The following is a 55,854-nucleotide window of genomic DNA, read 5'->3' as shown; positions in this document are numbered from 1 at the left end:
CGCGTCTAAATCACCCCCGGACAGGCGGGTCACCTTCCCCCATCGGCGCCGCCCCCCGGGGCCGCCCCGCGCCCCCCCCCCCCACCGCGGGGGGGGGGCCCCCCCCCGCGCCCCCCGCGCCCGGTGTCGGGTGCTGGTGCGCTCAGCCGGCGTGCTTGCGGCGGGCGGCGGCCCGGCCCCGCTGCTGCTGGTCGAGCACCACCTTGCGGATGCGCACCGCGGTCGGGGTGACCTCGACGCACTCGTCCTCGCGGCAGAACTCCAGGGCCTGCTCCAGCGAGAGCTTGCGCGGCGGGATCAGCTTCTCGGTCTCGTCGGAGGTCGAGGCCCGCATGTTGGTGAGCTTCTTCTCCTTGGTGATGTTGACGTCCATGTCGTCGGAGCGGGAGTTCTCGCCGACGATCATGCCCTCGTACACCTCGGTGGTCGGGTCGACGAAGAGCTGACCGCGCTCCTGCAGGTTGATCATCGCGAAGGCGGTGACCGCACCGGACCGGTCGGCGACGAGCGAACCGTTGTTGCGGGTGCGCAGCTCGCCGAACCACGGCTCGTACGACTCGAAGACGTGGTGCAGGATGCCGGTGCCCCGGGTGTCGGTGAGGAACTCGGTGCGGAAGCCGATCAGGCCGCGCGCCGGGACCAGCCACTCCATCCGGATCCAGCCGGTGCCGTGGTTGACCAACTGCTCCATCCGACCCTTACGGGTCGCGAGGAGTTGGGTGATCGCGCCCAGGTATTCCTCCGGGGAGTCGATGGTCAGCCGCTCGACCGGCTCGCAGGTCTTGCCGTCGATCTCGCGGGTGACCACCTGCGGCTTGCCGACGGTCAGCTCGTAGCTCTCCCGGCGCATCTGCTCGACCAGGATGGCCAGCGCCAGCTCACCGCGGCCCTGCACCTCCCAGGCGTCCGGCCGCTCGGTGGGCAGCACCCGCAGCGACACGTTGCCGATCAGCTCCTTGTCGAGCCGGTCCTTGACCATCCGTGCGGTGACCTTGGAGCCCTTGACCCGGCCGACCAGCGGCGAGGTGTTGGTGCCGATGGTCATCGAGATGGCCGGCTCGTCGACGGTGATCAGCGGCAGCGCGACCGGGTTCTCGACGTCGGCGAGCGTCTCACCGATCATGATCTCCGGGATGCCGGCGACGGCGATGATGTCGCCCGGGCCGGCGGTCTCGGCCGACGTGCGCTCCAGGCCCTGGGTCATCAGCATCTCGGAGATGCGGACCCGCTGGGTGCTGCCGTCGGTGCGGCACCAGGTCACCGTCTGACCCTTGTTGATGGTGCCCTGGCGGACCCGGCACAGCGCCAGCCGGCCGAGGAACGGCGAGGCGTCCAGGTTGGTGACGTGCGCCTGCAACGGCGCGCCGTCCTCGTACGAGGGTGCCGGAATGGTGTCCAGCAGAGTGCGGAACAGCGGCTCCAGGGAGGTGCTGTCCTCCGGCACCGAACCGTCGGCGGGCTGGGTCAGCGAGGCGATGCCGTCGCGGGCGCAGGCGTAGACGATCGGGAAGTCGATCTGCTCCTCGTCGGCGTCCAGGTCGAGGAAGAGCTCGTAGGTGTCGTCCACGACCTCCTTGATCCGGGCGTCGGGGCGGTCCACCTTGTTGATCACCAGGATGATCGGCATCCGGGCCCGCAGCGCCTTGCGCAGCACGAAGCGGGTCTGCGGCAGGGGGCCCTCGCTGGCGTCGACGAGCAGCACCACGCCGTCGACCATGGTCAGGCCGCGCTCCACCTCACCACCGAAGTCGGCGTGGCCGGGGGTGTCGATGATGTTGATGGTGACCGGGTCGGAGCCGTCCGCCGGCAGGTAGCGCACGCCGGTGTTCTTGGCCAGGATCGTGATGCCCTTTTCCCGCTCCAGGTCACCCGAGTCCATCACCCGCTCGGTGTTCTCGCCCCGGGCGCCGTACGCCCCGGCCTGCCGCAACATGGCGTCGACCAGGGTGGTCTTGCCGTGGTCGACGTGAGCGATGATGGCGACGTTGCGGAGGTCGGTGCGAAGCTGCATACCCTCTATCCTTCCGCCTGCGCTCGCGCAGGCCGCGTCGGGGTCACCCCCCAGGGGCCCCTGATCTATGGTGAAACTGCTGTCCCGGGTGTTCCCCCGGCTGGCATGCTGACTCCCGTGTTCCGGGGGCCTGAGTGCACGACCTGCTGACCTGGGTGCAGAGTCTGCCCGCCCTGTGGATCTACCTGGTCGCCGCGCTGATCGTGGCGGGCGAGACCGCGGTGATCTTCGGCCTGCTCGTGCCGGGTGAGGCTACCCTGCTGCTCGTCGGCTTCCTCACCTACAACGGTACCTTGCGGCTCGGGCCGGCGTTGCTCGCGATGATCGTCGCCGCCGTCCTCGGTGATGGGCTGGCCTTTCGCGCCGGACGGCGCTACGGGCCCCGGCTGCGCGCCGGGCTGGGCCACCGGGTCGGCCCCGCGCGCTGGGCCAGGGCCGATGCCATGCTCGCCCGGCTCGGTGGGCGGGGTGTGTTCGCCGCCCGGTGGGTGGCCTTCGCCCGCACCCTGGTGCCCCGGCTGGCCGGTGCGGCCGGCATGCCGTACCGGCGGTTCGCACCGTGGAACCTGGCCGGGGTGATGACCTGGGTGGGCGGGTCGGTCCTGCTCGGTCACCTCGCCGGTGAGTCGTACAACACGGTTTCCCGGTTGCTCGGCCGGGCCACCGGGGTGGCGCTGCTGCTGCTGGCCGGCCTGGTGGGGGTCGTGCTCGTCGGCCGGTGGCTGGGTCGCAACCCGGACCCGGTCCGCGCGCTGCTGTCCCGGGCCGGCGCGCTGCCCCCGGTGCGCTGGCTCACCGCCCGCTACGGGGTGCTGTTCTTCCTGGTGGCCATGCGGATCGGGCCGGCCTGGACGCTGCTGCTCAATCTGGCCGCGGGGCTCCTGCTGCTGTTCGCCGCCGGGCTCGCCATCGCCGGCCTGCTCGCCGTGGCCATCCGCAACAGCGGGTTGGCCGCGCTGGACGACGCCATCGCGGGGTGGTTCGCCGCCCGGCGTACCCCGGACGCCGCCGACGCCACGATGCTCGTGGTGTCCGTGGTCCGCGGGTCGGTGTTGATCGCCCTGGTGGGGCTGGTGGCCGCGGTGCTGGCGTGGCGCAACCGGCCCTGGCGTGCGGACCTGCTCAGCGTGGTCGGCACGGTGGGTGCGTTCGTGCCGCTGGTGGTGCTGGCCGTGGCCGCCGAGGTGACAGGTGCGCACGGCACGGCGCCGGGCGTCACCGAGGTGGCCTCGCTCTCCACCCAGAACGCCGTTGTCGCGGCGAGCTTCTGCACCCTGGCCTGGCTGGTGTCACGCAGTTCACGCTGGCCGGTGGCGGTGGCCGCGTGGACGGCCGCCGCCGCGGGGATGCTCGGCATCGGCGGTGCACGGCTCTACCTCGGCCTGGACACGGCCAGCGGCACCGCCGCGGCGGTGCTGCTCGGGGTGCTCTGGACTGTCGTGTTCATGGTCGCCTGGGCCACCCGGGACCGGGCGGTGGGTGACCTGGAGCAGCCGGACGACCAGGCCCGGACGCCGCCGCAGGGGCACCGCCGACCGGTCGAACCTTGTTAGGGTGCGACGACTGTCACACGGGGAGGCACCGGGATGGTTCGACGGACCGATCGCTTGGGCGCGGTGCTGCTCGCCGGGTTGCTGTTGTCGGGCGCGCTGGTCGGGTGCGCCACCGAGGGGGAGAGCCCGCAGGACCAGACCGGCCCGGTCGCGCTCGCCGACGCGCCGTCGGAAACCCCGACCGACGAGGCCAGCGCGGAGCCGAGCCCGTCGGTGAGCGCCGTGGAGTCGATGGGTGCCGCGCCGAGTCGTCGCGCGTCGGCGTCCCCGTCCCCGAAGCCGAAGAAGAAGCCGACCCGCACGGCGCCGAAGCCACTCGCGGTGGCGAAGCCGCCCACCGAGACCATGGTCCCGCCGGCCCCGCCGAAGCCGGCACCGAGTTCCTGCAAGCCGACCTACCAGGGTGCCCAGGCGGCCCGGGCCGAGGTGAAGGCGGCGCTGACCGACGCGGCCGGCCGTTCCTACTGGCCGGTCTCCGCACCGGACATCACCGTGCCGCTCAACCTGCTCAAGGCCACCGCGTGGCAGGAGAGCGGCTGGCAGTCCAACATCCACGCCTGCGACGGCGGTGTGGGGTTGATGCAGGTGATGCCGGCCACGGCGACCTGGATGAACCAGCGGTTCGAGCAGAGCTACCAGATCGACGACTACCGGGACAACGCCAGCCTCGGTGCCACCTACCTGGCCTGGACCACCAAGTACATCGGCGACATGTACTTCGAGTCCGACTTCCGCCTCGACCCGGCCCTGTGCACCGCCGAGTTGAATTCGTGCCTGCTCAACGCGGTCATCGCCGCGTACAACGTCGGGCACGCTGCGGTGGCGCGGGAGGGTGCACCCCTGGCCATCCCCAACCCGTCGTACGTGCGCAACGTGCGGGCGCTGATGACCGAGTGCGTCTGCCTGGCGTACTGACCTCGGCGGGCCCCGGCGCGTGGTCGGTCAGCGTGATCAGTGGCAGCACGCCGAGCACGGCGAAGAACGACGCGATCACGGTGAGCACCAGCAACACCGGTGCGAGCAGGCCGCGCAGCAGCAGCACGAGCACCCCGGCGACCAGCAACAGGATGATCGGCAGGATGAGTCGCAGATCCTTCGGAAGCCAAGTATCTTGATAGCCGAGAGGGCTGTTCTATGCTGCAACCCGGGGGACCGACGACGGGAAGAGCGACGCGAGGTGGCGACTCACGGCATGTACCGACGGCGCGACACGCGCCGCGAGCAGCTGGTCGCCGAGATCACCAACAACCTCCGGCGGTACGCGGTGGACGCCCAACACGTCGGCCACGCCTTCGCCAACCTGCACGGCCTCAACCCGACCGACCTCCAGGCCCTGATCGCGGTGATGGACGCCGAGCTGCTCGGTGACCCGAACACCCCGGGCCGCCTCGGCGAACAGCTCAACCTCTCCTCCGGCTCGGTCACCGCCCTGGTCGACAGGCTGGAGCGGGCCGGTCACATCCGCCGGGACCGGGACACCGTCGACCGCCGCAAGGTGCTGCTGCACTACGCCGACCAGGGCGCCGCCCTGGCCATGGAGTTCTTCCAGCCGCTGGGCGCGCGTACCGACACGGTGATGGCCCGCTTCGGCGAGGACGAACTGGAGGTGGTGCACCGGTTCATGGCGGAGATGAGCGAGTCGCTGCGGGGGCACCGGGACGCGGTGCGCGCCGCCCGGCCCGAGTCGCCCCGCCGGCCGACGGGCTGAGCGTGCCCGACCGGCTCGTCTCCCGCCTCGCCGGCGTCGCCCTGCGGTTGCCACCGACCCGCCCCGCCCCGGTGCGGGTCACCCGCGACATCCCGGTCCGGGTCCGCGACGGTGTGGTGCTGCGCACCGATCACTACGCCCCGAGCGTGCGGGACGCGCCGACCGTGCTGATCCGTACCCCGTACGGGCGGGGTGGACCGCTGCGGCTGCTCGGCCGGCTGCTCGCCGCGCGGGGCCGACACGCGGTGATCCAGGCCTGCCGGGGCACCGGGGGGTCCGGTGGGACGTTCGCCCCGCTCGTGCACGAGCGCGACGACGGGGTGGACACCCTGGACTGGCTGCGCCGCCAGCCCTGGTGGTCCGGCCAACTCGGCATGTTCGGGGTCAGCTACCAGGGTTTCGCGCAGTGGGCGCTGGCCGCCGACGCCGGTGCCGAGCTGCGGGCGATGGTCGCGGTGGTGACCGCCTCGGCCACCCGGGACTCGACGTACGCGGGGGAGTCCTTCGCCCTGGACACCGTGCTGACCTGGGCGGAGCTGCTGCACGCGCAGACCGTGCCGTGGCTGGCCCGGCAGTGGGAGCTCAAACGTGGTCAGCCCCGGCTGGCCGCCGCGCTCGCGCACCTCCCGTTGGCCGACGCCGACCGGGTGGCCACCGGCGTGACCATCCCGTTCTTCCAGGAGTGGCTGCGCCACCACACCCCGCAGGCGGCGTACTGGCGCGAGCGCGTCTTCGCCGACCGGGTCGCCCGGGTGCGGGCGCCGGTGCTCATGGTCACCGGTTGGCACGACATCTTCCTGCCCGCCCAACTCGACGACCACGCCACCCTGCGTGCCGCCGGCGCACGACCGCGCCTGGTGATCGGCCCCTGGACGCACGGCAGCCCCGGGCTGTTCGTGGGCGCCCTGCGGGAGGGGTTGGCCTGGCTCGACGAACACCTGCTGGCCGCTACACCGGCCGACGGGCGGTCGCGCCGAGCCGCGTTGGCCCCGGTCCGGCTGCACGTGGGCGGTCCCGGCGGCGGCTGGCGGGACCTGCCGGACTGGCCCCCACCGGCCACCCACACCGCCTGGCACCTGCATCCGGGCGGTGAGCTGGCGCTCCGCCCTCCGGTCGCGTCGGCACCTGACGAGTTCCGGTACGACCCGACCGACCCCACCCCCTCGCGGGGCGGCCCGCTGCTGGTCGCCCAACAGGCCGGGCCGGTGGACAACCGCCCGGTCGAGGCCCGCGCCGACGTGCTGACCTACACCAGCGCCCCGCTGACCGGGCCGGTCGAGGTGATCGGCCCGGTACGCGCCGAGATCCACGTCCGCAGCGAGCTGCCGCACCTGGACGTCTTCGTGCGACTGTGCGATGTGGACCAGCGCGGTCGCTCGTGGAACGTGTGCGACGGCCTGGTGCGGGTGACCCCCGAGCGTTTCCCCGCCGACGCGTCCGGGGCGCTGCGGGTCCCGGTGGCGCTCTGGCCGACCGCGTACCGGTTCGCGGCCGGGCACCGGCTGCGGGTGCAGGTCGCCGGTGGCGCCCATCCACGGTGGGCGCGCAACCCCGGCACCGGCGAACCCCTCGGCACCGCGGTGACGCTGCGTGCCGGCTGGCGGCAGGTTCTGCACGACCCGGCGCATCCGTCGGTGGTGCTGTTGCCGACCATCCACTCATCCTGACCGAACCCCCAATCTAAAAATAACCCTCCTGAGCTGGGCATTCATCGATACTGCGGGCTATGGTTGGGTCAACGCCCGGTGCCGTGCAGTAAGCAGACCGGGATCGCCCGAAGCCCAACACCGCGTACGCGGTGTGACGTCGTACCCGGTCCCCGCCCCACCTGAGAGGGGGACCCATGACTCGGGCCCCGGCAAACCTGTTGGCCGTCCGAAGCCTTCTTCTTACCTACCTGAACGTCGACCCGAACACCGTCCGCACCGCCGACCTGGAGCCGGACGAGGTCGGCATCGTCGGCGACCCGGCCCACCGCGGCGGCTACCACTGCGGCTCGGACCGGGTGGTCACAGGCGACTACTCGGTGGTCGAGTCACCCCGGGACCGAGCCGGACTGACCCTGGACGCGGCCGCGCTGGACGTCGGCGGCTTCGAGGTCCGCTCCGGTGGCCGTACGCACACCCTGGCCAGTTTCTCAGTCTGGTGTGTGGCCCAGTGTGCCGCGAACGCGGCCGACACCCGGGACATCCGGGAGATCATCTACAGCCCCGACGGTTCGACCGTGAAGCGGTGGGACCGACTCGGCAAACGCACCACCGGTGACAGCTCACACCGCTGGCACACCCACTTCAGCTTCTTTCGCGACGCGACCAAGGCCGGTCGCGACCAGCGGCCGCTGTTCCGCCGCTACCTCAGCTCCATCGGACTCCTGGAGGACGACGACATGACCCCCGAAGAGCACAACTGGCTGGCCACCGTCCACAAGAACCTCACCGTGCTGGATGGCCGCAACCCGATCGGCCAGGTCTACCTGCGGTTGGCCGAGGGCCGGGACGACACCGGTGCGCCGGTGACCGGCCACCCGAACCTGAAGAGTCTCGGCGCGCAGTTGACCGCGTTGCAGTCGGCGCTGTCCAACCAGGACGACACCGACGAAACGGCGATCGTCCAGGGTGTGCTGGCCTCACTGACGCCGGAGAAGATCGCCGCGGCCATTCCGCCAACCATCGCCAAACAGGTCGCCGACGAGTTGTCCCGCCGGCTGGTCGCCTGAGCGGAGGGGCGGCCCGTAGCCGCCGGGCCGCCCCTCTCCGCACTCCTCATCCGCAACAGTTGTTGAGCAATAGCTGTTGCGCAATAACTGTTGCGGATGTCAGGGTGGGGGCATGGACAACCCCGATGTGCGCCAGGTCACCGACTCGCGGGTGCTGGCGGCCCTGGCCCACCCGCTGCGCCGCCGGCTGATGGACGTGTTCAAGGTGCACGGGCCCTCGACCGTCGGCCTGCTCGCCGAGCGCACCGGCCAGGCGCCGGCGAACGTCAGTCACCACCTCAAGGTCCTCGCCGCCGCGGACCTGGTCACCGAGGCCCCCGAGTTGGCCCGCGACCGGCGCGAGCGGTGGTGGCGACCGGTCACCCGGGGCGTGCGCTGGTCCAACACCGACTTCGACGCCGACCCGGCCGCCCGCGCGGTCGCCGACGCCGCCACCTCGCTCAACCTGGACCGGCACGTCGCCCTGGCCCGAGCCTGGCACGCCGCCGACGACGCGGCGCAGGCCGCCTGGCAGGACGGCCCGTTCTCCACCGACAGGTGGTTGCACCTCACTCCCGAGGAACTGGCCGAGCTGAGCCGCGAGATGATCGACCTCCTGGCTCGGTGGGGCGAGCGCGGTGTCCCCGACGACGAGGGCGAGCGCCAACCCGTGTTCGTGTTCGCGTACGGCATTCCGGCCCGGCCGTGACCGCGGCCACCCGCACCGCCCCGGGGCCGGTCCGCCCGGCCGGCGGGTTGCTGCGGCATCGGGACTTCCGGCTGCTCTGGGCCGGTCAGGCCGTCAGCAGCATCGGCAGCAACGTCACCACCGTCGCGCTGCCGCTTGTCGCGGTCGCCGTGCTCGACGCCGGCACGTTCCAGGTGGCGGTGCTCACCGCCGCTGCCTGGCTGCCCTGGCTGCTGATCGGCCTGCCGGCCGGCGCGTGGGTCGACCGGCTGCCCCGCCGGTCGGTGCTGGTGGTGTGCGACGTGTTCTGCGCGTTGGCGTTCCTCAGCATCCCACTGGCCGCCGTGCTGGACCGGCTGACCGTGGCGCACCTGCTGGTGGTCGCCCTCAGCGCCGGCGCCGCGCGGGTCTTCTTCGAAACCGCCGACCAGGTGTACCTGCCGGTGGTGCTGCGACCCGAGCAACTGCCGGAGGGCAACGCGAAGCTCCAGGCGACCCAGACCGTCAGCTACGTCGTCGGCCCCGGCCTCGCCGGCCTGATCGCCCAGCTCACCGGCGCCGTCGCCGCGCTGGTGCTGGACGCGTTCACGTTTCTGGCCTCCGCGATCCTCCTGCTGCGGATCCGCACCGTCGAACCACGCGCACGCCGGGCGGACCGGTCCCGTTCACTGCGCCGCGACATCGCCGAGGGGCTGCGCTTCGTCATCCGCGACCCGTACCTGCGGGTGCTGACGGTCTTCGGCGCGGCCAGCAACATCGGGCTGATCGGCTACCAGGCCGTCCTGGTGGTCTTCCTGGTCCGGGAGCTTCGGCTCGAACCGGGCCTGGTGGGCGCGTTGGTCGCGGTGATGAGCGCCGGAGGGATCATCGGGGCGCTGCTCGCCACCACGGTGGGCCGCCGCTGCGGCACCGCACGGGCACTGCTGATCGCCGGGGTGCTCACCGGCCCGCCAGCCCTGCTCATCCCGCTCGCCGCACCGGGCGTCGGGCTGGTCTGGCCAGCCCTCGGTGGGGTGCTGATCGGCCTCGGCGTGGCCATCAGCAACGTCGTCAAGGGTGCCTTCCGGCAGACCTACACGCCGCACCACCTGCTCGGCCGGGTGACGGTGAGCATGCATCTGCTCAACTACGGCACGATCCCGCTCGCGGCCGTGCTGGCCGGAGCCCTCGGCGCGCGCTACGGCGTCGGGAGAGCGATATTCGTGATGACCGCCTGGTTGGCGCTCACCCCGTTGATCCTGTTGATCGGACCGATCCGGAGGCGGCGGGACCTGCCCGCCGCCCCGGCGGCGTCTTGAGTGCGCTGCGACGGCGGCCGGAGACCGGCCGCCGTCACCGGCACGGAGCTACATCGGGCGGACGTTGTCCGCCTGCGGACCCTTCTGCCCCTGGGTCACCTCGAACTCGACCTTCTGGCCCTCGTTGAGCTCCCGGTAGCCGCTCGAGGCGATGGCGGAGTAGTGGACGAACACGTCCGGCCCTCCACCGTCCTGCTCGATGAAACCGAAGCCCTTTTCCGAGTTGAACCACTTAACCGTGCCGGTTGCCATGCATCTCTCCCTGTTCAAAGCGGCTGACCCTCGGCCTCTGGCCGATGATCGCCCGTACCTGTCCGACAGTAACGGGCAAAACCCGGATCCGCTGGCCGAAGTGCCGTAGGTCTTCGGGTGAAGTCGGGTGAACTCTGCGCGCCGGCACGCGAAACGTGCCCCGACCACCCGCCGCTGGGGCATGCTTGCGCCGATGAAGGGTGCCGCAGCCGACGCGCTGACCGAGCTGGAGCGCGAGATCGACGCGCCCGGCAGCGGCCTGGACCGGCTCCGGCTGGTGCCCACCCCGTTCGTTCCCGAGGTGCGGCTGCACCTGGCCGAGGACGCGATCGTCTGGTGGGCTCGGATGGAGGCCGCCGTCGGGCATCCCCTGCCGGCCCCGTACTGGGCGTCCGCCTGGGCCGGCGGCCAGGCCCTGGCCCGCCACCTCCTGGACCACCCGGAGTTGGCCGCCGGGCGTCGGGTGCTCGACCTCGCCTCCGGCTCGGGGCTGGTGGCCATCGCCGCCGCGCTGGCCGGTGCCACGGAAGTGGTCGCCAACGACATCGACCCGTACGCCGTCGCCGCCGTCACCCTCAACGCCCGGGCCAACCGCGTCGCCGTCGACGTCTTCGGGGACGACCTGCTCGACGACACCGACTCGGAGGCCGACCTGGTGGTCGCCGGGGACGTCTTCTACGACCGCGTGATGGCCGACCGGATGCTGCCCTTCCTGCAGAGGGCCGCCGCCAGGGGCGCCGACGTGTTGGTCGGCGACCCCGACCGGGGGCACCTGCCGGCGGACCGCCTGGCGGTCCTGGCCGACTACCCGGTGCCCACCACCGAACCCTCGGTGGACTCGTCGCTACGCCGGGTGCGGGTGCTGCGACCCGTCTGAGTGCGGACGCCCACCTCAGGGACGACCCCGAGACCGATACCAGGGGGCCCTGGGGCTCAAACCCGATGTCCGAAGTGGTGCGGCGGCCATACCGTGGGTGACATGACGCAATGGCTGGCCCAGATCGGCGACCTGCCCATCCTGCTGCTGATGGGTGCGCTCGGGCTCGTCATGCTCTTCGACGCCGTACCCCTGCTGGGTGTCCTGGTCCCCGGCGACGTGGCGATCCTGGCCGCCGTCGGGGTGGGTCGCCCGACCACCGGGCTGGCGACCTTCGCCGCGGTGCTGGTCGGCTGCCTGGCCGGCTGGTCGCTGAGCTTCGTGATCGGCCGCCGCTACTCCGAGCGGTTGCGACACAGCCGGATCGGCGGCTGGATCGGCGAGACGCGGTGGACCGCGGCCGAGGGAATCCTGCGTCGCGGCGGCGGTCGGATGATGGTCGTCGCGCCGTTCCTGCCCGTGTTCAACGCGCTGCTGCCGCTGGCCGCCGGCGGGCTACGGATGTCGTACCGCCGATTCCTCGGCTGCGCGGCGCTCGGCGCCGCCGCCTGGGCCGGCCTCTACCTCGCGCTGGGCACCGCGTCCCGGTCGCTGGCCGGGCTGCTGCCGGGGGACCCCAGTCCACTGCTGGTGACCATGGGGGTCGGGATGGTGCTGGCCTCCGTCGTGCTGCTGGGGGCGCGGCGGCGGTTGTTCGGTGTTGGTGGGTGTGGGTGGGGTGGGGGGGGGGGGGGGGGGTGGGGGCGGGGGGGGGGGGGGCCTGCCGTGCCCGGCTCCGGGCGGTCAGGCTTGATCCCTGCGCCGGGCACGGCAGGCCCCGCCCCCGTCGCGGTTCCGGCTCGTGCGAGCGTGCCGCCGCCGTCGATGGGTTATTGATCTTCAGGGTGAACGGTCGGCGTTTGGCTCTTGGTGGGGTGGTGAGGTGGTCTACCAGCCTCTTGCTTTCCACTGGGGGAGGGCTGGGCGTTCCGCTCCCAGGGTGCTGTCCTTGCCGTGGCCGGGGTAGAACCAGGTGTCGTCCGGGAGTTTGTCGAACAGCTTGTGCTCGACGTCGTCGATCAGCGCGGCGAAGCGCTCCGGGTCCTTGTCGGTGTTGCCCACACCACCGGGGAAAAGACTGTCGCCAGTCCAAAGGTGCGGGGTGCCGGCCGGGTCGCGGTAGAGCAGTGCGATCGAGCCCGGCGTGTGCCCCTTGATGTGGATGACCTCCAACGCGCAGTCGCCGACCGGCACCGTGTCGCCGTCGGCGAGACGCTCCGCCTCGATCGGCAGCCCGTCCGCGTCGTCGGCGTGCACCAGTGCCCGCGCGCCGGTCTTGGCGACCACCTCCTCCAGCGCCACCCAGTGGTCCATGTGCTGGTGGGTCGTCACCACGGCGGTGAGCCCGCCGTCGCCGATCAGCTCCAGCAGCCGGGGCGCCTCGTTGGCGGCGTCGATCAGCACCTGGTCACCGGTGCCCGTGCAGCGCAGCAGGTAGGCGTTGTTGTCCATCGGGCCCACCGACAGCTTGCTGATGGTCAGCCCGTCCAGCTCGCGTACCGCCGGCACGCCGCCGTGGGTGACGTCTCCGCTGTATGTCATGACGTTTCTAGATCCATTCCGGTGGAGTAGGCAGGGGACCGTCGGGCGTGACGGAGAGCGCGCCGCCGTCGGCACGGCCGATCAGCCAGGCGGCGAGGTCGGAGACGGGACCGGTGACGATCGGGGCGCCGGCACGGTCGCCGATCACCACGTCGTGCTCGCTGCCGTCCAGGCGTAGCACCATCGACGGCGGTGTCGGCCCCGTGGCGTGATGGCTGGCGGCCTCACGCAGCAGCCGGTGGGCGAACGTGTCCGACCAGTCGGCGGCGCCGTAGTCGGCGGCCAGGTCGAGGTGGTGCACCTCGATCTCCCGCAGGCGACCCCAGACCAGCAGCGTGGCCGGCCACGGGCCCAGCCGTGCCTGCACCGTCGCCGCCCACGCCTCGGCCGGCATCGCCGCGACCGCCTCGACGAACAGGTCCGCGGTGCGCCGCAGGTCGTCCAGGTGCTCGGCGGGTGACCGGCCCGAGCCGGTCTCGATGTCCGCGTTGCGGGTCGCCAGCGAGGCGTACATCGGCAGCGCCGCGCCGGTGCGGGCCGCCGTGAGCAGGTTGACGAAGCCGTCGGCGTTGCGCGCCAGGTGCGCCAGCACGTGGCCGCGCGTCCAGCCCGGCAGCAGCGACGCGCCGGCCAGGTCCGCGGCGTCGAAAGACGCTGCGGTACGCAGGAGTCGGCTGGTGGCCGCGTCCACCTCGCCCATCAGTAGGAGCGGATCCGTGGTCACCCGTCGACCCTAGCGGTCCGCCGCCCGCGCCGTCGCCGGGGAAATCGCTTTCGGCGCGTCGGCGCGCGACCTACCGTCAGCGGCAGACGCGGCACCGGGACATCGGACGGAGGTGGTGATCATGCCGGACGTGGCACGCGTGTTCCGCCATCACCAGCTTCGATACCGATGAGGATGCCATGACGATCGATCTGACCGCGCTCGGCTGGGACGCCGAGCGGGCGACGTACGCCGCACGACGCGGCGAGCACCACCCGGGCCGGGTGGCCCGGGTCGACCGGGGGGTCTGCACGGTGCTCACGGCGGCCGGCCCGGTCCGGGCCAGCCTGGGCGGCGCGGTGCTGGCCACCGCCGCCCGGGACCCGTCGGCGCTGCCCTGCGCCGGGGACTGGGTGTTGCTGACCCACTGGCCGGACCGCCGCGTGACGGTGGAGGCGGTGCTGCCACGGCGGGGCGCGCTGATCCGCCGTACCGCCGGCAAGGACGCCAGCGGCCAGGTGCTCGCCGCCAACCTGGACGCGGCCGCGGTGGTGGAGCCGGTGCACCCCGAGCCGGACGTGGGCCGCATCGAGCGGCTGCTCTCGCTGGCACACGAGTCCGGCGCTCGGCCACTCGTCGTGCTGACGAAGGCCGATCTCGCGGCCGACCCGGCCGCGCTGGCCCGCCAGCTCGCCGCGGTCGCCCCCGGGGTGCCGGTGCTGCCGGTCAGCGCCGAACACGGCGTCGGGCTGGACCCGCTGCGCGCCGAAGTGACCCCCGGCCGCACGCTCGGCCTGCTCGGGCCGTCCGGTGCCGGCAAGTCGAGTCTGGTCAACGCCCTGGTCGGGGCGGTGATGATGCCCACACAGTCGATCCGGCGCGTCGACGGCAAGGGTCGGCACACCACGACCTGGCGGGCGCTCGTCCCGATCCCCGGCGGCGGCGCCGTGATCGACACGCCCGGGGTGCGTGCGGTGGGCCTGCTGGACGGTGCGGTCGGGCTCGACCGGGCGTTCGCCGACATCGCCGGGTTGGCCGAGGGCTGCCGGTACGCGGACTGCGGCCACGACGGCGAGCCCGCCTGCGCGGTCCGCGAGGCGTTGCAGACCGGCGAACTCCCCACCCGCCGGTGGGAGAGCTGGCGGCGCCTACAGGGGGAGCTGTCGCACGAGAGCCGACGGCGGGAGTCGCGGGTGGCGGCGGAACGGCGCGGTGGGTGGCGTTCGGCCCGGCGGCGGGCCACCCGGCCTCCGACGCCGGGCGGGTTCTGACCGGCGTCGTGTGGCCGCGCCTGTCAGGGGGTGGGCGGGGCGCTGGCGGGCGGGGCGTGTGCCGGAGCTTGCCGGAGAGACGCTGCCTGCGCTGCCGGCAGTGCGTTGTCGGCGGTGCGCTGCGGGCGGCGCGGCGAGCTGTGGCTCGGTGCGGCCGACCGGGCTGAGCTGGGGGAATGTGCGGGCGGGGGAAACTGTCATACCTCGGGGCTAGAGTTGCCGAGGCGTGTTTTCCGCGCCCGCACGACCGCTCAGATCATCTCAGAGCGGGACAGATCCTTCGCTTCGTCTTCTTCCGGGAGTACACGCACCGTGGCCGACCGACTGATCATCCGTGGCGCGCGCGAGCACAACCTGCGTGACGTCAGTCTCGACCTGCCCCGGGACGCACTCATCGTGTTCACCGGGCTGTCCGGGTCGGGCAAGTCGAGCCTGGCCTTCGACACGATCTTCGCTGAGGGGCAGCGCCGCTACGTCGAGTCGCTCTCGTCGTACGCCCGGCAGTTCCTCGGCCAGATGGACAAGCCAGACGTCGACTTCATCGAGGGCCTGAGCCCCGCCGTCTCCATCGACCAGAAGTCCACCTCGCGCAACCCGCGTTCGACAGTCGGCACCATCACCGAGGTCTACGACTACCTGCGCCTGCTCTACGCCCGCATCGGCGAGCCGCACTGCCCGGTCTGTGGTGAGCGCATCTCCCGACAGAGCCCCCAGCAGATCGTCGACCGGGTCCTCGCGATGGCCGAGGGCACCAAGTTCATGGTGCTCGCGCCGGTCATCCGTGGCCGCAAGGGCGAATATGTCGACCTCTTCGCCGAGTTGCAGTCCAAGGGCTACGCCCGGGCCCGGGTCGACGGCGTGGTGCACCCGCTGACCGAGCCGCCGAAGCTCAAGAAGCAGGAGAAGCACACCATCGAGGTGGTGATCGACCGCCTCACCGTCAAGGCGAGCGCCAAGCAGCGGCTGACCGACTCGGTCGAGGCCGCCCTGGGCCTGTCCAGCGGCCTGGTGCTGCTCGACTTCGTCGACCTCGCGGAGGACGATCCGGACCGGGAGCGCCGCTACTCCGAGCACCTGGCCTGCCCCAACGACCACCCGCTGGCCATCGAGGATCTCGAGCCCCGGGTCTTCTCCTTCAACGCCCCGTACGGCGCCTGCCCGGAGTGCACCGGCCTGGGCACCAAGAAGGAGGTCGACCCGGAGCTGCTGGTCCCCGACCCGGAGCGCAGCCTGCGCGAGGGCGCCATCCAGCCCTGGGCGACCGGGCACAACCTGGAATACTTCCTGCGCCTGCTGGAGGCGCTCGGCGAGGCCCAGCACTTCGACGTCGACACCCCGTGGCGGGCGTTGCCGGCGCGGGCGCAGAAGACGATCCTGCACGGCTCCGACGACCAGGTGCACGTGCGCTACCGCAACAAGTACGGGCGCGAACGCTCCTACTACACCGGCTTCGAGGGCGTGGTGCAGTGGATCGAGCGCCGGCACTCCGACACCGAGTCCGAGTGGTCCCGCGACAAGTACGAGGGCTACATGCGCGACGTGCCGTGCGCGGCCTGTGGCGGTGCCCGGCTCAAGCCCGAGGTGCTCGCGGTCACGCTGGCCGGCAAGAGCATCGCCGAGGTCTGCAACCTGTCCGTGGGGGAGTGCGCCGACCTGCTCGCCGGCATCGAGCTGACCGACCGGCAGAAGCTGATCGCCGAGCGCGTCCTCAAGGAGATCAACGCCCGGTTGCGGTTCCTGCTCGACGTGGGCCTCGACTACCTCTCGCTGGACCGGCCGGCCGGCACCCTGTCCGGCGGTGAGGCGCAGCGCATCCGGCTCGCCACCCAGATCGGGTCCGGCCTGGTGGGCGTGCTCTACGTGCTCGACGAGCCCTCGATCGGGCTGCACCAGCGCGACAACCACCGGCTGATCGAGACCCTGATCCGGCTGCGGGGCCTGGGCAACACGTTGATCGTGGTCGAGCACGACGAGGACACCATCCGCACCGCCGACTGGATCGTCGACATCGGGCCCGGCGCGGGCGAGCACGGCGGCAAGATCGTGCACAGCGGTTCGGTGCCCGCACTGCTGAAGAACAAGGAATCGATCACCGGGGCGTACCTGTCCGGAAAGCGGTCGATCCCGACGCCGACGACGCGCCGCCCGCAGGACGCGGCCCGGGAGTTGGTGGTGCACGGCGCGCGTGAGCACAACCTGCGCAACCTGACCGTCCCGTTCCCACTGGGCCAGCTGATCGCCGTCACCGGGGTGAGTGGCTCGGGCAAGTCGACGCTTGTCAACGACATCCTCTACGCGGTGCTGGCCAACCAGATCAACGGCGCCCGGCTGGTCCCCGGTCGACACACCCGGGTCTCCGGCCTGGAGCACGTGGACAAGGTCGTCGGCGTGGACCAGTCGCCGATCGGCCGTACGCCACGCTCCAACCCGGCCACCTACACCGGGGTCTGGGACCACGTCCGCAAGCTCTTCGCCGAGACCACCGAGGCGAAGGTGCGCGGGTACGGGCCGGGTCGGTTCTCGTTCAACGTCAAGGGCGGGCGCTGCGAGGCCTGCTCCGGCGACGGCACCATCAAGATCGAGATGAACTTCCTGCCCGACGTGTACGTCCCCTGCGAGGTCTGCAAGGGCGCCCGGTACAACCGGGAGACCCTGGAGGTGCACTACAAGGGCAAGACCGTCTCGGACGTGCTGGAGATGCCGATCGAGGAGGCCGCCGAGTTCTTCTCCGCCATCCCGGCCATCCACCGGCACCTCAAGACCCTTGTCGACGTCGGCCTCGGCTACGTCCGCCTCGGTCAGCCCGCGCCGACCCTCTCCGGCGGTGAGGCGCAGCGGGTCAAGCTCGCCTCCGAGTTGCAGAAGCGCTCCACCGGGCGGACGGTCTACGTGCTCGACGAGCCGACCACCGGTCTGCACTTCGAAGACATCCGCAAGCTGCTGATGGTGTTGGAAGGGCTTGTCGACAAGGGCAACACCGTGATCACCATCGAGCACAACCTCGACGTGATCAAGACGGCCGACTGGTTGATCGACATGGGCCCGGAGGGCGGCCACCAGGGCGGCACCGTGCTCGCCACCGGCACCCCCGAGGAGGTCGCCGAGGTGACCGAGAGCCACACCGGCCAGTTCCTGCGCCAGGTGCTCAAGCTCGACGGTGCGGCCAAGGGCGCGGCCGGCGCCACCACCCGGGCGGCCAAGGCCAACGGCGTCACCAAGACGCGGGCCAGCCGCAAGGTGCCCGCCGCCGCGCGCTGACCTCGGCCTCGTGCGGGCCGGTCCGGTCGGCCTCGTGCGGGCCGGTCCGGTCGGCCTCGTGCGGGCTCGTGCGGGCGGTCGGGCTCGTGCGGTCCGGTGGGGCTCGTGCCGGTCGGGCTCGTGCGGGCTCGTGCGGGCGGTCGGGCTCGTGCCGGTCGGGCTCGTGCCGGGTCCGGTCGGCCTCGTGCGGGGCGGGTCCGGTCGGGCTCGTGCGGGGCGGGGCGGTCCGTCCGGTCGGGTCCGGCTGCGGCGGTGCACGATTGCTGTCGCGTGCGCGCAGCACGGCGTGCGGCTGTCGGTGGGGCCGCCGCGTCCGAATTCGGGGTCACACGCATGCTGTGGTGAACCATCCGGCACAGTTGCCCGTGTGGACTAGGTGTGGCCGGGTCTTGACCGGCGCAGCGGGCTAGAGAGAGGCGAGGCATGAGTGACGATCAGGCGCTGACCGGTCCGGGCACGCACACACGTCGCACCCTGCTCACCGGCGTCGGGGCTGTCGGCGCTGCCGTCGTCCTGGCTGCCTGCGGCAGTGACGACGGCAGCGGCAACGCCAACGGCAACGGCAGCGGGGCCCCCACCAGTGGTGGCCCGGCGGTGCCCAGCAGCGGTGACGCCGGCGGCGGGGACCGGCAGGGTGCCCAGTCCCTGGCGACCACCGCCGACATCCCGGTCGGTGGCGGCAAGGTCCTCGCCGCCGAGGGTGTGGTCATCACCCAGCCGGTGGCCGGGCAGTTCAAGGGCTTCAGCCCGATCTGCACCCACCAGAACTGCCCGGTGACGAACGTCGACGGCGGCACCATCAACTGCACGTGCCACGGCAGTAAGTTCTCGATCGACGACGGCTCGGTGAAGGCCGGCCCCGCCACCAAGCCGCTGCCGCCCAAGAACATCAAGGTCACCGGCGACCAGATCTCGCTGGCCTGACCGCCTTCGATCTGCGTCGAAGCACTCGGTCGAGCCGAGGCGGAGTCCAGGCGGCGGTCCAACGCGGCCGGTCGTCGTCTGGGCCCGCCGCAGGCCGGCCAGGGGCTTTGACCCAGACCCTGGCGGCGCGGGTTCCGGCTCGGCCGCTGGGTGGGCTCGCCCGGTCGCCGGGGGTGTTGCGGCCGCCGGCTGGGTTTGCCTGGTCGCCGCTTGGTCGGGCCGGCTCGTCGCCGCTTGATCGACTCGTGTTCTGGGTAGTCGGGGTGTCCGCGGCCTGCCGACACCCCGACCTCCCGGGCACTGAGTGGATCTAGCGCCTGCCACGGGCTGTCGGTGGTGCGGACTAGGCTTGTTGGTGTGGCTGACCCCTCGACCTACCGCCCCGCACCCGGCACCATCCCGGAGTTACCGGGGGTCTACCGCTTCCGCGACGGCACCGGCCGGGTGATCTACGTCGGCAAGGCGAGAAATCTCCGCAGCCGGCTCAACTCCTACTTCGGCGACGTCTGGAACCTGCACGAGCGCACCCGCCAGATGGTCACCACCGCCGAGTCGGTGGACTGGATCACCGTCGGCACCGAGGTCGAGGCGCTCCAGCAGGAGTTCACCTGGATCAAGCAGTACGACCCGCGGTTCAACGTCCGCTACCGCGACGACAAGTCGTACCCCTATCTGGCCGTCACCCTCAACGAGGATTACCCACGGCTCCAGGTGATGCGTGGCGCCAAGCGCAAGGGGGTGCGCTACTTCGGTCCGTACTCGCACGCCTGGGCCATCCGGGAGACCCTCGACCTGCTGCTCCGCGTGTTCCCCGCCCGGACGTGCTCCGCCGGCGTGTTCAAACGCGCCGGCCAGGTTGGTCGTCCCTGCCTGCTCGGCTACATCGGTAAGTGCTCGGCGCCGTGCGTCGGCACCGTCTCCGCCGACGAACACCGCGCCATCGTGGATGGGTTCTGCGACTTCATGGCCGGGCGCACCGACACCATGGTCCGCAAGATCGAGCGGGAGATGACCGAGGCGAGCGAGCAACTGGAGTTCGAGCGGGCCGCCAAGCTGCGCGACGACGTGGCCGCCCTGCGCCGTGCCATGGAGAAGCAGACAGTGGTGTTGGGCGACGGCACCGACGCCGACGTGGTCGCGTTCGCCGACGACCCGCTCGAGGCGGCCGTGCAGGTCTTCCACGTTCGTGACGGCCGGGTCCGCGGCCAGCGCGGCTGGGTGGTGGAGAAGACCGAGGATCTGACCACCGGCGACCTGGTGCACCACTTCTGCACCCAGGTGTACGGCGGCGAGCACGGTGAGACCGACGTGCCCCGGGAGTTGCTGGTGCCCGAGCTGCCCGCCGACGCCGAGGCGCTGGCGGACTGGCTCTCCAACCACCGGGGCAGCCGGGTGTCGCTGCGGGTGCCGCAGCGCGGTGACAAGCGCTCACTGATGGAGACGGTCGAGCGCAACGCCAAGGACGCGTTGGCCCGGCACAAACTGAAGCGTTCCGGTGACCTCACCACCCGGGGCAAGGCACTTGACGAGATCAGCGAAGCGCTGGACATGCGCACCTCGCCGCTGCGCATCGAGTGCTTCGACATCTCCCAGATCCAGGGCACCGACGTGGTGGCCAGCATGGTGGTCTTCGAGGACGGGTTGCCCCGCAAGAGCGAATACCGGCGGTTCATCGTCCGTGGCGCCACCGACGACCTCTCCGCGATGTCCGAGGTGCTGCGCCGTCGTTTCTCCCGCTACCTGGACGCGAGGGCCGAGACGGGCGAGGTCGGTGTGGAGTCGGCCGACGACCCGGCCGCCCCGGAAGACGCGGCTGAGCCGCAGGTCGGCGTGCTGATCGATCCGACCACCGGCCGGCCGCGCAAGTTCGCGTACCCCCCGCAGTTGGTGGTCGTCGACGGCGGCGCCCCACAGGTCGCGGCCGCCGCGCAGGCCCTTGCCGACCTGGGCATCGACGATGTGGCACTGTGCGGCCTGGCCAAGCGGTTGGAGGAGGTCTGGCTCCCCGACGACGAGTTCCCGGTCATCCTGCCGCGCACCTCGGAGGGGCTCTACCTGCTCCAACGGGTCCGCGACGAGGCCCACCGGTTCGCCATCACCTTTCACCGGCAGCGCCGCTCGAAGCGGATGACCGAGTCGGCACTCGACCACGTGGCGGGCCTCGGCGATGTGCGGCGCAAGGCGTTGTTGCGGCATTTCGGCTCACTCAAACGACTCTCCGCCGCGACAGTCGAGGAGATCACCGAGGTCCCCGGGGTTGGTCGACGTACCGCCGAGGCGATCCTGGCCGCCCTCGACAAGGACGCGAAGGCCGGCGACAAGGCGGAGGCAAAGCCCAACGCCACCTGAGCGCTGTCGTCGATCGCCTGGCCTGGGGGCGGCTGTCGGTTCACGTTGAGTGTCGTCGTTCGCCCGGGCTGGGGCGCCCAACCAGCACATGCTGAATGTGGTCCGATGCCCGGCCTTGGGGCGGCCAATCACTGATCCACGACATCGCGGCTCAGGGGGTCTGCGCGATCGCGGCTCGGGCTGGTCCGGGTGACGATCTGCCACCGGGGTCACGTCGGACGGGGTGTGCGTGGTGGTGCGCGAACGGCGCAGACGGGCATGATCCACTCGTGTTTCATGAAGCCGGGGTATCCCCGGCACTCGGACACCGCGATTTCAGCAAACCCGAGTGGATCATGCCGACTTCACCGTGCCCGGGGTGGCCCGCGTGGGTGAATTGTCGGGTTTGACCATCGGTGTTGGGTGGTCGGGGCCACTCCGGCGGCGGAATGGGGGGCCGGGCGGGGTCGTTATACCTGGCATGCCGCCGTAGCCCCCCGGGCTCTGGTGTGCGGCAGCCCCCGGGAACACCCGCCGGGGTGCCACGGTTACATCCCCCGACCCCGTGAGCATGGGTAGGGCCGTCCCCCGGGATCAGTGCGGTGGAATGCCTCGCCGCCGGGGGTCGTTACATCCCCCGCAACGCTACGAGCAGGTCCCCCGGGATCGCCGGCGTTGCCGCGAACTTCCCCCGCACGACCACGCGCCCCCCGGTGCGTTGTGCGGGCACCCCCGACATGCAGAGGAGCACGCCATCATGCGTACCGATCTGATCCGCAAGACCGCTCTGACCGCCGCCGGGCTCGCGTTCACCGGCGGCGCCATCGCCGGACCCGTCACCACCGCCTTCGCCGCACCCAGCGCCAAGCCCGCCACGCAGACCCAGACCGACCGCAAGGGTCACGGTGAGCGGGAACTGGGCGTGCGCTACGAGGCGCAGCCGAACTTCTACTACTGCGGCCCCGCCGCCACCCGTAACGCCCTGAGCGTGCAGGGCAAGAACATCAACGTCGATGACATGGCCAAGGAGATGGGCACCACCGAGGCCGGCACCAACAGCATCAACGACATCACCCCGGTCCTGAACAAGGAAACCGGCAAGGCCGACGCCTACCACAGCGTGGAGATCAGCAGCCCGGATGCCGACGCCAAGCAGACCGACACGCTGCGCGCCGACATCGTCAAGACGATCGACAACGGTCGGGCCGTGGTCGCCAACATCGCCGGCACCAGCACCGACACCACCGGAACGACGCACTCCTACGAGGGCGGGCACTACATCAGCGTCGTCGGCTACCGCGACAACGGCACCACCGTCACCATCGCCGACTCCGCCGACCCGAACACCGCCTCCTACCAGATCAGCGTCGAGCACCTCGCCGACTGGATCGCCACCCGCGGCTACGCCACCAGCTGACACCCGCACACACCGAAGGGCCGGACCCCACCACGGGGCCCGGCCCTTCGGCACGTCCAGGTCAGGTGTCGGCGAGGACGGCGAGGATCTGCTCGCCGTACTTGGCGAGTTTGTTCTCGCCGACCCCGCTGACGCGGGACAGGTCGGCCAGCGTGCTCGGCGCGTCACTGGCGATCTGTCGCAGCGTCGCGTCGTGGAAGACCACGTACGCGGGGACGCCCTGCTCCTTGGCGGTGGCGGCACGCCAGCCGCGTAGCCGCTCGAAGAGCGACGCGGCGGCCGGCGTCAGCTCGGCCACCACGGTGGCCGAGCCGCGCGGTTTCGACGAACGACTCGACGCGGGCTTCTCCGGTTCGCGGCGCATCGTGACCGTGCGGCGGCGACCCAGGACCTCGGCGCTGGCCTCGGTCAGGGCCAGCGTGCCGTAGTCGCCCTCCACGGCGAGCAGCCCCTCGGCGAGCAGTTGGCGGACCACGCCCCGCCACTCGGCCTCACTCAGCTCCGAGCCGATGCCGAAGACGGTCAGGGAGTCGTGACCGTACTGGCTGATCTTGTCGGTCTGCTTGCCGAGCAGGATGTCGATGCAGTGCCCGGCGCCGAACCGCTGGTTGCGTTCGCGGTCGAGCCGGAAGACGGCGGACAGCAACTTCTGGGCGGCGACCGTGCCGTCCCAGGACTCTGGTGGGTTGAGGCAGGTGTCGCAGTTGCCGCAGGCGGCCGTCGTCGTCTCGCCGAAGTATTCGAGCAGTTGGACGCGGCGGCAGCGCACCGTCTCGCACAGGGCGAGCATCGCGTCCAGGTGCGCGGCGAGGTTGCGGCGGTGCGCCAGGTCACCGTCGGACGTCTCGATCATCTTGCGTTGCTGGACCACGTCCTGCAGCCCGTACGCCAGCCAGGCCGTGGACGGCAGGCCGTCGCGCCCGGCGCGGCCGGTCTCCTGGTAGTAGCCCTCGACGGACTTGGGCAGGTCGAGGTGGGCGACGAACCGGACGTCGGGCTTGTCGATGCCCATGCCGAAGGCGATGGTGGCCACCATGACGAGGCCGTCCTCACGCAGGAAGCGCTGCTGGTTCCGAGCGCGGGTGGCCGCGTCCAACCCGGCGTGGTACGGCAGGGCGGCGATGCCGTTGGCGACGAGGAACTCGGCGGTCTTGTCCACCGAGGCGCGGGACAGGCAGTAGACGATCCCGGCGTCGCCGGGGTGCTCGTCGCGCAGCAGGGCCAGCAACTGCTTGCGCGGCTCCCGCTTGGGCACGATGCGGTACTGGATGTTGGGCCGGTCGAAGCTGGCCACGAAGTGTCGCGCGTCGTCGAGCTTGAGTCGGGTGGCGATCTCGGTGCGGGTGGCGCTCGTCGCGGTGGCCGTCAGTGCGATCCGGGGCACCTGCGGCCAGCGTTCGTGCAGCATCGACAACGCGAGATAGTCGGGGCGGAAGTCGTGACCCCACTGGGACACGCAGTGCGCCTCGTCGATCGCGAACAGGGAGATGCGCCCCCGGTCCAGCAGGGCGAGGGTGGACCGGACGCCGAGGGCCTCCGGAGCGAGGTAGAGCAGGTCCAACTCGCCGGCCACGAAGGCGGCCTCGACCCGGCGTCGGGCGTCCAGGGTCTGGGTCGAGTTGAGGAAGCCGGCGCGGACGCCGACCGCGGTGAGGGCGTCCACCTGGTCCTGCATGAGCGCGATCAGCGGCGACACGACGACCGCGACGCCCTCGCGGACCAGGGCGGGGATCTGGTAGCACAACGACTTGCCACCACCGGTGGGCATCAACACCAGCGCGTCGCCACCGGCGACCACATGGTCGATCACCTGCTGCTGGAAACCGCGGAAGGCGTCGTAGCCGAACACCCGGCGCAGCACCGGCAGCGCGCCTTCGGTACGCAGATCGGTGGGGGAAGCCATCCGCGGAGTCTACGAGCCGCCCCCGACATCAGTGCCCGCACACCCGCCCGACGCGTCTACCGCGTCTCGCACTGGTGGGGCCGTCACTGCCCCGTCTCGCCATCCCCGTCACCCCAGCAGAGCCCGCCGATGCCGGCCGCGCTGTGGAAGCCGGGGTGCCCGGTGACGTCCATGCAGACCTCTCTGTCGGGACCGACCCGGCCGCAGAAGACCGGCTCGACGTGGTTCCAGGCATCGGCCCGAGACAGCAGCGCGGCCCCCGCCGGCATCTCGGGCCGCAGGATCGTCAACCCCTCCGTGTAGACGACGGCCTGGTCGCGGGCCTCCGTCAGGTCGGTCGCCAGGTAGGTCAGGTGCAGCGTCCAGCGCCGGGGCATCCGAAACCCGCCGGCCGGCGGCCCGTTGCGGCCCGAGCGCCGCTCGCGCTCCGCCGGGTGGCGGCTGACCAAAGAACTGGTGTACGTGGACAGAGCACCCGGGTTCGCCAGCGCGTGCGCGATGGCCGCCCGGACCCGCTCGGACACGTCGGCCCCGTCGAGTACGGCGGTCAGATCCTCCGGGAAGCGGTTGTGCTGCCACGGCTTCCGCTCCCACCGCGACGATCGGTTGTCAGTCACCAGTCCCTGCCTCTCCGTAGCGAGTGATTACCAAGAGACTGGACCACGGCGAATAGAAATGCAACGTCGTGTTTTCTTCCGCCAGATGCTTGATCTGCGGTTGCTCCTGGGCAAGAATCGATTACTCACAGTGGAGGTGGTGCGGGCGATGTCACAGCTGCCAAGTCCGACGATCAGGGCCCGTCGTCTGCGGCGCGAGCTGCGTCGTCTGCGGGACCGCACCGGACACACCGCCGAGGAGGTGGCCAAGATCCTGGGGTGGCACCGGACCAAGGTCATCCGCTTCGAACTCGGCCACTCCAGGGTGATGCCGAAGGACATGCCTCCGCTGCTCGACCTCTACGACGCCTCCGAAGAGGAACGCGAGTCGCTGACCGCGTTGCTGCGGCAGTCTCGCCAGAAAGGCTGGTGGAGCGCCTACGGCGACGTGTTGCCGGACGACTACGTCGGCTTCGAGGCGGAGGCCACGTCGATCAGCGCGTTCGAGAGTCTGTACGTCCCCGGCCTGTTGCAGACGGAGGAGTACGTCCGCGCGATCGTCAGGGCGGGCCGCAGCACCGCCGACCAGGACGAGACCGATCGCGTAGTGGCGGCGAGACTTGCGCGCAAAGCTCTGTTGGCCCGTGACGCGCCGCCGTCCTTGTGGGCCGTGTTGGACGAGGCGGTCGTGCGCCGGGTGGTTGGTGGCCCGACGGTGATGCGTGCGCAGCTCGCGCGCTTGGTCGAGGCGTGTGAGATGCCCACTGTGGAGATACAGGTCGTGCCGTTCGCGGCAGGAGCGCACGCGGCGATGGGTGGAGCTTTCACGCTGCTGGGTTACGCCGACCCGATGCTTGATCCGGCGGTGGTCTACCTCAGCAACGACACCAGCGCGCTGTTGCTGGAGGAGGACCGACAGGTGGCCCGCTATAGACTCATGTTCGACCACCTTCGGGCCAAGGCGCTCGACCCTGACCGGTCTGCGGACCTTCTTACGCGGGTTGCTGCCAAGTTCCCGGACTGAGTCCGATTACTAGGAGCGCTAGCGATGACCCTCCCGGATCTGGCACAGGTTGCCTGGCGCAAGAGCAGCCGAAGCGGTGCCAACGATTCGAATTGCGTAGAGGTGGGCGAGGTGCCGAGTGGGCTGGCCGTGCGGGATTCCAAGGATCCGGGCGGGCCGGCGCTTCTCTTCGACCCGGGCGCCTGGTCGTCGTTCGTGACAGGTCTGCGGCGCGGCCCGCTCGGCTGACGCCTGCGGCGAGGTTTCGGCCGCCCTGATGCCGGCGGCATCACCTCCATCCGGTTGGATGGGCCCATGGCGGTACGCATCGACATCGACGCACTTCGGGACGCGGCCGGACCTGTGGTCTGTGCAGCAGCGGACAAGCTTCGAGCATCTGGTCAGCCGGTGGTGCCGAGGCCGGTCGGCGGGGGAGTTTCCTACGTGTTCCGCGAGGCCGGGCAGCCTCCGTTCGAGGTCTGGGTGGGCGTCACGGCTGACGGTTTCACCGCCGAGTGTGACTGCGCAGCCGCTGAGGAGCTGTGCGCCCACGCCGTGGCCCTCACCGCCACCGCCCTGGACGACGGCTTCACGTGGTCGTCGGCGGCCACCCCGCCGTCGGCCCTGGCGGTCGACCCGAGGGTCGCCGAGTTGGCCGAAGTCGCGGGCAGCATCCCCGCCCGACGCCTGGCGCTGTTGGTCGCCGAGTGGGCAGCCACGGACCGTGTGTTGGAAAACCGGCTTCGCGCGCGGGCCGGCCAACTCGCGCCTTTCTCCGCTGCCGAACTGGCCGACCTCCGTCGGACGATCGACAACCTCGCCCACGAGGCGACCAGCGGCAGCCGCTGGGACCTGCACGATGTGGAGAAGGCCGGTCGGGCGATCGTCGAGGAGATCGAGGTGCTTGCCCAACGGCCGCCGACCCAGGAGGCACTGTTGCTGGTCGAGCGCGCCGCCCGCGCGTGGGACGGCCTCGCTGGCTACCTCAACGACGCCTGGGAGACGTACGAGGAGGAGCCGGCCGAGATCGGCGGCGCGCTACGGGCGGTCCACGTGCAGCTCTGCGAGCAGGTGCAGCCGGACCCCGACGAGTTGGCCGCCCGACTGGTCGAGATCGTCGAGGCGGCCGAGGTCGACTCGTGCCTTGATGAGCCGAACGATTACCTCGCCGTGCTTGGTCACCAACGGGTCAAGGCGCTTCGGCACCGCCGCTGATGGTTGTCATGATCCGCGTCGCCGGCCGCGGGCGGTCGGCGGTTGCCAGGCGGGCAGGTCCGCCTGAGTGCGGTTGAGTTCGTTGGGCTGTGCGTCCAGGAAGGCGCTGCAGGCGTCGGCCGGGGACCCGCCCGGCACACCCGTGCGCGGGTGCGCCGAGCGGGCGACGCGGTCAGCTGGGCTGGCTGGACCGGTTGGCCAGACCTCGCGGCGGGGCCTTCATCCCGACGACGATGTCGACGATCTCGATGTAGCGGGCCTTGGCACCCATCCGGAAGGCGGTGGCCGCCGCGTTGATCTCCTCGAGGGTGTCGCCCTCGACGATGGTGACCTGGTCGTACTTGCCGTTCACCCCGGTCGTCACGACGTGGGTGAGCTGCTTGGCGAAGCGGCCCATGTCCCGCGCGTGTTCGGCGGAGACCTCGTGGATGCCCTCCCGGCCCAGGGCGAAGTATTCCGGACTGATCCGCATGAACAGGAAGCCGATGTATTTGTTCTTGTCCGCAAGGTCGTGCATCGCACCCTCCCAGATGTCGGTTTGACCTGCGACGATCACGAAGAGCGTATTGACAGTTACTGATCGTCATCAAGAGGGCTGACTGTCGGGAGCGCGACCCGCGACGGGTGCCGGCCCCTCGGCCGGCCGGCGGGATAGAGTCGCTGATTGACCAAACGTGGCCGAGGGGGCCGCGGCGCCACAGCTTGGGGGTACGGGTGAGCGAGGCGCGTGCAGGCGGCGGACGGATCGACGGTCCGGCCGCGGGGGACGGGCAGCTGGCGGTCGAGTCGGAAACCACACTCGTGGTGGTCACCGGCGTCTCCGGGGGTGGCCGCAGCACTGTGGCCCGAGCGTTGGAGAACGTCGGCTACTACGTCGTCGACAACCTGCCGCAGGCACTGATGCTGGACATGGCGGAGTTGGCGTTCAAGGCAGGTGGCGCGGCTCGGCGTACCGCGATGGTGTTGGACGTGCGGTCGCGGGCCTTCTCCACCGACCTGGCCGGGGCGATCCGGGAGCTCAAGGAGCGCGGGTTCTCGCCCCGGGTGGTGTTCGTCGACGCCGACGACGAGGTGTTGATCCGGCGGTTCGAGAGCGTTCGCCGTTCGCATCCGTTGCAGGGCGACGGGCGGCTGGCCGACGGCATCGCCGTGGAGCGCGGGCTGCTCGAGGAGGCGCGCGACCAGGCCGACGTGATCATCGACACCAGCCACCTCAACGTCAACCAGCTCCGTCGGCGCATCGAGGAGCTGTTCGGTGGCGAGGACGCCCGCCGGCTGCGGGTCACCGTGCTGTCGTTCGGCTTCAAGTACGGCCTGCCGCCGGACGCCGACTTCGTGCTGGACGCCCGGTTCCTGCCGAACCCGTACTGGGTGCCGGAGTTGCGGGAGCACACCGGTCGGGAGGAGGCGGTCAGCGCGTACGTGCTGGGTCAGGAGGGCGCGGACGCCTTCGTCGCCTCGTACGCCGATCTGGTCAACGCCACCACGACCGGCTTCGAGCGGGAGGGCAAGCGCTACCTGACCGTCGCCGTGGGCTGCACCGGCGGCAAGCACCGCAGCGTCGCCATCGGCGAGGAGTTGGCCGCGCGCCTGCGGCACTCCGGGCTGGCGGCGAACGCCCAGCACCGCGACCTGGGGCGCGAGTGACGGCCCGCCGGGTGGTGGCGTTCGGCGGTGGGCACGGGCTCTCCGCCTCGTTGCGGGCGCTGCGCCACTGCGCACCCGAACTCGACCTCGACATCACCGCCGTGGTCACCGTCGGCGACGACGGCGGCTCCAGCGGCCGCCTGCGCGCCGAGCGGGGTGGCCTGCCCCCGGGTGACCTGCGCCAGGCCCTCGTCGCGCTGGCCGGCGACCACCCGGCCACCCGGCGCAGTGCCGGCCTGTTCCAGCACCGCTTCGCCGCCGTGCCGGCCGGCGTACCCCAACTCGGCGAAGCCGACCCGGACCCGGCGGCCACCGACGGTCCCGGCCCGCGCGACCACGGCGCGGTCGGCCCCGCTCCGCGCGACCACGGCACCGTCGGCCCCGCTCCGCGCGACCAGGGCACCGTCGGCCCCGCGCGGCGCGACCAGGGTTCGGGCGGCGAGGGTACGGACGGTCTCGGCGCGGCGGGCGGCGACGGGCTGGCCGGGCACGCGGTGGGCAACCTGGTGCTCTGCGGCCTCATGGAGTTGCTCGGCGACCCGGTGGCGGCGCTGGAGCACGCCGGCGCGATGCTCGGCGCGGTCGGCCGGGTGTTGCCGATGTCCCGCCAGCCGGTCGGCATCGAGGCCCGGGTCCGCGGTGTCGACCCGACCGCCCCCGACCAGGTGCACACCGTGCGTGGCCAGCACCAGGTGGCCGTCACCACCGGGCGGGTCGAGTCGCTGCGCCTGACGCCCGCCGCCCCGGCGGCCTGCGCCGAGGCCATCGAGGCGATCATGGCGGCGGACTGGTTGATCTTCGGGCCGGGCAGTTGGTACACGAGTGTGCTCCCGCACCTGTTGGTGCCGCAGTTGGCCGACGCGATCGTGTCCACCTCGGCCCGGCGGCTTGTCACACTGAACCTCGCCGCGGAGAAGGAGACCCTCGGGCTCTCCGTCGCCGACCATCTCGCGGCCCTGCACTGGTACCTGCCCGAGCTGAAGGTGGACACCGTGCTCGCCGATGCCAGGGCGGTGGGTGACCCCGAACCGGTCGAACGTGCGGCAGAATCGCTGGGTGCCCGCCTGGTCCTCGCCCCCGTCGCCGTCACCGACGGCACTCCCCGCCATGATCCGGCTGCCCTGGGCGCCGCGCTGGTGCCTGTCCTGGGCGCCGATCGTTAGACACGTACGTAATCACCGGCGACACGCCGGAACCGGTCCGTGAGGGGACGCACAATGGCGATGACGGCCGCGGTCAAGGACGAGCTGAGTCGGGTCGACGTGCCCAAGCCCTGCTGTCGGCGGGCGGAGATGGCCGCGCTGCTGCGCTTCGCCGGTGGGCTGCACATCGTCTCCGGTCGCGTGGTGGTGGAGGCGGAACTGGACACCGGGGCGGTGGCCCGGCGGTTACGCCGGGAGATCGCCGAGGTCTACGGATACTCCAGCGAGATCCACGTGTTGGCCTCCGGTGGCCTGCGCAAGGGCAGCCACTTCATCGTGCGGGTGGTCAAGGACGGCGAGGCCCTCGCCCGGCAGACCGGCCTGCTCGACGTGCGGGGCCGCCCGGTGCGCGGGCTGCCCCCGCACGTGGTGGCGGCGAACGTCTGCTGCGCGGTCTCCGCGTGGCGGGGGGCGTTCATGGCACACGGTTCGCTGACCGAACCGGGCCGCTCCAGCGCCCTGGAGATCACCTGCCCGGGGCCGGAATCGGCGTTGGCGCTTGTCGGCGCGGCCCGCCGGATCGGCATCACCGCCAAGAACCGCGAGGTGCGCGGCGTGGACCGGGTCGTGGTCAAGGACGGCGACGCGATCGCCGCGCTGCTCACCCGCATCGGCGCGCACTCCAGCGTGCTGGCCTGGGAGGAGCGCCGGGTACGCCGGGAGGTGCGGGCCACCGCCAACCGGCTCGCCAACTTCGACGACGCCAACCTGCGGCGCTCGGCGCGCGCGGCGGTCGCCGCCGCCGCCCGGGTCACCCGTGCACTGGAGATCCTCGCCGACGAGGCACCCAACCACCTGACCGACGCCGGGCGGCTGCGCCTGGAGCACCGGCAGGCGTCCCTGGAGGAGTTGGGCGCGCTGGCCGACCCGCCGCTGACCAAGGACGCCATCGCCGGGCGGATCCGCCGGCTGCTGGCGCTGGCCGACAAGCGCGCCCGGGACCTCGGCATCCCGGATACCGAAGCGGCAGTCACGCCGGACATGCTCGTGGTCTGATAGGACGGTGGGGCCGCACGGTGTGCCCGGGAGCACGCCCCGGCGCAGCGTGGTCTCGCACGCTCGGATAGGGTCGCTGCGTACGGCAAGGGGGCCGACACCGGCACTCCTCGCTGTGCCCACCGCCTCGGGCGGTCAGGTCCGCAGACCGCGCGGCGGGGTGGCCGAGATGAACCGTCAGCGGCCGGCTCCAACGGTCGGCGCACACCATTCCCGCCGGCGCGTTGTCTGCAGCCGGCGGACCAGAACGCGAGGAGATGGGACCTGTGACCATCCGGGTTGGCATCAACGGCTTCGGCCGAATCGGCCGTAACTTCTTCCGGGCAGTGCTGGCGTCCGACGCCGACGTCGAGGTCGTGGCGGTGAACGACCTCACCGACAACGGCACGCTCGCGCACCTGCTCAAGTACGACAGCATCCTGGGTCGCCTGCCGTACGAGGTGAAGGCCACCGCCGACGAGATCACCGTCGGTGGCAAGACCATCAAGGCGTACGCCGAGAAGGACCCGTCGAAGCTGCCGTGGGGCGACCTGAACGTCGACGTCGTCATCGAGTCGACTGGCTTCTTCACCGACGCCACCAAGGCCAAGGCGCACGTCGACGGCGGGGCCAAGAAGGTCATCATCTCCGCCCCGGCGAAGAACGAGGACGTCACCGTCGTCATGGGTGTCAACCACGACACCTACGACCCGGCGAAGCACACCATCATCTCCAACGCTTCGTGCACCACCAACTGCCTCGCCCCGATGGCGAAGGTCCTGCACGACACGTTCGGCATCCAGCACGGTCTGATGACGACGATCCACGCGTACACCCAGGACCAGAACCTGCAGGACGCGCCGCACTCGGATCTGCGTCGGGCCCGCGCCGCCGCGCTGAACATCGTCCCGACCTCCACCGGCGCGGCCAAGGCGATCGGCCTGGTCCTGCCGGAGCTCAAGGGCAAGCTCGACGGGTACGCGCTGCGGGTGCCGATCCCGACCGGCTCGGTCACCGACCTCACCGTCAACGTGGGTCGCGAGACCACCGTGGACGAGGTCAACGCCGCGCTGAAGGCCGCCGCGGACGGCCCGCTCAAGGGCATCCTGGTCTACAACGAGGACCCGATCGTCTCCAGCGACATCGTCACCGACCCGGCGTCGTGCATCTTCGACGCGCCGCTGACCAAGGTCGTCGGCAACCAGGTCAAGGTCGTCGGCTGGTACGACAACGAGTGGGGCTACTCCAACCGCCTCGTCGATCTCGTCAAGCTGGTCGGTTCGTCGCTGTGAGCATCCGGACCCTCGACGACCTGCTCGCCGAGGGGGTGGCAGGTCGGCGCGTGCTGGTGCGCGCCGACCTGAACGTCCCGCTCGACAAGCAGTCCGGTGCCATCACGGACGATGGCCGCATCCGCGCGGTGCTGCCGACCCTCGGCGCGCTGGTCGAGGCCGGCGCGAAGGTGGTCGTCTGCTCGCACCTGGGTCGCCCGAAGGGCGCTCCGGACCCGCAGTTCAGCCTCCGCCCGGTCGCCGGGCGGCTCGGTGAGCTGCTCGGCGCGCCTGTGCACTTCGCCACCGACACCGTCGGTGACTCCGCCCGCTCCACTGTCGCGGACCTGGCCGACGGCCAGGTCGCCCTGCTGGAAAACCTGCGTTTCAACGCCGGTGAGACCAGCAAGGACGAGGCCGAGCGGGGCGCGTTCGCCGACCAGCTCGCCGCGTTCGGCGACGCGTACGTGGACGACGCGTTCGGTGCGGTGCACCGCAAGCACGCGAGTGTCTTCGACGTGCCGGCCCGGTTGCCGCACGTCGCGGGCCGACTGGTGCTGCGTGAGGTCGAGGTGCTCTCCAAGCTCACCGGTGACCCCGAGCGGCCGTACGTGGTGGTGCTCGGTGGGTCGAAGGTGTCCGACAAGCTCGCCGTGATCGAGGCCCTGCTGCCCACTGTCGATCGGCTGCTCATCGGCGGCGGGATGTGCTTCACCTTCCTCAAGGCCCAGGGCCTGGAGGTGGGCACGTCGCTGCTGGAGAAGGACATGGTCGAGACCTGCCGCAACCTGCTGGAGCGGGCCAACGGCAAGATCCTGCTCCCGGTCGACGTGGTGGTCGCGGACGCGTTCGCCCCGGACGCCGCGCACGACACGGTCCGCGTCGACGGCATCCCGAGCCACCGGCTCGGTCTGGACGTCGGCCCGGAGACGGTGGCCGGCTTCACCGCCGCGCTGTCCCCGGCGAAGACGATCTTCTGGAACGGCCCGATGGGCGTGTTCGAGATGCCGGCCTTCGCGGCGGGCACCCGGGGGATCGCCGAGGCGATCACCAAGGCCGACGCGTTCAGCGTCGTCGGCGGCGGTGACTCCGCTGCCGCGGTCCGTGCGTTGGGGCTGGACGAGACGTCCTTCGGGCACATCTCCACCGGCGGTGGCGCCTCCCTGGAATACCTCGAGGGCAAGACCCTCCCCGGCATCGCGGCCCTGGAGAACTGAATGTCGAGCACCACCCGCCGGCCGCTGATGGCCGGCAACTGGAAGATGAACCTCAACCACCTCGAGGCCAACCTGCTGGTGCAGAAGCTGGCGGCGAGCCTCACCGAGAAGCAGCTCACCGAGGTCGAGACGGTCGTGCTGCCGCCCTTCACCGACCTGCGGACCGTGCAGACCGCGGTGGACGGGGACAAGCTGCTCATCGGCTACGGCGGGCAGGACCTCTCCGCGCACGCGTCCGGCGCGTACACCGGGGAGATCTCCGGCGCGATGCTGGCCAAGCTCGGCTGCACCTACGTGGTGGTCGGGCACTCCGAGCGGCGGGCCTACCACAACGAGGACGACGCGCTGGTCAACGCCAAGGTCAAGGCGGCGCTCACGCACGGCCTGACGCCGATCCTCTGCGTGGGGGAGGGGCTGGACATCCGCGAGCAGGGCACCCACGTGGCGCACTGCGCCGACCAGCTCGACGGGGGCCTGGCTGGGCTCACCGCCGAGCAGGTGCGGCAGGTCGTGATCGCGTACGAGCCGGTCTGGGCGATCGGCACGGGCAAGACCGCGACGCCGGAGGACGCCCAGGAGGTCTGCGGGGCGATCCGTCAGCGCCTGGCGGACCGCTTCGACCAGGAGACCGCCGACCAGGTCCGGGTCCTCTACGGCGGCTCGGTCAAGGCGTCGAACGTCGCCTCGATCATGGCCCAGCCGGACGTGGACGGGGGCCTGGTGGGGGGCGCCAGCCTGGACGCGGAGGAATTCGCTCAGATCTGCAGGTTCCCGGAGCACATCGCCCGCTGATCGCTCGGTATCCTTGACACCGCCCGTCCGCCGGTCGGTGCCGCCGTGCCCGATCAGACCGGGCGAGGATCGCTACGAGAGGAACTGACCCCAGCCATGCCGATCTGGTTCGCATACACGTTGATCGTGTTGCTGGTCATCACGAGCATTCTGCTCACCCTGCTGATCCTGCTGCACCGCGGCAAGGGCGGCGGTCTGTCGAGCATGTTCGGCGGTGGCGTCAGCTCCAGCCTCGCCGGCTCCTCCGTGGCAGAGAAAAACCTGGACCGTTACACCGTGCTGGTGAGCGTCGTCTGGTTCGCCGCCATCGTCGGGCTCGGGCTGTGGTTGCGCCTCCAAATGAACAGCGGCACCTGAGCGAGCTCGTAGAGTCGTACAATCTGCGCGCGGTCCGTCACCACGACGGGCCGCGCGCAGGCTTTTCTCCGCTGCACCGCGTCGCCCGCCGTCCACCCCTGTTTGACGGCGGGTCCCCTCCGACGACAGGAGCGAGCAGCCGTGCCCAGTGGCAACGTCATCCGTGGCGCCCGAGTCGGGTCCGCACCCATGCGCCCAGACGAACGGCACCAACCCGCCCCCCGACAGGACGTCACCTACTGGTGCCGCAACGATCACCGGATCGACATCCGGATCGCCGCGGACGCCGAGGCGCCGGCCCGGTGGGACTGCCCCCGATGTGGCCTACCCGCCGGCCGGGACGCGCAGAACCCGCCCGGCCGGGTCCGCGCCGAACCGTACAAGAGCCATCTGGCGTACGTGAAGGAGCGGCGCACCGCCGAGGAGGGCGAGGCGCTGCTGAACGAGGCACTGGCGGCGCTGCGCCGCCGCCGCGGCGAGTAGCGGGCTGCTAGCGCAGGCTGCGCAGTCGTGCGGGCACGTCGGCCGCCGCCGCCCGGTCCAGCATCCAGCGGGTGCGGCCCACGCCGTGCACCCCGGCGGCCGGCAACTGCACCGGCCCGGCGCCGGCCAACGCCATACCCACCGCGCGGGCCTTGTCGGCCCCTCCGGCCACCAGCCAGACCTCCTCGGCGGTGTTGATCGCCGGCAGGGTGAGCGTGGTCCGCATCGGCGGCGGCTTCGGGCTGCCCCGCACCGCGCTGACCGGTCGGGTCTCGTAGTGCACCGGGTGCTCGGGGAAGACCGACGCCACGTGCCCGTCCTCGCCGACGCCCAGCATCAGCACGTCGAAGTGCGGCAGGGCGGCGTGCCCGGGCCGGGCGGCATCCGCCAACTCCTGCGCGTACAGCGCTGCCGCCGCCTCCGGGTCGTTGCCGGCCGGGCCGTCGGAGGCCGGCATCGGGTGCACCCGGGCCGGGTCCAGCGGCACCACGTCCAGCAGGGCGGCGCGGGCCTGGGTCTCGTTGCGGTCCGGATCACCGGCGGGCAGGAACCGCTCGTCGCCCCACCACACGTCGACCCGGGACCAGTCCACCGCGTCGCGGGCGGGCAGTGTCGCCACCGCCCGGTACACGGCGGCGGCGATCCGGCCACCGGTGAGCACCACCGAGGCCGCACCCCGGTCGGCCTGGGCGTCGAGCAGCTTCACCAGCAACCGGGCCGCCACGGCCTGCGCCAGCAGGTCGGCGTCGGCGTGGACGGCGACACTCGCCTCACTCATGGGATGCGCCTTCGTTTCCCGACCGCCCGGCGGTCGCTGTCGCGTCGTGCCCGGGCCGCGATGCCCGAGATGGTGTGTTTACGCGGGTAGGGGTCGGTCCGCACCGACCCCTACCCCGACGTCGTGCCCCGGCAGGGCGTCAGCTCTCGCCACTCGTGCCGGAGTGCGCGGCGACCCCGGCCTCGGCGCGCCGCGCGGTGGCCGGATCCTTCCACACGTGCACCCGCTGCGCGGGACGCTGGTCCAGGCCGCGTAGCCCGACCGTCGCGCCAAGCGCCTCCGCGTACACCTGGTCGGCGTCCAGACGCCGCAGCTCCTCGGCCAACTCGTCACCGAGGGGCCGGCGGACCAGCGGCAACGTCCGGTCGTCCTGGCCGGTACGCCGGAACACCGCCATGCTGTCCTCGCGGGTCAGCGTCAGCTGGTCGCCGTTGGCGCAGCTCAACCGCACCTCCCGCATCCGCGGGAACTCGTCGGTGTCCACCCGGTGCGGGGTGATGCCGAGCCGACTGGACAGCCAACCAACCATCAGCGTCGCCGTCGGGTCGGTGGGCGGCGCGACCACCGTCGCCTCGACGACCCGCTCGCTGGCGGTGTCGAACGCCCCGGCGACCAGGGTCCGCCACGGGGTGATCCGGGTCCACGCCAGGTCCGTGTCGCCAGGTGCGTAGTCCCGGGCACGCTGCCGCAGCGCCTCCACCGGGTCGGCGGCCTGCGCCGAGTCGGTGATCCTGCGGTCGGCGACCACCCCGAGGAAGTCGGTGGCGATCTCCGCCGGTGGCTCGCCGTGCCACCAGGTGACCACCGGCACGTCCGGAACCAGCAGCGGCATCACGACCGACTCGGCGTGCAGGGCCAACCGGCCGTACATGCGGGTGACCACGGCCTCGCACGGGCCGAGCCGGCCACCGACCACGATCTCCGCGTCCAACCGGTTGCGGTCCCGCTCGATCTCGGCGCGAACCACCACCACCAGCCGGCACGGGTGGGCGGCGGCGGCGATCGTCGCCGCCGCCTCCGCCTCACGAACCCGCCTCTCGTCCACCACCACGATGAGCGTGAGCGCCATTCCGCTGGCCACGCCGCCAGCACTGCGCCGCTCGGCGGCGAGCGCCTTGACCACCTCGTTGCCGGTGGTGTCCCACAGCCCGATCATGCTCTTCTCCAAGCGCGGCCCTCGCGGGTCAGCATCTCGTCGGCCGCCCGCGGCCCCCACTCGCCGGCCCGGTACGGCTCCGGCTTGGTGCCCGCCCAGGCATGCTCCAGCGGGTCGATCACCTGCCAGCTCTGCTCGACCTCGGCCGCGTCCGGGAACAGGGTGCGGTCGCCGATCAGCACGTCCAGCACCAGCCGCTCGTACGCCTCGGGGCTGGACTCGGTGAACGCCTCGCCGTACTGGAAGTCCATCGCGATGTCGCGGACCTCCATCGTGGTGCCCGGCACCTTCGAACCGAACTTGAGCACCACGCCCTCGTCCGGCTGCACCCGGATGACCAACTGGTTGTTGCCCAGCGACTCCATGTCGGCGTCGTTGAACGGCAGGTGCGGTGCCTTCTTGAACATGATGGCGACCTCGGTGACCCGCCGGGGCAGCCGCTTGCCGGCCCGGATGTAGAACGGCACCCCCGCCCACCGGCGGTTCTGGATGCCCAGCCGCACCGCCACGTACGTCTCCGTGGTGGAGTCGGTGGGCACGTCCCGCTCCTCCAGGTAGCCGACCGCGCGCTCGCCACCCACCCAGCCGGGTAGGTACTGGCCGCGCACGGTGTCGCGCGCCACGTCCTTGGGCAGGGTGATCGCCTTGAGCACCTTCAGCTTCTCGGCCCGGATCTCGTCGGCGTCGAAGCTTGTCGGCTCCTCCATCGCCACCAGGGCCAGGAGTTGCAGGAGGTGGTTCTGGAGCACGTCGCGGGCGGTGCCGACCGTGTCGTAGAAGCCGGCACGGGTGCCGATGCCGACATCCTCGGCCATGGTGATCTGCACCGAGTCGACGTACTTGGAGTTCCACAGGGGCTCGAACAGGTTGTTGGCGAACCGCAGGGCGAGGATGTTCTGAACTGTCTCCTTGCCCAGGTAGTGGTCGATCCGGAAGACGTCCTCCCGGGTGAACACGTCGTCGACGAGGTCGTTGAGCGACTTCGCCGAGGGCAGGTCGTTGCCGAACGGCTTCTCCACCACGACCCGACGCCAACCGCCGGACTTCTCGTTGTCGGCCATCCCGGTGCGGGCCAACTGCTTGAGCACGACGGGAAACGCGGCCGGCGGGATGGAGAAGTAGAACGCCGCGTTGCCGGTGATGCCGTGCGTCTGGCGCAGGTCGTCGAGCGTCGACGCGAGCTGGTCGAAGGCGTCGTCGTCGTCGAACGACCCGCCGACGAACTTGATGGTGCCGGCCAGCCGCGCCCACACCTCGTCCCGCCAGGGGGTACGCGCGTGCTTGCGGGCGGCCTCGCACGCGAGGGTCTCGAAGTCGCCGTCACCCCAGTCGCGGCGCGCGAAGCCGAGCACCACGAAACCGGGCGGCAGCAGCCCCCGGTTGGCCAGGTCGTAGACCGCCGGGAGCAGCTTCTTGCGGGCCAGGTCGCCGGTCACCCCGAAGATCACCAGAGCACAGGGCTCCGGGATCCGGGGCAACCGGCGGTCCTGTGGGTCGCGCAGTGGGTTCGTCGTGTCACCCTCGGTTCGCGACTGCGGGGCTCGCGAACCCGGCTCACTCCTCGCGCTCACGGTGCCACCCTCGCTCTCGCCTCAGTCACGTCGTCCATCCTCACGCCCGCAGCGCACCGGCGGCGTCGAGCAGCTGGGCGACACCGGCGGCACGGTCGGTCAGGTGCAGCCGCAGCACCGGACGCTCCCGCCCGGCGAGGGCCTGCCGGTCCCCGGCGGCCTGCGCCGCCTGCAACACACCGAACGTGTACGGCTTGCCCGGCACCGCCAGATCCTCGGCGACCGCGCCGGTCACCTGAAGGTAGCTGCCCACCTGTGGGCCGCCCTTGTGGTACTGGCCCGTGGAGTGCAGGAACCGCGGCCCCCAGCCGAAGGTGACCGGCCGGCCGCGCGCCTCGGCGAGCAGCGGCCGCAGCCGGGCCGCGTCGGCGTCGGCGAACCGGTCGAGGTACGCCATCACGGCGAGGTAGCCGTCGTCGCCCAGCCCGTCGAGCAGCCAGCGCAGCACCCCGGCCAGGTCACCCGGAGCGCCCTGCGGGGCGTACACCTCGATCGCGCCCTCGGTGAACGACGGTGACTCCGCCGGCAGGCCGGAGGCCAGGATCTTGTTGGTGTTCTCCTTGGACTCGGTGACGTTCGGCTGGTTGAACGGGTCGATACCGAGCACCACGCCGGCCACCGCTGTCGCGTACTCCCAGGCCAGGAACTGCGCGCCCAACGGGCCGTTGACAGCCACGTCCGGGGTGACGCCGCCACCCGGCGCGTCACCGGGGGCGAGCGAGCCGCCGTAGCTGACGGTCAGCACGTCGGCCCCGGTCGCGCCGGGGCTCCGCGGGGACTCCACGACCACCGGGAGGATGCCCACCCCGGCCTTGCCCGTCGACTCGGCGATCAGCTGCTCGGCCCAGTCGCCGAGCCCGTCGATGCCGGTGCCGTCGGAGACCAGGGCGACCTTGTCCCGGGCCAGCGTGGCCGCGGCACCCAGGGCGGCACCCAACGCCAACGCCGGATTGTCCCGGTCCCCGCCGAACGACGCGGCCAGCGCGTCGGCCTGGTCGAGCAGCTCCGCGACCTCCACCCCGGCCAGCGCCGAGGGCACCAGCCCGAACGCGGTGAGCGCCGAGTACCGGCCGCCCACGTTCGGGTCGGCGAGCACGGTGAACGCGCCCATCTCGGCGGCGGTGGCCTCCAGCGGCGAACCCGGGTCGGTGACGATGACGAAGTGCCGACCGGCCTCCGCCTCGGTCATCCCGGCGTCCAGGAACGCCTGCCAGTAGGCACGTCGGTGGCTGTCGGTCTCCACCGTCGAGCCGGACTTGCTGGCCACCACCACCACGGTGCGTTCCAGCCGGTCACCGAGCGCCGCCCGGACCTGGCCCGGGTCGGTGGTGTCCAGCACGGTCAGCGGGCGACCCAGCGTCCGGGTGATCACCTCGGGGGCCAGTGACGAGCCACCCATGCCGGCCAGCACCACGTGGTCCAGGTCGGCCAGCTCCGCTTTCAGCTCGGCCAACTGCGCCAGCAGCTCCCGGCTGCGCCGGTGGGTGTCCACCCAGCCGAGTCGGACCTTCGCCTCGGCTTCGGCGTCCGGACCCCAGAGGCTCGCGTCCTTGCCCGCCAACCTGCCCGGGACGCCGGCCTTGACCAGCGCCTCCCGGGTCGACGCGGGCGCGGACTTGTCGACCGCGTCCGCGCCGTACACGGAGAGCCCGGCAGCGGCCTCCACCGGCCCCGCAGGTAGATCGCTCATGCCGTCACTCCGCTTCGCTGCGTGCCGTCATGAGGCACCTCCGCACTGAGCTTGCTGATTCGCTCGCTGCGCTCGCTCATGCCGTCACTCCGCTTCGCTGCGTGCCGTCATGAGGCACCTCCGCACTGAGCTTGCTGATTCGCTCGCTGCGCTCGCTCATGCGCCACCGGCCTTCTCGGCGCCCTTGGCGTTGCCCTTGGCGGCCTTGTTCGGCGCACCCTTGCCCTTGGCCGCCGCCTCCAGCGACTTGCGGACGCCGTCGAGCAGCTCCTGCCAGCTGGCCTCGAACTTCTCCACGCCCTCGCGCTCCAGGGTGACGATCACGTCGTCCATGTCCACCCCGACCGACTCCAGGTCCGCGAAGACCTTCCGGGCCGCGTCGTAGGCGCCGGTGATGGTGTCGCCGCGGGTCTCGCCATGATCGGCGTACGCGTGGATGACCGACTCCGGCATGGTGTTGACGGTGCCGGGGGCGATCAGCTCCTCGACGTAGATCACGTCGCGGTAGTCCGGGTTCTTCGTCGAGGTGGACGCCCACAGCGGCCGCTGCGGGTGCGCGCCGGCGGCGGCGAGCGCCTTCCACCGGTCGGAGGAGAACACCTCGGTGTAGCGCTCGTACGCCAACTGGGCGTTGGCGACGGCGGCCTTGCCCTTCAGGGCCTTGGCCTGGTCGGAGCCGACCTTCTCCAGCCTCTTGTCGACCTCGGAGTCGACCCGGGAGACGAAGAAGGACGCCACCGAGCCGATCTTCGACAGGTCGTGGCCGTTGGCCTTGGCCCGCTCCAGACCGGAGAGGAACGCCTCCATGACCGCCGAGTAGCGGTCCAGACCGAAGATCAGCGTCACGTTGACGCTGATCCCCTCGGCGAGCGTGTCGGTGATCGCCGACAGGCCGGCCTCGGTGGCCGGGATCTTGATGTAGAGGTTGGGGCGGTCGACAAGCCACCACAGCGCCTTGGCCTCGGCCACCGTCTTGTCGCTGTCGTGCGCCACCCGGGGGTCCACCTCGATGGAGACCCGACCGTCGACGCCGTCGCTGCCGTCGTAGGACGGACGCATCACGTCGCAGGCCCACCGCACGTCGTAGGTGGTGAGCATGCGCACCGACTCCTCGACCCCGATGCCACGGGTGGCGAGGTCGTGCAGCTGCCAGTTGTACTCGTCGGCGTCGCTCAGCGCCTTGGCGAAGATCGTCGGGTTGGTGGTGACACCGGCCACGTGCTTCTCGCGGCGGAGCTGGTCCAGCCCGCCGGAGCTCAACCGCACCCGGGAAAGATCGTCGAGCCACACCGCCACGCCCGCGGCGGTTAGCTCATTCAGCTTGTCGGTCATGCTGTCCACGCTCCCTCAGTTGCCGGTCGTAAAACCGGTGATGTCGCCCACCCGGGCCAGCGAGGCGTGTGCCGCCGCCACGATCCGGTCGGGGGTGAACCCGAACTGCTCGAAGAGCACGGTGTGCGGGGCGCTCGCCCCGTAGTGCTCCAGGCTGACGCTCTCGCCCAGATCACCCACGACGCCACGCCACGACATCGCGATGCCCGCTTCCACGCTTACCCGTGCCTTTACCCCGCGTGGCAGCACCGACTCCCGGTACGCCTCATCCTGCTCGTAGAACCACTCCTGGCAGGGCATCGAAACGACCCGGGTCGGGGTGCCGTCGGCCTCCAGCCGCTCCCGGGCGGTCAGGCAGAGCTGCACCTCGGAGCCGGTGCCGACGATGATCACCTGCGGCTTGCCGTTGGACGCCTCGGCCAGCACGTAACCGCCCTTGGCCACGCCATCCGCGCTGCCCAGCACGTCGCGGTCCAGGGTCGGCAGCGGCTGACGGCTCAGCGCCAGCGCGGTGGGCCGGTCGGTGTGCTCCAGCGCCTGCCGCCAGGCCCACGCCGTCTCGTTGGCGTCCGCCGGGCGGACCACGTCCAGGCCCGGAATGGCCCGCAGCGCGGTCAGGTGCTCCACCGGCTGGTGGGTCGGGCCGTCCTCGCCCAGACCGATCGAGTCGTGCGTCCAGACGTACGTCACCGGCAGCTTCATCAGCGCGGCCAGCCGCACCGACGGGCGCATGTAGTCGCTGAACACCAGGAACGTGCCGCCGTAGGGGCGGGTGCCGCCGTGCAGGGCGATGCCGTTGAGGATCGCGCCCATGGCGTGCTCACGGATGCCGAAGTGCAGCGTGCGGCCGTACTCGTGACCGGGGAAGTCCTTGGTGGCGTGCGTGGCCGGGATGAACGACGGCTCGCCCTTCATGGTGGTGTTGTTGCTCTCGGCCAGGTCGGCCGAACCACCCCACAGCTCCGGCAGCACCGGCGCGAGCGCCTCCAGCACCTTGCCGGACGCGGCCCGGGTGGCCACGCCCTTGGCGTCGGCGGGGAAGACCGGCAGCGCGTCGGTCCAGCCGTCCGGCAGCACCCGGCCGGCCAACCGCTCGTAGAGGGCGGTGCGCTCCGGGTTGGTCTTCTTCCAGGCGTCGAACGAGGTGGTCCACTGCTGCTCGGCCTCGGAGCCGCGGCCCATCACCGAACGGGCGTGGGCGAGCACGTCCTCGTCGACCTGGAAGGTCTGCTCCGGGTCGAAGCCGAGGATCTGCTTGGTGGCCTTCACCTCGTCGGCGCCGAGCGCCGAGCCGTGGATCTTGCCGGTGTTCTGCTTGTTGGGGGCGGGCCAGCCGATGATGGTGCGCAGCGCGATGAACGACGGGCGGGCGGTCTCCGCCCGGGCGGCCACCAGCGCCGCGTACAGCGCCTCGGCGTCCTCGTGGTAGTCACCCTGGTCGGCGTCGCCGCTACGCCAGTCGACGGTCTGCACGTGCCAGCCGTACGCCTCGTAGCGGGCGGCCACGTCCTCGCTCTTGGCGATCCGGGTGTCGTCCTCGATGGAGATCTCGTTGTCGTCGTAGATCACCGTGAGGTTGCCCAGCTGCTGGTGCCCGGCGAGGGCGCTGGCCTCGTGGCTGATGCCCTCCTCGATGTCGCCGTCGGAGACGATGCACCAGATGTCGTGGTCGAAGACCGACGCGCCGGGCTCGGCCTCGGGGTCGAACAGGCCGCGCTCGCGGCGGGCCGCCATGGCCATGCCGACCGCGTTGCCCAGACCCTGCCCGAGCGGGCCGGTGGTGGTCTCCACGCCCGGGGTGTGCCCGTGCTCGGGGTGACCCGGCGTCTGCGAGCCCCACTGCCGCAGCGACTTGAGGTCGTCCAGGCTCAACGGGTAACCGGACAGGAAGAGCTGGATGTAGAGCGTCAGGCTGGAGTGCCCGGCGGAGAGGACGAACCGGTCCCGGCCGGGCCAGTTCGGGTCGGCCGGGTTGTGCCGCATGACGCGGTTGAAGAGGAGGTACGCCGCGGGCGCGAGGCTCATCGCGGTGCCCGGGTGGCCGTTACCGGATTTCTCTACGGCGTCCATGGCCAGCACGCGGACGGTGTCGACGGCCCGGCGATCGAGGTCGGACCAGTTCAGTGCGGAGTGCTCGGGTCGTTTGGCAGCCACGATGGTTGTGCTCCTCGGCAGATGGGCGGAACCCTCACCGATGACCTTATCGAGCGTCCCTAAACCTGCGCCCGGGGATCTCCGCATGGTGTGCGCGACGTGACGTTCCGGATGCTCGGCTCACCTCGGTGGTGTGACGGCCCGCACCGTTGTCGGGTCGGCCGGGCAGCCAAAACGACAACGCGTAGTGTGTGGGTCGGTGTGCGGGCCCGAGCGGGCCCGCCGATCCAATCTCCCCGTGCCGATGCCGGAAGGTGCCAATCCGTGAGCATGATCACCGAGCGCCCCGCGAGCAACCCGGCCGGGCAACACCCGGCACGGGCGGCCGAGGGTCCGGTGGCCCGGCGGGACGTGCGTGGGGTCCTCTCGGCGTACGTGGCGCTCACCAAGCCGCGGATCGTCGAGTTGCTGCTGGTCACCACCATCCCGGCGATGATGCTCGCCGACGGGGGGCTCCCGTCGCTGTGGCTGATGGCCGTCGTGCTGATCGGCGGCTCGCTCGCCGCGGGCGCGGCAAGCGTGCTCAACTGCTACATCGACCGGGACATCGACCAGTTGATGCGGCGTACGAAGCGTCGGCCGCTGCCGGCGCACACCGTGTCACCGCGTAGCGCGCTGGTCTTCGGTCTGGTGCTGGCGGCGGTGTCGATCGCCCTGATGGCGGCGTTCACCAACCTGCTCGCCGCCGGGCTGACCCTCGCCGCGATCGTCTACTACGACGTCATCTACACGCTGTGGCTCAAGCGCTCCACCCCGACCAACACCTTCTGGGGCGGCGCCTGCGGGGCGGCCCCGGTGCTGATCGGCTGGGCGGCTGTCACCGGTTCACTGGCACCGGCCGCCTGGGGGCTCTTCGCGGTGGTCTTCTTCTGGCAGATGCCGCACTTCTACCCGCTCGCCATGAAGTACAAGGACGACTACGCCCGCGCCGGGATCCCGATGCTGCCGGTGGTCGCCTCGGTCCGCCGGGTCAACGCCGAGATCCTGATCTTCGCGTGGCTCACCGTGCTCACCTCCCTCGCGGTCTGGCCGCTGGGGCTCAGCGCGATCTACGGGGTGCCGACCCTGGTGGTGGGTGCCATCTTCGTGGTCGAGGCACACCGACTCTGCCGGCGTGCGACGCGGGGCGAGGCGGTCAGGCCGATGCGGCTGTTCCACTGGTCCACCACGTACCTGACGATCGTGTTCGCGGCCGTCGCGCTCGACGCGCTGATCTGACCTGCCTCCCAGACCGCGGCTCTGCCGCCGGGGACTCTCCGGCGCTAATCATGGGCATGGATGAGTTGTCCAGGTTTAACGTCACATAAGAGTAACTTTCAGCATGAGCCGGATCGGCTCAACTGCGCGGGTTGGAGCATGGTTTGCCCGCTCGCTTTGCGCGGGAAAGTCCGGATATAACCGGACAGAAAACCTGTGATCGTTCTCAAACCTCTAGGTAATTGGCATCACAAAAGGTTCATGGTTCTCGCCCGGAAGGGTGCGAGTCTGCTTAGGCTTCGCGTTATGGCAGATGGTTCCGATACGACGATGACGGCCGAGCAGACCGCCGCCGAGCAGGCCCCCCAGGGCCTGGTCGCGGGCCTCAGGGCGTTCGCCGCCGGCCACGGCGGTGCGAAGGCGGTCATCGAGTACGTCGGCAAGCGTGGCGCGCGAATCGTCCTGGTGGGTTCCGACGGCGAGTGGGGCGACCAGTTCGCCGACGACACCGTCACCGCGCGGGAGGCGTGCGCCGAGGCGGGAGTCACCGTCGAGAACGCCTGGGAGCGTGAACTGATGGACCAGATGCGCCCGAGCAACGACCTCTGGCGGTCGATGGCCCGGCGCACGATGGCTCGCTGAGCAGCCAACCGAATTGACCACCCACCACCAGTCGACCCGGGGGAAACCCCGGGTCGCTCTCGTACCTGTGCCGACCTCGTCGATCTCGACCCGGACGACCGGCTGGTCCTCGCTCCACTGACGGCCCGGGGCATCTCCGTCGAGACCGCGCTGTGGGACGACCCCGACGTCGACTGGTCCGTCACCGTTCATCGGGTACGCGGACGGGCCCCCGACCGTCTTGCCGCCGCAATCGCCACCCAGCTGACCCGCCGGGCCTGGCCCCCCGCCTCCGCGCCGCCCGGCGACGGTGGCGCAGCCGCCCGCAGAGCGCCGTGATCGACGCGACTTCGCTGTGATCGACTCGGCTTTCTGAAAGTCGGCCCATCAGACCGGCTCGGATACCGCCGCTTCCTGAAAACCGAGTCGATCAAGGCCAGCCGGCAGGGCGCGTGGGGCGCGGGGCGCGGGGGGCGTGGGGCGCGGGGGGCGCGGGGGTCAGGCGGTGATCGGGACGGGGACGGCGGCGTCGGCCGGGGTGGCCTCGGCCGCCGGGGCGACCGGCTGGCGCTCGCGGGTCGACCACTGCACCGAGAGGGTGGCCAGCAGCACCAGGCAGGCGCCGAGCATGTGTGCGCCGACCAGGAGCGCCGGCACGTGGGTGAAGTACTGCACGATGCCGATCACACCCTGGCCCAGCTCCACGGCGACCAGGACGATCGCGGCACGGGTGGCCCGGCGCGCACCCACGGCGCGGAACGCGAAGATCAGCGCCACCGAGAGGCCGATCAGCAGGAAGACCCCGTCGGCGTGCACCTGGGAGATCGACTCCGGGTCCAGTCCGTTGCGGGCCGCGCCGTGGTCGCCGGCGTGGGGACCGCTGCCGGTGACCCAGGTGCCGATGACCAGCACCGCGACGGCGACGCCGGTGGTGACGCGGGCCAGCGCGCGCAGCGGTGTGGGCACCACGGGCACGGTCGGGCCGTCCGGGTCGCCGATGCGCCGCCAGAGGGCGTACGCGGCGGCGAGCACCGCCATCGAGGCCAGGAAGTGCAGGCCGACCACCCACGGGTTGAGGTTGGTGAGCACGGTGATGCCACCGACCACCGCCTGGGCGGGGATGCCCAGGAAGACGGCGACCGCGAGGGCCAGCAGCCCGGGTCGGCGCGGCCGGTGGACCAGCACGGCCAGTACGGTGGCCAACGCGATGAAACCCACCACGAAGGCCAGCAGCCGGTTGCTGAACTCGATCACCCCGTACACACCCATCTCGGGGGTGGTGACGTACGAATCGTCGGTGCAGCGGGGCCAGGTGGGGCAGCCGAGGCCCGAGGCGGTCAGTCGGACGGCTCCGCCGGTGACGACGATGCCCACGTTCGCGATGATCGAAGCGAGCGCGAGGCGGCGCAGCAGGCTGGCGGGGACCGGACGGACGATTCGGTTCACGGCGCAAATCCTACGCACTGTAGTGATCGAGGTTCGTCCGACTCCGTCGGCTCGGTGGTTCGGATCACCGGGGCCTCGGTTTGCGACCCTCCGGGTAATTACGTAACGTTGGCGTTGTGAAAAACGCGGCGGCGCTCTCCGGGCACCAGCCGACGGCTGTCCAAGCCGTCGGTGCGTCCGCGTCCGCGCCGGTCGTGACCGCGTCGGCGGCACCCGCCGGTGCCACGGCGGCGGAGAGCTCCACCCGTGACCGGGTCACCCAACTGCTGCTGGAGCGGGGTGCGACGACCGCCGCGCAGCTCGGCGCGGCCCTCGGGCTCAGCCCGGCGGCGATCCGCCGGCACCTCGACGCGATGCTCGCCGACGGTGACGTGTACGCCCGCGAGCAGGCCGTGCAGGGCAGCCGCGGTCGGGGGCGTCCGGCCAAGGTGTTCATGCTGACCGAGGCTGGCCGGGTTCGCTGTGGCACCCATCACTACGACAACATGGCCACCGCCGCACTGCGGTGGATCGCCCGTGGCGGCGGGTCGGACGCGGTCGAGGCGTTCGCCACCGAGCAGGTCTCCGCTCTGGAGTCGCGCTGCCGGGCGGCCATGGAGGACGCCGGTGACGACCCTCTCGCCCGAGCCGAGGCACTCGCCGCGGCGCTCACCGCCGAGGGTTACGCTGCCAACGCGACCACGATCGCCTCCGGCGGTCAGCTCTGCCAGCACCATTGTCCGGTGGCGCACGTGGCCGCCGAGTTTCCTCAGCTGTGCGAGGCCGAGACCGCGGTGATCTCCCGTCTGGTCGGCACCCACGTGCAGCGCCTTGCCACCATCGCGCACGGCGACGGGGTGTGCACCACGCACATTCCGACCCAGCCGGGGCGTGCTCAATCCGGTATTCCCGTCACCACTGTGAGGACAGATAGATGACCGAGCAGATCGTCCAGCCCCTGACCCAGGAAGAGCAGCTTGCCGCCCTGGGCCGGTACGAGTACGGCTGGTCCGACCCGGACGCCGCCGGGGCGGTCGCCCAGCGCGGCATCAACGAGGCGGTGGTGCGGGACATCTCGGCCAAGAAGAACGAGCCGGCGTGGATGCTCGACCTGCGGCTGAAGGGTCTGCGGCTGTTCGGCCGCAAGCCGATGCCGGCCTGGGGCGCGGACCTCACCGGCATCGACTTCGACAACATCAAGTACTTCGTGCGGTCGACCGAGAAGCAGGCCACCAGCTGGGAGGACCTGCCCGAGGACATCAAGAACACCTACGACCGGCTGGGCATCCCGGAGGCGGAGAAGCAGCGCCTGGTCGCCGGTGTCGCGGCGCAGTACGAGTCCGAGGTCGTCTACCACAAGATCCGTGAGGACCTTGAGGAGCAGGGCGTCCTCTTCCTGGACACCGACACCGCGCTGCGCGAGCACGAGGACGTCTTCAAGGAGTACTTCGGCACGGTGATCCCGGTCGGCGACAACAAGTTCGCCGCCCTGAACACCTCCGTGTGGTCCGGCGGCTCGTTCATCTACGTGCCGAAGGGTGTGCACGTGGAGATCCCGCTGCAGGCCTACTTCCGGATCAACACGGAGAACATGGGCCAGTTCGAGCGGACGCTGATCATCGTCGACGAGGGTGCGTACGTGCACTACGTCGAGGGCTGCACCGCGCCGCTCTACTCCTCCGACTCGCTGCACAGCGCGGTCGTGGAGATCATCGTGAAGAAGAACGCGCGCTGCCGCTACACGACCATCCAGAACTGGTCGAACAACGTCTACAACCTGGTCACCAAGCGCGCCGTCTGCCACGAGGGCGCGACCATGGAGTGGGTCGACGGCAACATCGGCTCCAAGGTGACCATGAAGTACCCGGCGGTCTACATGACCGGCGAGCACGCCAAGGGCGAGGTGCTCTCGGTGGCGATGGCCGGCGAGGGTCAGCACCAGGACGCCGGCGCCAAGATGGTGCACGCCGCGCCGCACACCTCCTCGACCATCATCTCCAAGTCGATCGCCCGTGGCGGCGGCCGCACCTCGTACCGGGGTCTGGTGCAGGTCCTGGAGGGCTCGCACCACAGCCGCAGCACGGTCAAGTGCGACGCTCTGCTGGTCGACACCATCTCCCGCTCGGACACCTACCCGTACGTCGACATCCGCGAGGACGACGTGTCGATGGGGCACGAGGCGACCGTCTCCAAGATCAGCGACGACCAGCTCTTCTACCTGATGAGCCGGGGCCTGAGCGAGGACGAGGCGATGGCCATGATCGTGCGCGGCTTCATCGAGCCGATCGCCAAGGAGCTCCCGATGGAGTACGCCCTGGAGCTCAACCGCCTGATCGAGCTTCAGATGGAGGGCGCGGTCGGCTGACGCCGCCGCTCCCGCGGGGCGGGCCGGAACGTCGGCCCGCCCGCACCCGGCCCCAACCTCGTCGTCACGGAACAGACAGACCAAGGAAGACATGACTACCCAGGCTTCCGCGCCGCCTCCCAGCACCAAGTCGCAGGCGCTGCGCTCGTACGACGTCGCCGACTTCCCGGCCCTCACCGGCCTGGAGGAGGAGTGGCGTTTCACCCCGCTCAAGCGCCTCCGCGGGCTGACCGGCGACGGCTCCAGGTCGCTGCGCGGCGCCAGCCGCGCCGAGCTGGAGCCGTCGGACGACGCGCCGGCCGCGACCGGCGCGGTTCGGCACGAGCACGGTGACCTGCCCGAAGGCGTCGCCATCACCCGGATCGGCCGCGACGACGAGCGGGTCGGTAGCGTCCTGACCCCGGTCGACCGGGTCAGCGCGCTGGCCTACGGTGCCGCCGCCGACGCCCTGCTGCTGCGGGTGGCCGAAGATGTGGTGCTCGGCGGGCCGGTGCGTCTGCGGGTGGTCGGCGAGGGCGTCGAGCAGCCGGCTTTCGGTCACACCTTCGTCGAGGTGGGCCGGTTCGCCGAGGCGACAGTGGTGGTGGAGTACGTCGGGTCGGCCACCCTGGCCGACAACGTCGAGGTGGCCGTGACCGACGGCGCGAAGCTGACGCTGGTCACGATCGCCGACTGGGCCGACGACGCGGTCCAGGCCCAGCACCTGAAGATCAAGCTGGGCCGGGACGCCAAGGTCATCCACATCCAGGTGTCCCTGGGTGGCGACCTGGTCCGGCAGTTCACCAGCGTGGAATACACCGGTCGGGGTGGCGAGGCCGAGCTGTACGGCGTCTACTTCGCCGACTCCGGCCAGCACCTGGAGCACCGGCAGCTGGTCGACCACTCCGTGCCGGACTGCCGCAGCTACGTCGGTTACCGGGGCGCCCTGCAGGGCGAGAGCGCGCACACCGTCTGGGTGGGCGACGTGCTGATCCGGGCCGAGGCGACCGGCACCGACACGTACGAGATCAACCGGAACCTGCTGCTCACCGACGGCGCGCGGGCGGACTCCGTACCCAATCTGGAGATCGAGACCGGCGAGATCGCCGGCGCCGGCCACGCCAGCGCGACCGGCCGCTTCGACGACGAGCAGTTGTTCTACCTGATGGCCCGGGGCATTCCGGAGAGTGAGGCCCGCCGACTGGTGGTCCGTGGTTTCTTCGCCGAGCTGATCAACAAGATCCCGGTGGAGTCGCTGCGCGAGAGCCTCGGCGACGCGATCGAGGCCCGGCTCACCAAGGCGGGCGCCTGATGATCCGCATCTGCGCCACCGAGGACGTGCCGAAGGGCACCGCGATCAGCGCGAACGTCGACGGCACCCCGATCGCGCTGGTGCACGGCGAGGACGGCGAGTTCTACGCCGCCTACGACGAGTGCTCGCACGCCTCGGTCGCCCTCTCCGAGGGCGAGGTGGACGGCTGCACGCTGGAGTGCTGGCTGCACGGCTCGCGCTTCGACCTGCGCACCGGCGAACCGAGCGGCCTGCCCGCCACCGAACCCGTACCCGTCTACCCCGTCGAAGTCCGCGACGGCGACATCTACCTCAGCCTGACGCCGAGTAATGGAGTGACCCGATAATGAGCACCCTGGAGATCCGCGACCTGAAGGTGTCGGTCAAGCTGCCCGAGGGTGAGCTCAAGCCGATCCTGGCCGGCGTCGACCTGACCGTGAAGTCCGGTGAGACCCACGCGATCATGGGCCCGAACGGTTCCGGCAAGTCCACGCTTGCGTACTCGATCGCCGGTCACCCCAAGTACGAGATCACCGGCGGCTCGGTGACCCTCGACGGCGAGGACGTGCTCGCCATGACCGTCGACGAGCGGGCCCGCGCCGGCCTCTTCCTGGCCATGCAGTACCCGGTCGAGGTGCCCGGCGTCTCGGTGGCCAACTTCCTGCGGACCGCGAAGACCGCCATCGACGGTGAGGCGCCGAAGCTCCGTACCTGGGGTGGCGAGCTGCGCGGCGCGATGGAGCGCCTGCAGATGGACCCGGCGTTCGCCCAGCGCAACGTCAACGAGGGCTTCTCCGGCGGTGAGAAGAAGCGGCACGAGATCGTCCAGTTGGAGCTGCTCAAGCCGAAGATCGCGATCCTCGACGAGACCGACTCCGGTCTCGACGTGGACGCGCTGCGCGTGGTCAGCGGGGGCGTCAACCGGGTCCGCGACACCGGCGACACCGGCGTGTTGCTGATCACCCACTACACGCGGATCCTGCGCTACATCAAGCCGGACTTCGTGCACGTGTTCATCGCCGGCCGGATCGTCGAGCAGGGCGGCCCGGAGCTGGCCGACAAGCTCGAGGCCGAGGGCTACGAGCGGTACGCCGCCGGGGCCGGCACGGCCAAGGCCTGAGCGGGAGAGGCGCTGCCGAGATGACCAGCATCGCGATCCCCGCGGGGATGCCGCAGTACGACGACGTGCCGCGTTTCGACGTGGCCCGGGTGCGTGCCGACTTCCCGATCCTCGATCGGGACATCAACGGGCACCCGCTGGTCTACCTCGACAGCGCCAACACCTCGCACAAGCCCCGCCAGGTGCTCGACGTGCTCGACGAGCACTACGCGCGGCACAACGCCAACGTGTCGCGTTCGGTGCACACCCTGGGCACCGAGGCCACCGAGGCGTACGAGGGGGCGCGGGCCAAGATAGCCGCGTTCATCTCCGCCCCGAGCGTCGACGAGGTGGTGTTCACGAAGAACTCCACCGAGGCGATCAACATCGTGGCGTACGCCTTCTCGAACGCCTCGCTGCGTCCGGACGCCGACCCGCGTTTCCGCCTGGGCCCCGGCGACGAGGTGGTGATCTCCGAGATGGAGCACCACTCGAACATCGTCCCGTGGCAGTTGCTCTGCGAGCGCACCGGCGCGACCCTGCGCTGGTTCCCGGTCACCGACCAGGGTCGACTGGACGAGTCGGGCCTGGACGACCTGGTCACCGAACGGACGAAGATCGTCTCGTTGGTGCACATGTCCAACATCCTCGGCACCGTCAACGCCACCTCCCGCATCACCGCCCGGGTCCGTGAGGTGGGCGCGTTGCTGCTGCTGGACTGCTCACAGTCGGTGCCGCACCTGCCCATCGACGTGGTCGACCTGGACGCCGACTTCATCGTCTTCACCGGGCACAAGATGCTCGGCCCGACCGGCATCGGCGTGCTCTGGGGTCGGGGCGAGCTGCTGGCGGCCATGCCGCCGGTGTTCGGTGGCGGTTCGATGATCGAGACGGTCACCATGGCCCGCTCGACGTTCGCCGCGCCGCCGGCCCGCTTCGAGGCGGGCACCCCGCCGATCGCCGAGGCGGTCGCGCTCGGTGCGGCGGTGGACTACCTCACCGGCATCGGCATGCCGGCCATCCAGTGGCACGAGAAGGAGCTGACGGCGTACGCGCTGGACGCCCTCGGCTCGGTGCCCGACCTGCGGATCTTCGGCCCGACCGTGCCGATCGGGCGGGGCGGCACCATCTCGTTCGCGCTCGGTGACGTGCACCCGCACGACGTGGGTCAGGTGCTCGACTCGCTCGGCGTGCAGGTGCGCGTGGGCCACCACTGTGCCAAGCCGGTGTGCAGCCGGTTCGGTGTCCCGGCGATGACCCGGGCCTCGTTCTACCTCTACACCACCACCGAGGAGATCGACGCTCTGGTGGCCGGTCTGGAGCAGGTGCGGAAGGTGTTCGACTGATGGTGCAGCTCGACCAGCTCTACCAGGAGATCATCCTGGACCACTACAAGCGCCCACACGGTCGTGGCCTGCGCGACGCCGACGACCCCAGTGACCGGGTCGGGGAAGCGCACCACGTCAACCCCACCTGCGGCGACGAGGTCACCGTCCGGGTGGCCACCGACGGCGACGTGCTGCACGACATCTCGTACGACGGCATGGGCTGCTCGATCAGCCAGGCCTCGGCGAGCGTGCTGCACGAGTTGCTGCGCGGTCGGGGCGCCGGGGAAGCATTCGAGGTGCACGAGGCGTTCGTGGAGTTGATGTCCGGACGTGGCCAGGTCACGCCGGACGAGGACGTGCTCGGTGACGGGGTTGCTTTCGCGGGTGTGGCCCGCTATCCCGCCCGGGTCAAGTGCGCGCTGCTGCCGTGGATGGCGTTCAAGGACGCCGCGGCACGCGCCGGTGTGGGCGTGAGCCCGGAGGTGAAGGCGTGAGCGAGCGTCAGCGAGCGAATGACTCAGTGGTGCCTTGTGGCATCACGAAGCGAAGCGGAGGGACGGCATGAGCGAGCGTCAGCGAGCGAATCAGTGGCTCGGCGCGGTGGTGCCTCATGGCGTCACGGAGCGAAGCGGAGGGACGGCATGAGCGAGAACACCGCTACTGAGGCGACGCCGGAGGCCGGTGACACCACTGTGGTGCCGCAGACCGACGCCGCGACGACCGATGGCACCGGTGACGCCGCCGCTCCTGCGGGCGGTGTCAGCAAGGCCATGATCGCCGACATCGAGGAGGCGATGAAGGACGTCGTCGACCCGGAGCTCGGCATCAACGTGGTCGACCTGGGCCTCGTGTACGGCGTCCACGTCGACGACGAGAACGTCGCCACCCTGGACATGACGCTCACCTCGGCGGCCTGCCCGCTGACCGACGTCATCGAGGACCAGACCCGGCAGGCGCTGACCACCGGCCCCGGCGGCGGCCTGGTCAACGACATCCGGATCAACTGGGTGTGGCTCCCGCCGTGGGGCCCGGACAAGATCACTGACGAGGGTCGGGACCAGCTCCGTTCCCTCGGTTTCAACGTCTGACCAGATCCCACTTCGTCGAGCGCGGCACCCGGACGGGTACCGCGCTCGACGCGTTTCCAGCCGCGAAAAGTATTGGAACGGATCGTTCCGGTCTGCTATGCTGGGTTCATCAAACGGAGCGGAATGTTCCGCTCCGACAGCGAGTGGGGCAGCTCGCTGGAATCCGGCAGAGAGGGCAGGACGATGAGCGAGATGGCGGCGGGGCAGTGGCGGACCGTGCTCGACGAGGCGCACACGGCGCTTCGGACGACCGTCGAGAGGGTGCCGGCGGACGCCTGGGAGCGGCCCACCCCGTGCGAGCGGTGGAACGTCACCCAGGTGCTTCAGCACGCGACCGGCGACCAGCTCGCCTTCGCGGCGGCGATCGACGGCGGGCCGGGGCCGGCGGAGGACCCGTTCGCGCCCTCCGGTCAGGTCGACGGTGACAAGCTCGCCGGCCTGCGCGCCGCCCTCGACGCGTCCGCCAGGGCCTGGAACGGTGTAGCCGACGACGACCCGGCGGTGCCCACGCCGCTGCCCCAGGGCAAGCTGCCGGCCGAGGTGGGCGCCGTAGCGTGCGCCCTGGACGCGGCAGTGCACGCCTGGGACATCGCGGTGGCCACCGGCCAGCCCTCCCCGCTCGGCGCCGACCTGGCCCGACCCCTGCTGGTGGTGGCCCGGCAGATCGTCGAGCCGCTGCGGGCCTACGGCGCGTACGCCCCGGCGATCGAACCCGCTGCGGAGGCCGACGAGGTCGCCACCCTGCTCTCGTACCTCGGTCGCGACCCCCGGTGGCCCGGAGTTCAGCTCTGATCGGTCGGCCCACCCCGAAAAACCCACGATCGCGCTCGACCATTGATGTCAACGCCGTTGCGTTAGGGCTGTGATCGGCGGGTCAACCCCTGCTGAGTAGTGAGAACGGGACTCCTGATAGATCAACTTGTGTCGAGCAAGAAGATCATGTCTCAGGAGTCCCGTTGCAGGAGAAGTCTGTCATCGCCCGGTCTGTCGAGGTGGCCGGGGGTGTGCACGCGCCCGGCCATCTGGGCGAGTTGACGCAGATCATCGACTTCGCCCTGGTCGACGCCGTGTTGGAGGAGACCGGGACATGTGAGAAGCGGCTACGGCTGCTGCCGTCTCGGGTCGTGGTGTACTTCGTCCTCGCGCTTGCCCTGTTCGAGCGCTGTTCCTACCGGGCGACCTGGGGAAAGCTGACTGCTGCCCTGACGGAGTTGCCCCTGACCCGGCCGAGTGTCTCCTCACTGTCCCGCGCCCGCCGCCGAATCGGCGTAGCGCCGCTTCGTCGGCTGTTCGAGACCCTGGCCGGTGTCGTCGGCTTACCCGGCCAGCCCGGCGTGTTCTACCGGGGCCTGCGCACCGTGGCGATCGACGGCACCCACCTGCACGTCCCCGACGAGGATCAGGTCACCTGGCACTACCGCAAACGGATAGGAGACCGGCGGGAGTTCGGCTACCCGCTACTACGGCTGCTCGTGGTGATCGAGTGCGGGACCCGCAGCCTGCTGACGGCAGCATTCGGCCCCGACGCAGGAGGCGAACTACCGTACGCACGACG

Annotated in this window: 51 protein-coding genes; 37 read left to right on the top strand and 14 right to left on the bottom strand. The window is 71.0% G+C overall.

The genetic code is table 11. The annotated features are described in order from the left end of the window. Positions 1 to 142 precede the first annotated feature (142 nt). Positions 143 to 2,011, bottom strand: coding sequence for a translational GTPase TypA (gene typA / locus ACGFIQ_RS35005; protein WP_393250413.1), 1,869 nt, complete (start codon positions 2,009 to 2,011; stop codon positions 143 to 145). 134 nt (positions 2,012 to 2,145) lie between these two features. Between typA and ACGFIQ_RS35000 the strand changes: the two genes are divergently transcribed. From ACGFIQ_RS35000 to ACGFIQ_RS34970, 7 genes are all read left to right on the top strand, one after another. After that, positions 2,146 to 3,564: a DedA family protein gene (locus tag ACGFIQ_RS35000; protein WP_393250411.1), complete on the top strand. Its 1,419-nt coding sequence runs from the start codon at positions 2,146 to 2,148 to the stop codon at positions 3,562 to 3,564. A gap of 33 nt (positions 3,565 to 3,597) precedes the next feature. Then, entirely contained in the window at positions 3,598 to 4,479 is an 882-nt protein-coding gene (locus ACGFIQ_RS34995; protein WP_393250409.1) for a transglycosylase SLT domain-containing protein, read from the top strand. A gap of 277 nt (positions 4,480 to 4,756) precedes the next feature. Continuing rightward, positions 4,757 to 5,272, top strand: coding sequence for a MarR family winged helix-turn-helix transcriptional regulator (locus ACGFIQ_RS34990; RefSeq protein ID WP_393250407.1), 516 nt, complete (start codon positions 4,757 to 4,759; stop codon positions 5,270 to 5,272). A 2-nt stretch (positions 5,273 to 5,274) separates the two neighbouring features. Then, a complete protein-coding gene (locus tag ACGFIQ_RS34985) occupies positions 5,275 to 6,939 on the top strand; it encodes a CocE/NonD family hydrolase (protein WP_393250405.1) in 1,665 nt (554 codons plus the stop codon). 176 nt (positions 6,940 to 7,115) lie between these two features. Continuing rightward, a complete protein-coding gene (locus ACGFIQ_RS34980) occupies positions 7,116 to 7,988 on the top strand; it encodes a hypothetical protein (RefSeq protein ID WP_393250403.1) in 873 nt (290 codons plus the stop codon). A 112-nt stretch (positions 7,989 to 8,100) separates the two neighbouring features. Next, on the top strand, positions 8,101 to 8,676 hold the full coding sequence (locus ACGFIQ_RS34975) for an ArsR/SmtB family transcription factor (protein ID WP_393250401.1): 576 nt from the start codon (positions 8,101 to 8,103) through the stop codon (positions 8,674 to 8,676). Further along, positions 8,673 to 9,953: an MFS transporter gene (locus ACGFIQ_RS34970; RefSeq protein WP_393250399.1), complete on the top strand. Its 1,281-nt coding sequence runs from the start codon at positions 8,673 to 8,675 to the stop codon at positions 9,951 to 9,953. Before ACGFIQ_RS34975 ends, ACGFIQ_RS34970 begins: the two co-directional genes overlap by 4 nt. A 48-nt stretch (positions 9,954 to 10,001) precedes the next feature. Here ACGFIQ_RS34970 and ACGFIQ_RS34965 read toward each other — a convergent pair whose 3' ends face one another. Beyond that, on the bottom strand, positions 10,002 to 10,205 hold the full coding sequence (locus tag ACGFIQ_RS34965) for a cold-shock protein (protein ID WP_007462771.1): 204 nt from the start codon (positions 10,203 to 10,205) through the stop codon (positions 10,002 to 10,004). A gap of 193 nt (positions 10,206 to 10,398) precedes the next feature. Here ACGFIQ_RS34965 and ACGFIQ_RS34960 point away from each other — a divergent pair, with 193 nt between their 5' ends. After that, a complete protein-coding gene (locus ACGFIQ_RS34960) occupies positions 10,399 to 11,082 on the top strand; it encodes a class I SAM-dependent methyltransferase (protein WP_393250397.1) in 684 nt (227 codons plus the stop codon). A 102-nt stretch (positions 11,083 to 11,184) separates the two neighbouring features. Beyond that, the gene (locus ACGFIQ_RS34955; protein WP_393250395.1) at positions 11,185 to 11,958 is read left to right on the top strand and encodes a DedA family protein; all 774 of its coding nucleotides are present in this window, start codon (positions 11,185 to 11,187) and stop codon (positions 11,956 to 11,958) included. Between the two features lie 51 nt (positions 11,959 to 12,009). On the opposite strand, the gene ACGFIQ_RS34950 is transcribed toward ACGFIQ_RS34955, so the two are convergent. Together ACGFIQ_RS34950 and ACGFIQ_RS34945 are read right to left on the bottom strand one after the other, a co-directional pair. After that, entirely contained in the window at positions 12,010 to 12,663 is a 654-nt protein-coding gene (locus ACGFIQ_RS34950; protein WP_393250393.1) for an MBL fold metallo-hydrolase, read from the bottom strand. Between the two features lie 7 nt (positions 12,664 to 12,670). Next, positions 12,671 to 13,387, bottom strand: coding sequence for a maleylpyruvate isomerase family mycothiol-dependent enzyme (locus tag ACGFIQ_RS34945; protein WP_393250391.1), 717 nt, complete (start codon positions 13,385 to 13,387; stop codon positions 12,671 to 12,673). A gap of 179 nt (positions 13,388 to 13,566) precedes the next feature. On the opposite strand from ACGFIQ_RS34945, the gene rsgA reads away from it, so the two are divergent. The 5 genes from rsgA (at position 13,567) to ACGFIQ_RS34920 (ending at position 22,564) form a co-directional block, all read left to right on the top strand. After that, positions 13,567 to 14,637: a ribosome small subunit-dependent GTPase A gene (rsgA, locus tag ACGFIQ_RS34940; protein ID WP_393250389.1), complete on the top strand. Its 1,071-nt coding sequence runs from the start codon at positions 13,567 to 13,569 to the stop codon at positions 14,635 to 14,637. Positions 14,638 to 14,949: 312 nt separating this feature from the next. Further along, positions 14,950 to 17,895, top strand: a complete 2,946-nt coding sequence (gene uvrA / locus ACGFIQ_RS34935) for an excinuclease ABC subunit UvrA (protein WP_393250387.1) — start codon at positions 14,950 to 14,952, stop codon at positions 17,893 to 17,895. 423 nt (positions 17,896 to 18,318) lie between these two features. Further along, a complete protein-coding gene (locus tag ACGFIQ_RS34930) occupies positions 18,319 to 18,819 on the top strand; it encodes a Rieske (2Fe-2S) protein (RefSeq protein ID WP_393250385.1) in 501 nt (166 codons plus the stop codon). 357 nt (positions 18,820 to 19,176) lie between these two features. Then, entirely contained in the window at positions 19,177 to 21,168 is a 1,992-nt protein-coding gene (gene uvrC / locus ACGFIQ_RS34925; RefSeq protein ID WP_393250383.1) for an excinuclease ABC subunit UvrC, read from the top strand. Between the two features lie 736 nt (positions 21,169 to 21,904). After that, positions 21,905 to 22,564: a C39 family peptidase gene (locus tag ACGFIQ_RS34920; RefSeq protein WP_393250381.1), complete on the top strand. Its 660-nt coding sequence runs from the start codon at positions 21,905 to 21,907 to the stop codon at positions 22,562 to 22,564. Positions 22,565 to 22,625: 61 nt separating this feature from the next. Here ACGFIQ_RS34920 and recQ read toward each other — a convergent pair whose 3' ends face one another. Both recQ and ACGFIQ_RS34910 read right to left on the bottom strand, forming a co-directional pair. Next, positions 22,626 to 24,467: a DNA helicase RecQ gene (recQ, locus tag ACGFIQ_RS34915; protein WP_393250379.1), complete on the bottom strand. Its 1,842-nt coding sequence runs from the start codon at positions 24,465 to 24,467 to the stop codon at positions 22,626 to 22,628. Positions 24,468 to 24,550: 83 nt separating this feature from the next. Next, positions 24,551 to 25,084: a hypothetical protein gene (locus ACGFIQ_RS34910; protein ID WP_393250377.1), complete on the bottom strand. Its 534-nt coding sequence runs from the start codon at positions 25,082 to 25,084 to the stop codon at positions 24,551 to 24,553. Between the two features lie 148 nt (positions 25,085 to 25,232). Here ACGFIQ_RS34910 and ACGFIQ_RS34905 point away from each other — a divergent pair, with 148 nt between their 5' ends. The 3 genes from ACGFIQ_RS34905 to ACGFIQ_RS34895 all read left to right on the top strand — a co-directional run bounded on the left by ACGFIQ_RS34905 (position 25,233) and on the right by ACGFIQ_RS34895 (position 27,281). Next, positions 25,233 to 26,087, top strand: a complete 855-nt coding sequence (locus ACGFIQ_RS34905) for a DUF5753 domain-containing protein (RefSeq protein ID WP_393250421.1) — start codon at positions 25,233 to 25,235, stop codon at positions 26,085 to 26,087. 24 nt (positions 26,088 to 26,111) lie between these two features. Next, a complete protein-coding gene (locus tag ACGFIQ_RS34900; RefSeq protein ID WP_393250375.1) occupies positions 26,112 to 26,315 on the top strand; it encodes a DUF397 domain-containing protein in 204 nt (67 codons plus the stop codon). A gap of 66 nt (positions 26,316 to 26,381) precedes the next feature. Next, positions 26,382 to 27,281 carry a hypothetical protein gene (locus ACGFIQ_RS34895; RefSeq protein WP_393250373.1) on the top strand — a complete coding sequence of 300 codons (900 nt, stop codon included), beginning with the start codon at positions 26,382 to 26,384 and terminating at the stop codon, positions 27,279 to 27,281. 172 nt (positions 27,282 to 27,453) lie between these two features. Here ACGFIQ_RS34895 and ACGFIQ_RS34890 read toward each other — a convergent pair whose 3' ends face one another. After that, positions 27,454 to 27,798, bottom strand: coding sequence for a hypothetical protein (locus ACGFIQ_RS34890; RefSeq protein ID WP_357069799.1), 345 nt, complete (start codon positions 27,796 to 27,798; stop codon positions 27,454 to 27,456). 227 nt (positions 27,799 to 28,025) lie between these two features. Here ACGFIQ_RS34890 and rapZ point away from each other — a divergent pair, with 227 nt between their 5' ends. From rapZ to ACGFIQ_RS34850, 8 genes are all read left to right on the top strand, one after another. Further along, positions 28,026 to 28,928 carry an RNase adapter RapZ gene (rapZ, locus tag ACGFIQ_RS34885; RefSeq protein ID WP_393250419.1) on the top strand — a complete coding sequence of 301 codons (903 nt, stop codon included), beginning with the start codon at positions 28,026 to 28,028 and terminating at the stop codon, positions 28,926 to 28,928. Beyond that, positions 28,925 to 30,091: a 2-phospho-L-lactate transferase CofD family protein gene (locus ACGFIQ_RS34880; protein ID WP_393250371.1), complete on the top strand. Its 1,167-nt coding sequence runs from the start codon at positions 28,925 to 28,927 to the stop codon at positions 30,089 to 30,091. Before rapZ ends, ACGFIQ_RS34880 begins: the two co-directional genes overlap by 4 nt. Positions 30,092 to 30,145: 54 nt before the next feature. After that, positions 30,146 to 31,126, top strand: coding sequence for a DNA-binding protein WhiA (gene whiA / locus ACGFIQ_RS34875; protein WP_350872673.1), 981 nt, complete (start codon positions 30,146 to 30,148; stop codon positions 31,124 to 31,126). A 266-nt stretch (positions 31,127 to 31,392) separates the two neighbouring features. Continuing rightward, positions 31,393 to 32,397 carry a type I glyceraldehyde-3-phosphate dehydrogenase gene (gene gap / locus ACGFIQ_RS34870; protein WP_357069804.1) on the top strand — a complete coding sequence of 335 codons (1,005 nt, stop codon included), beginning with the start codon at positions 31,393 to 31,395 and terminating at the stop codon, positions 32,395 to 32,397. Next, the gene (locus ACGFIQ_RS34865) at positions 32,394 to 33,593 is read left to right on the top strand and encodes a phosphoglycerate kinase (RefSeq protein WP_357559302.1); all 1,200 of its coding nucleotides are present in this window, start codon (positions 32,394 to 32,396) and stop codon (positions 33,591 to 33,593) included. Before gap ends, ACGFIQ_RS34865 begins: the two co-directional genes overlap by 4 nt. Then, a complete protein-coding gene (tpiA, locus tag ACGFIQ_RS34860; RefSeq protein WP_393250368.1) occupies positions 33,594 to 34,385 on the top strand; it encodes a triose-phosphate isomerase in 792 nt (263 codons plus the stop codon). It abuts the gene before it with no gap. Positions 34,386 to 34,481: 96 nt separating this feature from the next. Continuing rightward, complete coding sequence (secG, locus tag ACGFIQ_RS34855; protein WP_238668369.1) at positions 34,482 to 34,742, top strand: preprotein translocase subunit SecG; 261 nt, start codon at positions 34,482 to 34,484, stop codon at positions 34,740 to 34,742. A 141-nt stretch (positions 34,743 to 34,883) separates the two neighbouring features. Continuing rightward, a complete protein-coding gene (locus ACGFIQ_RS34850) occupies positions 34,884 to 35,225 on the top strand; it encodes an RNA polymerase-binding protein RbpA (protein WP_357069810.1) in 342 nt (113 codons plus the stop codon). A 7-nt stretch (positions 35,226 to 35,232) separates the two neighbouring features. Here the strand turns inward: ACGFIQ_RS34850 and pgl are convergent, their stop codons facing one another. From pgl to tkt, 6 genes are all read right to left on the bottom strand, one after another. Continuing rightward, positions 35,233 to 36,003 (bottom strand): 6-phosphogluconolactonase, encoded by a 771-nt coding sequence (gene pgl, locus ACGFIQ_RS34845; RefSeq protein ID WP_393250366.1) that lies wholly within the window; start codon positions 36,001 to 36,003, stop codon positions 35,233 to 35,235. Between the two features lie 139 nt (positions 36,004 to 36,142). After that, entirely contained in the window at positions 36,143 to 37,159 is a 1,017-nt protein-coding gene (locus ACGFIQ_RS34840) for a glucose-6-phosphate dehydrogenase assembly protein OpcA (protein ID WP_393250364.1), read from the bottom strand. Then, the gene (gene zwf / locus ACGFIQ_RS34835) at positions 37,156 to 38,661 is read right to left on the bottom strand and encodes a glucose-6-phosphate dehydrogenase (RefSeq protein WP_393250417.1); all 1,506 of its coding nucleotides are present in this window, start codon (positions 38,659 to 38,661) and stop codon (positions 37,156 to 37,158) included. Before zwf ends, ACGFIQ_RS34840 begins: the two co-directional genes overlap by 4 nt. 109 nt (positions 38,662 to 38,770) lie before the next feature. Further along, positions 38,771 to 40,420, bottom strand: coding sequence for a glucose-6-phosphate isomerase (locus tag ACGFIQ_RS34830; protein ID WP_393250362.1), 1,650 nt, complete (start codon positions 40,418 to 40,420; stop codon positions 38,771 to 38,773). 156 nt (positions 40,421 to 40,576) lie between these two features. Then, the gene (gene tal / locus ACGFIQ_RS34825; RefSeq protein WP_393250360.1) at positions 40,577 to 41,752 is read right to left on the bottom strand and encodes a transaldolase; all 1,176 of its coding nucleotides are present in this window, start codon (positions 41,750 to 41,752) and stop codon (positions 40,577 to 40,579) included. A gap of 15 nt (positions 41,753 to 41,767) precedes the next feature. Further along, complete coding sequence (gene tkt / locus ACGFIQ_RS34820; protein WP_393250358.1) at positions 41,768 to 43,906, bottom strand: transketolase; 2,139 nt, start codon at positions 43,904 to 43,906, stop codon at positions 41,768 to 41,770. A gap of 264 nt (positions 43,907 to 44,170) precedes the next feature. On the opposite strand from tkt, the gene ACGFIQ_RS34815 reads away from it, so the two are divergent. Both ACGFIQ_RS34815 and ACGFIQ_RS34810 read left to right on the top strand, forming a co-directional pair. Beyond that, a complete protein-coding gene (locus ACGFIQ_RS34815; RefSeq protein WP_393250356.1) occupies positions 44,171 to 45,124 on the top strand; it encodes a heme o synthase in 954 nt (317 codons plus the stop codon). Between the two features lie 285 nt (positions 45,125 to 45,409). After that, a complete protein-coding gene (locus ACGFIQ_RS34810; protein ID WP_393250354.1) occupies positions 45,410 to 45,745 on the top strand; it encodes a hypothetical protein in 336 nt (111 codons plus the stop codon). A gap of 477 nt (positions 45,746 to 46,222) precedes the next feature. Here the strand turns inward: ACGFIQ_RS34810 and ACGFIQ_RS34805 are convergent, their stop codons facing one another. Continuing rightward, positions 46,223 to 47,170 carry a heme A synthase gene (locus ACGFIQ_RS34805; protein WP_393250352.1) on the bottom strand — a complete coding sequence of 316 codons (948 nt, stop codon included), beginning with the start codon at positions 47,168 to 47,170 and terminating at the stop codon, positions 46,223 to 46,225. A 116-nt stretch (positions 47,171 to 47,286) separates the two neighbouring features. Here ACGFIQ_RS34805 and ACGFIQ_RS34800 point away from each other — a divergent pair, with 116 nt between their 5' ends. The 10 genes from ACGFIQ_RS34800 to ACGFIQ_RS34755 all read left to right on the top strand — a co-directional run. Beyond that, the gene (locus ACGFIQ_RS34800; protein WP_393250350.1) at positions 47,287 to 48,087 is read left to right on the top strand and encodes a helix-turn-helix transcriptional regulator; all 801 of its coding nucleotides are present in this window, start codon (positions 47,287 to 47,289) and stop codon (positions 48,085 to 48,087) included. After that, a complete protein-coding gene (gene sufB / locus ACGFIQ_RS34795) occupies positions 48,084 to 49,514 on the top strand; it encodes a Fe-S cluster assembly protein SufB (RefSeq protein ID WP_007462707.1) in 1,431 nt (476 codons plus the stop codon). The genes ACGFIQ_RS34800 and sufB overlap by 4 nt, the downstream gene beginning before the upstream one ends. Before the next feature lie 91 nt (positions 49,515 to 49,605). Beyond that, entirely contained in the window at positions 49,606 to 50,805 is a 1,200-nt protein-coding gene (gene sufD, locus ACGFIQ_RS34790; RefSeq protein WP_393250348.1) for a Fe-S cluster assembly protein SufD, read from the top strand. After that, on the top strand, positions 50,805 to 51,131 hold the full coding sequence (locus ACGFIQ_RS34785) for a non-heme iron oxygenase ferredoxin subunit (RefSeq protein ID WP_393250346.1): 327 nt from the start codon (positions 50,805 to 50,807) through the stop codon (positions 51,129 to 51,131). The genes sufD and ACGFIQ_RS34785 overlap by 1 nt, the downstream gene beginning before the upstream one ends. Next, on the top strand, positions 51,131 to 51,904 hold the full coding sequence (gene sufC, locus ACGFIQ_RS34780; RefSeq protein WP_393250344.1) for a Fe-S cluster assembly ATPase SufC: 774 nt from the start codon (positions 51,131 to 51,133) through the stop codon (positions 51,902 to 51,904). The genes ACGFIQ_RS34785 and sufC overlap by 1 nt, the downstream gene beginning before the upstream one ends. 20 nt (positions 51,905 to 51,924) lie before the next feature. Beyond that, positions 51,925 to 53,229: a cysteine desulfurase gene (locus ACGFIQ_RS34775; protein ID WP_393250342.1), complete on the top strand. Its 1,305-nt coding sequence runs from the start codon at positions 51,925 to 51,927 to the stop codon at positions 53,227 to 53,229. 2 nt (positions 53,230 to 53,231) lie between these two features. Further along, a complete protein-coding gene (sufU, locus tag ACGFIQ_RS34770; protein WP_393250415.1) occupies positions 53,232 to 53,705 on the top strand; it encodes a Fe-S cluster assembly sulfur transfer protein SufU in 474 nt (157 codons plus the stop codon). Positions 53,706 to 53,852: 147 nt separating this feature from the next. Then, positions 53,853 to 54,299 (top strand): metal-sulfur cluster assembly factor, encoded by a 447-nt coding sequence (locus tag ACGFIQ_RS34765; RefSeq protein ID WP_124821554.1) that lies wholly within the window; start codon positions 53,853 to 53,855, stop codon positions 54,297 to 54,299. A gap of 123 nt (positions 54,300 to 54,422) precedes the next feature. After that, complete coding sequence (locus ACGFIQ_RS34760) at positions 54,423 to 55,091, top strand: TIGR03086 family metal-binding protein (protein WP_393250340.1); 669 nt, start codon at positions 54,423 to 54,425, stop codon at positions 55,089 to 55,091. Between the two features lie 164 nt (positions 55,092 to 55,255). Next, the coding region (locus ACGFIQ_RS34755) for a transposase domain-containing protein (protein WP_393250338.1) at positions 55,256 to 55,854 on the top strand (599 nt) is incomplete at its 3' end.

The organism is Micromonospora sp. NPDC048898 (assembly GCF_043198035.1).
GTDB lineage: Bacteria > Actinomycetota > Actinomycetes > Mycobacteriales > Micromonosporaceae > Micromonospora.
Note: the sequence above shows the minus strand (reverse complement) of the source record. Positions and strands in the feature narration are given on the sequence as shown.

Bases quoted from the DNA above. Each gene is read 5' to 3' on its own strand.
- typA (WP_393250413.1), bottom strand. From the start codon at position 2,011: ATGCAGCTTCGCACCGACCTCCGCAACGTCGCCATCATCGCTCACGTC.
- ACGFIQ_RS34995 (WP_393250409.1), top strand. From the start codon at position 3,598: ATGGTTCGACGGACCGATCGCTTGGGCGCGGTGCTGCTCGCCGGGTTG.
- ACGFIQ_RS34990 (WP_393250407.1), top strand. From the start codon at position 4,757: ATGTACCGACGGCGCGACACGCGCCGCGAGCAGCTGGTCGCCGAGATC.
- ACGFIQ_RS34980 (WP_393250403.1), top strand. From the start codon at position 7,116: ATGACTCGGGCCCCGGCAAACCTGTTGGCCGTCCGAAGCCTTCTTCTT.
- ACGFIQ_RS34975 (WP_393250401.1), top strand. From the start codon at position 8,101: ATGGACAACCCCGATGTGCGCCAGGTCACCGACTCGCGGGTGCTGGCG.
- ACGFIQ_RS34965 (WP_007462771.1), bottom strand. From the start codon at position 10,205: ATGGCAACCGGCACGGTTAAGTGGTTCAACTCGGAAAAGGGCTTCGGT.
- ACGFIQ_RS34960 (WP_393250397.1), top strand. From the start codon at position 10,399: ATGAAGGGTGCCGCAGCCGACGCGCTGACCGAGCTGGAGCGCGAGATC.
- ACGFIQ_RS34955 (WP_393250395.1), top strand. From the start codon at position 11,185: ATGACGCAATGGCTGGCCCAGATCGGCGACCTGCCCATCCTGCTGCTG.
- ACGFIQ_RS34950 (WP_393250393.1), bottom strand. From the start codon at position 12,663: ATGACATACAGCGGAGACGTCACCCACGGCGGCGTGCCGGCGGTACGC.
- rsgA (WP_393250389.1), top strand. From the start codon at position 13,567: ATGACGATCGATCTGACCGCGCTCGGCTGGGACGCCGAGCGGGCGACG.
- ACGFIQ_RS34930 (WP_393250385.1), top strand. From the start codon at position 18,319: ATGAGTGACGATCAGGCGCTGACCGGTCCGGGCACGCACACACGTCGC.
- ACGFIQ_RS34920 (WP_393250381.1), top strand. From the start codon at position 21,905: ATGCGTACCGATCTGATCCGCAAGACCGCTCTGACCGCCGCCGGGCTC.
- recQ (WP_393250379.1), bottom strand. From the start codon at position 24,467: ATGGCTTCCCCCACCGATCTGCGTACCGAAGGCGCGCTGCCGGTGCTG.
- ACGFIQ_RS34905 (WP_393250421.1), top strand. From the start codon at position 25,233: ATGTCACAGCTGCCAAGTCCGACGATCAGGGCCCGTCGTCTGCGGCGC.
- ACGFIQ_RS34900 (WP_393250375.1), top strand. From the start codon at position 26,112: ATGACCCTCCCGGATCTGGCACAGGTTGCCTGGCGCAAGAGCAGCCGA.
- ACGFIQ_RS34895 (WP_393250373.1), top strand. From the start codon at position 26,382: ATGGCGGTACGCATCGACATCGACGCACTTCGGGACGCGGCCGGACCT.
- ACGFIQ_RS34890 (WP_357069799.1), bottom strand. From the start codon at position 27,798: ATGCACGACCTTGCGGACAAGAACAAATACATCGGCTTCCTGTTCATG.
- whiA (WP_350872673.1), top strand. From the start codon at position 30,146: ATGGCGATGACGGCCGCGGTCAAGGACGAGCTGAGTCGGGTCGACGTG.
- tpiA (WP_393250368.1), top strand. From the start codon at position 33,594: ATGTCGAGCACCACCCGCCGGCCGCTGATGGCCGGCAACTGGAAGATG.
- secG (WP_238668369.1), top strand. From the start codon at position 34,482: ATGCCGATCTGGTTCGCATACACGTTGATCGTGTTGCTGGTCATCACG.
- pgl (WP_393250366.1), bottom strand. From the start codon at position 36,003: ATGAGTGAGGCGAGTGTCGCCGTCCACGCCGACGCCGACCTGCTGGCG.
- ACGFIQ_RS34840 (WP_393250364.1), bottom strand. From the start codon at position 37,159: ATGATCGGGCTGTGGGACACCACCGGCAACGAGGTGGTCAAGGCGCTC.
- ACGFIQ_RS34830 (WP_393250362.1), bottom strand. From the start codon at position 40,420: ATGAGCGATCTACCTGCGGGGCCGGTGGAGGCCGCTGCCGGGCTCTCC.
- tal (WP_393250360.1), bottom strand. From the start codon at position 41,752: ATGACCGACAAGCTGAATGAGCTAACCGCCGCGGGCGTGGCGGTGTGG.
- ACGFIQ_RS34810 (WP_393250354.1), top strand. From the start codon at position 45,410: ATGGCAGATGGTTCCGATACGACGATGACGGCCGAGCAGACCGCCGCC.
- sufB (WP_007462707.1), top strand. From the start codon at position 48,084: ATGACCGAGCAGATCGTCCAGCCCCTGACCCAGGAAGAGCAGCTTGCC.
- sufD (WP_393250348.1), top strand. From the start codon at position 49,606: ATGACTACCCAGGCTTCCGCGCCGCCTCCCAGCACCAAGTCGCAGGCG.
- ACGFIQ_RS34785 (WP_393250346.1), top strand. From the start codon at position 50,805: ATGATCCGCATCTGCGCCACCGAGGACGTGCCGAAGGGCACCGCGATC.
- sufC (WP_393250344.1), top strand. From the start codon at position 51,131: ATGAGCACCCTGGAGATCCGCGACCTGAAGGTGTCGGTCAAGCTGCCC.
- ACGFIQ_RS34775 (WP_393250342.1), top strand. From the start codon at position 51,925: ATGACCAGCATCGCGATCCCCGCGGGGATGCCGCAGTACGACGACGTG.
- ACGFIQ_RS34765 (WP_124821554.1), top strand. From the start codon at position 53,853: ATGAGCGAGAACACCGCTACTGAGGCGACGCCGGAGGCCGGTGACACC.
- ACGFIQ_RS34760 (WP_393250340.1), top strand. From the start codon at position 54,423: ATGTTCCGCTCCGACAGCGAGTGGGGCAGCTCGCTGGAATCCGGCAGA.